Genomic DNA, 57,671 nt, shown 5'->3' with positions numbered 1-57,671 from the left:
ACGGAAGCAGGCAAAAAAGTGAAGATAACCGTCCTGAGAGAAGGGAATGAAAAAACACTAACAGTAAAAATCGGCGAACAACCTTCCGATTTGTTTGCTTCAGCGCCGACCGGGACATTGCAGGAAAAAGAACTTGGTATGACGGTGCAAAATATTACAAGTGAAATTGCAAAAAATCTGGGATTGGAAAATGAAACGGGCGCCATTGTCTCAGCGGTACAGCCTGGAGGCCCTGCCGCAACGGCAGGCATAAGAGAAGGAGACATTATCAGAGAAGTTAACCGTAAAAAAATAACTACTGTGGAAGAATTTAACAGCGCCGTGCAGAAAGGTGACAAGAAAAAGGGCATTTTGTTGCTTGTGAAACGCGGCGAATACGCCCAATATGTTATTGTAAAATCAGATAAAGATTAACAAAACCTCTCTCTGTACAAAAATTTTAAACAAAAATGGCAATCGTTACGATTGCCATTTTTGTTAACACCTTGGTTTTTTCGATCTCGTTTCCAGGCTTCAGCTTGGGAATGAGCGTTTTTACTTCTTCAAAAATCTACTTTGTTACAATATATCGCTATTGCTTTTCCGTTTGATAAATAGTTACCTGCTTTTATTTCTGCAAATGCTTCGTCCTTGCTTCTCCTCAGATATAACCCGCAGAAATGTGTCCCTGAAATTTAGAATCTCTGTTGTATGGTGATATTTCCCTGAGTCTCCTCACAACGGGCGGAAGATGTTCAATCATATATTCTACATCGTCCGTTGTCGTATATCTGCTCAGACTCAACCGGATGGAACCGTGTACTGCGGTAAAAGGAACGCCCATTGCCCTTAATACATGCGAAGGTTCCAGTGAACCAGAGGTGCAGGCGGAACCTGAAGAAGCACAAATTCCCTTCTCATTAAGCAGCAACAAAATAGCTTCGCCTTCAACATATTCAAAACTTATATTTGTCGTATTGGGTAACCTGGGGGATTTATAACCGTTTATTATCGCATCAGGGGCCTTTGCCACAATTTCACTCTCTAGTCTGTCGCGCAATTGTTTTACCCTTGTTTGTTCCTCAGCCATAAATTTTTTTGCCAGTTCACATGCCTTGCCAAGCCCAATAATAGAAGGCACATTCTCCGTGCCTCCTCTGCGATTTTTCTCCTGATGCCCCCCTATAATAAAGGGTGCGATGGATGTGCCTTTCCTTATGTACAAGGCGCCAACCCCTTTTGGCGCATGTAATTTATGCCCTGAAAGAGTTAATAAATCAATTGCACTTTCAGCGAGATTTATCGGTATTTTGCCTACTGCCTGTACCGCATCGGTATGCAAAAAAGTCCCCTTTTGTTTTACAATGCCGGCAATTTCCTCAATAGGGAAAATGACGCCGGTTTCATTGTTTGCATGCATAATAGACACAATTGCCGTATCTTCCCTCACTGATTCTGACAACTCATCCACATTGAGCATCCCATTTCTATCCACCCCCAACTCAGTGACATGATACCCATTTTGAGCGAGATATGTACACAAGTTGTAAACCGCAGGATGCTCGACCCGTGAAGTTACAATATGCCTTTTCCCCGGATTTGCCCGGAGAATGCCCAATATCGCGGTATTATCACTCTCCGTGCCGCAACTGGTAAATAATATCTCTTCAGGCCTGGCGCCAATGATGTCCGCAACCTGCTGTCTGGCCTTGTCTATTTTCTTTGCAACCTGACCGCCAAAAATATGCATGCTTGAAGGATTGCCGTAATACTCAGAAAAGAAAGGCAGCATTTCTTCCAAAACCTCAGGGGCAACCTTTGTAGTCGCATTGTTATCCGCATAAACAACCTTCATGATAATACCTCCTCCACAATGAGCGTATCGGTGACGAATTCTCTTAATTTAGCCTCTACCGTTGATTTTAAGGTTACTCCCGAACTCGGGCATGAGGAACAGCTTCCCCGGAAAGAAACCATTACCCGGTCGCCGTCGATATCAATCAATTCAATATCACCTCCATCCGCCAGCAGGGCAGGGCGAATATCCCTTTCTATAGTCTCCTGCACAAGCTTCATTTTTTGAATATTCGTTAATTTTTTAACGGGTTTCTGTGCTTTTTTAATAATTTCCTTCTCTTTTTCCTTGTGCCAGATTTCATCGATAATTGCCTGGATTTGAGGGTGACACGACTGGCAGCCTCCTCCCGCTTTGCAATAGTTTGTTACCTGTTCAATCGTAGTCAGTTTATGTTCCCTGACTTCATGCGCGATCTTATTGTCGGTTACCCCAAAGCATTTACACACAATGGTCCCTTCATCAACAGCCTTCTCCAGCTTTATCCCACGGTAATTCGCAATAGCGGCTTCCAGCGCCTCACGTCCCATGACAGAACAATGCATTTTTTGTTCAGGCAAACCGTCAAGATACTCTGCAATATCACTATCAGCGACCTTCTCTGCTTCAGCGATTGTTTTCCCTTTTATCATCTCTGTCAGGGCGCTTGCCGAGGCAATGGCGCTCCCACAGCCGAAGGTCTTAAATTTTACATCCGATATAACGTCCCCGGCATCTATTTTCAGCATCAGTTTAAGCGCATCACCGCAGGCTAAACTGCCTACTTCCCCCACAGCATCCGGATTTTCCATATCGCCAACATTTCTCGGATTCAAAAAATGGTCTTTCACCTTTTCAGAATAGTCCCACACCTTTTATTCCTTTCTTTGCAACTGGTAAGAAACAGGAAAAAGCGCACCGATTATTTTCCGTAATAACCAGCCCCCATTCTGCTTCCGCAGTTTTTTAAAAAACTTATCAAAATACGGTGGTATCCTTTAACGCATGGGAAAAACATTTGCCATAAATTATACAGCGGCAGGATTTTTGCGTCTCCACCTTTTTCTCACTGCAAATATTCTCCTTATGGACGTATTTGAATATATTCTTTTCTAATTGTCATGTCAAGCATTGCCTGACCTTATACACCCAAGCTGGCATAGCCAGAACCAAACAAGCATGAAAAAGGAAACCAGATTAAAATCGGTAGCCGGCAATCGCCAGTAGGCAGTCGTACAAGATTGCAGAGATTGAGTATTGAGGACTTCGGATTTCACCATTTGTCTGTATTTAATTATTAATAAAAACACTTGAAATTTGGAAATATTTCTATATAATACACCAAATACATAGACTAAGCAGAATAAATTTGCAATTTCCTTTTGTAAGAAACATTAACATAGGTAAAGGGAATACCCGTTGAAAATAAATAACCATTATGGTGTGTAAATACGATGATTTCAAAAAAGGTTAAATACGCTATTATTGCGCTTGTTAAATTAGCAAGAGAATATAATAAAGGACCTATATTAATAAGGGATATCGCAGAAAGTGAAAAAATTCCTCAAAAGTTTTTAGAGGCGATACTGAATGATCTTAAGCATGCCGGCATTCTGGGCAGCAAAAAGGGGAAAGGCGGTGGATATTATTTGTTAAAAAGTCCTGAAGAAGTAAACCTGGCTACAATTATTCGGTTATTTGATGGAGCAATAGCGCTTTTGCCGTGCGTCACTTATCGATATTATGAACGATGCAAAGAATGTAAAGATGAAGAAACATGCGGTATTCGTGATGTTTTTAGAGAGGTGCGCGACGAAACAGTTGAATTGCTGAAAGCGGCAACTCTGAGCGAGATTATCCGGAGAGAATCAAGCGTAAAGAAAATTAAACGTTAAATTTTTTTGTAATTACAGTCTATATATTCTATAGATTTATCATTTATGTGACAGCAATTTAGTTTTATAGAAAACAAATGTTGTATAAGGAAGGAGTATTGTATGAGTTACGAAGCGTGGATAACCTTAGCGGTAGTTGCAGGCATTTTTGTATGTCTTATCAGGAACCTTGCGCCGCCAGACCTGTTATTCTTAGGAGCTACTACCTGCCTGGCTGCGGTCGGTATTATTACACCGGGAGAGGCCTTTGCAGGGTTTTCAAACTCCGGCATGTTGACCGTGGCCGCTTTATTTGTAGTGGCTGCCGGTCTGCGTGAGACAGGAGTGTTGGACTACATTGGGCATCATGTTCTCGGACGGGCAAAAACAGAAAAAAGCGTTTTAGGGAGATTGGCGGTGGTAGTGATTCCAATGTCGGCTTTTTTGAATAACACCCCCATTGTTGCAATGTTCGTGCCGGTTATATTGGATTGGTGCAGAAAACATCTGGTCTCTCCCTCAAAACTGCTAATCCCGCTCTCTTTTTTAGCAATTCTCGGTGGAACGTGTACGTTGATAGGGACGTCAACCAATCTTGTTGTACAAGGTTTAATGATCAGGAATGGGTTGCCCGGTATGCATCTGTTTGAGATTGGCATGGTAGGACTCCCCTATGCCTTTATCGGCTTTGCATATCTGTTTTTTGCAGGTTCAAAATTGCTTCCCGACCGAAAAGAATTCCTCGAACAGCTTAGTGAGACCCGGAGAGAATATTTAGTGGAAATGATGGTTCAGTCCGGCTGTAAATTGATCGGGAAAACGGCTGAGCAGGCAGGGCTCAGGAGACTGCCCGGTTTGTTCCTTATTGAAATTGACCGCGCCGGCACAATTATTAGCCCTGTGAGTCCAGACGATGTAATAGAGGCAAATGACCACCTGGTTTTCACAGGGGTGGTGAGCAGCATTATTGAGCTGGAAAAGATTCCCGGTATTATACCAGCCGCAGATACCGCCTATGAAGTTTCTCCAAAACTGCAGCGCAAACGGCGTTTGTGCGAAGCTGTGATTTCTGAAAATTCGCCTCTCATCGGGAAATCCATTCGTGACGCTGATTTCCGGGCTTCGTATGGCGCTGCAGTAGTAGCTGTTCATCGTGGCAGTAGGCGTGTTGAAAAAAAGATTGGCGATATACGGCTGCGGCCGGGAGATACCCTTCTTCTGCAAGTGAGGCAGCATTTTTTAAGGGCGCACCGAAACGACCCTTCGTTTTATCTTGTCAGTAATGTTGAGGGATGGCGTCCGCTGCGCAGAGACCGGGCATGGATTTCTGTGTCTTTATTTCTAGTATTGATAGGATTCATGACAACAGGATGGATTCCGATCCATACCGTAGCTATCCTAACCTCTATCTTTATGGTGGGACTCGGATGTATTTCTGCCGGAGATGCACGGCAAAGCATTGAGTGGAAGGTGCTTATCACTATCGCCTCTGCGTTCGGCATTGGTACTGCCCTGCAAAACTCAGGGCTTGCAACAACCATCGCGACCATTCTTGTTGAAGCGACAAAGGCATATGGTCCAATAGCAGCATTGGCTATCTTTTATCTTCTCGGATCACTTATGACAGAACTCATTACAAATAATGCCGCTGCCGTTTTACTTTTCCCATTCTGCCTTGAAACTGCAAGACTCTATGATACAAGCCCCCGTCCCTTTCTTGCCGCTTTAATGTTGTCTGCGTCTGCAAGCTTTATGACGCCTATTGGCTACCAGACGAATATGATGGTCTATGGGCCAGGAGGATATCGGTTTACTGATTTTTTAAGAATTGGTGGGCCGCTGAATCTGCTGCTCTGGATTACGGCAGTCGCATTAATCCAGCTTTTCTGGAAATTCTGAAACATGGAAAATCTTAACAAAATCTTAATGATTTCTTTATATTGCCTTAATATTTGCATTTTATAATCCGTGCGTTTTCATAATAGTCTGTTGCTTATCGTAACAATACAAAAAGACGTAACAGGAGGTGAAACGGACACATATATTATTATTTTAAGAAGTTAGAAGTGTTGCATGCATGATTGTGGTATTGAGAAACCGAAAAGGGTTTGTTTTTTGTAACACTTTAGTCTTTTAAAAGTGGAAATAATAATTTGTAGTGCGACGAGGTTCGTCGCATTGTTCTGAGTAGACCCTATTCCTTATCGCACTGCTTTTTTTTGGTGCGACGAACCTCGTCGCACTACATTGTTGGAGTTTTTCAAAAGACTAAAGTGTTACTGTCTTTTTCATTTTATTTGTGTTGTTTTTTAAAGGAGAAATTTTAAATGACCGGCAGTAAATGGCGTAATTTTGTGCTACCAAAGGTCTTTGTTTTTTGTGTGTTATGCATGGGCGGTGTATCTTCGATAGTATTTGCACAGGGAGAATCCAGTACCGATACCAGAAGTGAAGTTGAAGAATTAAAGCAGCAATTAAAACTGATGGAAGATGCATTCGCACGGCAGCAGGAACAAATGGATGCATTAAAAAATCGTATAGAGGCAATAAGCGTGGAAACCAAGGTTGCCGTTAAGGAAGAGACAAAACAGGCGGTGCAGGAATATTTATCTACCGATGAGGCAACGAAGGTTGTCGTGAAGGAAGAGACAAGGCAGGCAATACAGGAATATTTATCTACGGACGAAGCGACGGGAATCCTGGGGTTCGGTATCCCTGAATTGATTGCGGAATATACGCCGGAACATAAAAAGTCTGCTTTAAGTATCAGAACACGCGACGGCCTATACTCCTTTAACTTTGGCGCAAGATTGCAGATGCGTTATGAATACAAGGACAAGGACGATGATTTCGGAGAGCCGGATACGCAAAATATCGACGTCCGCCGTGCAAGGCTTAATTTTGGCGGTAATATCTACAGCAAAGACCTTCATTATTTTGTTGAAATAGACGGGGACAAATTTGACGTAGGGGTAAGGGATTTTTACGTGTACTGGACGCCCTTTGAAGAATTAAACACCAAAATCGGTTATTTTAAGGTGCCGTTTAACAGGCAGAGGGTGGCGTCTTCCGCAACTCTCTTGTTTCAGGACAGGTCTATTGCCAGTGAGTTCTTTGACCAGGATCGTGATTACGGCGTGGATTTATACGGAAAACCTTTTGAAGGAAAGATGGAATATCACGTGGCAATGTTTCAGGGGGCAGGAGAGGATCAGGCGGACTGGTTTCAGGGCAAGGAAAATTTTGATAATGAGCTTATGTTTGTCCTGAACGCCCGGTACAATCCGTTTGGAAAGTATAACTATTATGATGAAACCGATTTGGCGTATTCTGATACATTAAAAGCAACCATTGGTGCGTCCGTTGCGTTTAATGGAAAACGAAAGGACGTTAAAGAGGAAGATTTTGATAATATTGCGGGTGTAGTTGATTGCGGATTAGCGTATAAAGGGCTTTCGTGGAATAACGAATACTATATTATGACGCGTGATCCGGAATCCGGGGGCAGTTCGAAGGACTCTGATGGTTTTTATACTCAACTGGGTTATTTTGTACTACCAAAGAAACTCGAACTTGCCGGACGTTACTCCATGATAGATCCGGATGATGACATTTCAAATGATATTCAACGGGAGTATACTTTTGGAGTCAATTATTACTTTCGCGGCCATCGCTCAAAGATTCAGGCGGACTTTGGCCATTTTGTCACAGAGGGAGAGGATGAAGATGAAAATGAGAACCAAATCAGGGTGCAATACCAGATTGTGTTCTAAAAAAAGAGAAAAAAGTCGATTTTCAATATAAATTCGAGTAATATATCGCTCATATAATTTAAGGAGGAATGATTATAATGATGAAAAAATTATTGTTATTGTTAACTATTGCAAGTTGGGGAATAATAGGTGCAGCCTATGCCGAAGAATCTTCAACGGCAGAGACCGAAATCAAATCCTATAGCAAAGTAGGCGGCGTTTCGGGAAATCTGAACAGCATAGGTTCTGATACCATGAATAACCTGATGACGTTCTGGGCGGAAGGATTCAACAAATTGTATCCAAATGTAAAGGTTCAAATAGAGGGGAAGGGATCCACGACTGCCCCTCCATCCCTGATAGCAGGTACGGCACAAATCGGGCCGATGAGCAGGGCTATGAAACCAACGGAAATCGATGCATTTGAAAAAAAGTATGGTTACAAACCAACAGAAATAAGAACAGCGCTCGATGCATTGGCTGTATATGTAAACAAGGATAATCCTATAAAAGGACTGAGTCTGCCGCAGATAGACGCGATTTTTTCAAGTACCAGAAGAGGCGGATATAAAGAAGATATTAAGACATGGGGACAACTTGGGCTGACGGCAGATTGGGCGTCAAAGCCAATAAGTCTTTATGGGCGTAATTCTGCTTCCGGCACCTACGGTTATTTCAAGGAACATGCACTTTTTAAAGGAGATTTTAAAAATACGGTAAAAGAACAGCCTGGTTCTGCCTCTGTGGTTCAGGGGGTTACTGAAGACCGTTATAGCATCGGATATAGCGGTATAGGATATCAGACGTCTGGTATCAAAACCGTGCCTGTTGCGTTGAAAGAGGGAAGGCATTTTGTAGAGGCAAAAGAAGAGAACGTGCTGAACGGTTCTTATCCCCTTGCAAGATTTCTCTATATCTATATTAACAAAAAACCGGGGCAGCCTCTTGACCCTCTGATTCACGAATTTGTCAGATTTATCCTGAGCAACGAGGGCCAGCAAATAGTGATAAAAGATGGATATATGCCATTGCCGTCGTCAGTTGTGGAAAAAGAACTGAAAAAAATAGAATAGCATCCATCATTGCGATTCTCAATATCTGCATTCAATCAAATTGTTTTAATAATCACCCCTTTGTATTCCTAAGAAACTGAAAATTAGGGAAGAGGGGTGGTTTTCTTTTAGACCGTACTGTTTGTTCGCATATGAAAAGCCTGAAAAGCAGAAAACTTACCGACAAAACTGCCCGCTGGATGATCACATGCAGCGGTGTGGCTACCATATTTGTAATACTTGCCCTCTTTGTCTTTATCTTCATGGAAGTCCTTCCCCTTTTAAAAGGAGCGAAGGTTGTAAAAGAAAATACATTTGCCATTCGTAAGACGGCGGTTTGTATTGGCGCTGATGAACATCTGGAGATTGCGTATGTCGTGTATAATAATGGCAAAATAGAATTTATCTCGCTGCGGGACGGCAGTATTATCAGGAAACACGATCTTCCCGGGATTGGTAACGCGCATATCACATCGGTTGACAAATATAAAGACCATCATGTTATGGGAACGGATGACGGGAGAATTTTAACAGTTTCCATTGGTTTTACCCAATCGTTTGAAAACGGAAAACGGATAATACTCCCGGCAATTTCATCGCGGGAAGCGATTCATACGAATGAAGAAGGCGATTCTTTGCCTTTTGCTGTGAAACACATTGCTTCGCGGGAGGATGAAGAAACAAGAGTTATTGCAGTACATACTGACGATGACCGGCTGCTGCTGCTTTCTTCAATAACAGAGACCTCTCTTTTTGGGGAAGGGGAAAAGAGGGAGGTGCGCAAAGACATTTCCCCTCTCATTAAAAAACCGTTACGGAGAATCACGCCTTTTCTAAATAATCAGACGGAACATCCACTGCAGGAAGGGACGATTGCCATAACTGCCCTCGCCCTTGACATTTTTATGGATAATCTTTATGTTGGCACAGATTCAGGGGAGGTAATATGTATTGACATAAGGGAGAAAGAGGAACCCGTAGTTTTGGAACGGGTAAAGGTTTCCGGCAGCGCCGTCTCCGCAATGAGGTTTTTGCTGGGCGATATTTCGCTGGTGATTGGCGACGCAGAAGGCAAAGTTTCTTCGTGGATGAAGGTAAGAGATGCATTGTCTCTCTCCGGATGGTCGCTGAAAAAGATACATACGTTTCAATCCCATAACGCCCCGGTAGTGGCTATTGCCAAGTCTGTGAGAGACAAGGGTTTTGTTACTGCCGATTCAAATGGTTTGATACATCTCCGCCACGCCACATCAGAACAAACATTGTTAAATTTGAAGACGTCTTCTCCTGTAACCGCACTTGTCTTCTCTCAAAAGGCAAACGGCGTCCTGGCAGCCGATGCATCAGGCGCATTATATTTGTGGAACATTTCGAACCCGCATCCTGAAACTACATTAAAAACACTGTTTGGCAAGGTATGGTATGAGGGATACGAAAAACCTGAATACATATGGCAATCAACCGGAGGTACGGATGATTTTGAGCCAAAGTTCAGCCTGATTCCGTTAATCTTCGGTACGATCAAAGGCACGGTGTATGCGTTGCTTATTGCTGTGCCAATCGGCATATTCGGGGCGCTCTATACTTCGCAATTCCTCCACCGGTCTCTAAAGGTAATCAAGCCCGTTATTGAATTAATGGCGGCACTTCCCAGTGTGATTCTGGGTTTTCTCGCAGGATTATGGCTTGCTCCGTTAATTGAAAAAATCTTTCCGGCTTTGGTAATTATGCCATTTTTCATTGTACTTTCCATTGCTGCCGCGATGGTTATCTGGAAGGCGACCCCTCTATTCTGCAAAAGTAAATACAAACATGGCGTGGAATTGGTATTTTTGATACCATTTATCGTTAGCGCAATTTTTGGATCTATTTGCCTTTCCGGGGTATTTGAATCGTTTGCTTTTGGAGGAGATTACCGGCAGTGGTTATTGCATGTTTTAGGGCTGCATTATGACCAGAGAAATGCAGTTGTAGTGGGGTTTGCAATGGGATTTGCGGTGATACCACTTGTTTTTACCATATCAGAAGACGCCATGAGCAATGTTCCCGGAAGCCTTATTTCCGCTTCTTTGGCGCTTGGCGCTACGCCGTGGCAAACTGCGATGAAGATTGTGCTCCCAACCGCAAGCCCGGCTATTTTTTCTGCAGTTATGATCGGTTTTGGGAGGGCCGTGGGGGAAACCATGATCGTTCTTATGGCAACAGGCAACACCCCTGTGCTGGACTGGAATCTTTTCAGCGGATTCAGGGCATTGGCTGCAAATATTGCCGTAGAAATACCTGAAGCGCCGTTTGGCGGAACTCTTTACCGGGTGCTTTTTCTTGCATCACTCCTGCTTTTTGTGACAACATTTATCGTTAATACCTTTGCCGAGGTAATTCGACAAAAGATGAAAAAGAAATACAGTAAACTATGAAAAAGTTTTTTAAGTCAGGCGACCCATATGTGTGGTTAACCGCAAGCTCTCTGACCATATGCCTTTTGATGGTTTGCGGGCTGATTACGCTTATTATGATAAAGGGGCTTGGTATATTTTGGCCGCATACCATTGTTCATTTTCATCTCAAAGACGGGACAACGGTTTTAGGGGAGGTGTCAAAAAAAGAGCCTATTCCCTACGAAAAAGATGGTTACCGGACAAAGCTTAAAATAGGCAATCGTGATATTTACGGACTTGATTTCAGATGGATTGATGATGACAAAATAGTTTCACTGGAATATCCCGCCGATGCCGTTGCCATAGAGAGGCGCGAGTGGGGAAATATGTATGGGTTTTTGCAGGGCATTATTGGAAAGAACGGCAGGATTGAAGCAATACAACAGGACGGGGCAAAGGGGTTTATAAACGAAAATAAAAAACTTTTTAAAAAAATAAGGCAGCTTGAAAAAAAGGAAATTGGCGGCATTAACTATCAGATGGAAAAAAAGCGGATTATCGTAAAACAATTACAGTCGCTGCCGCCGTCTGATATAGTTCAAAAAAAAATGAATGGCGTCAAAATGAAAATTGACGCCCTTGAAAAAATGTACCATGAAAAAGAGACCTTGCTTTCAAACCTTTACCAAAAGGCAAGAGAGAAAGAATTCATCATACGCCTTGCCGGTGGAGAAGAAAAAATACTTCCTGTTTTTCAGGTAGTACGTATGTATACACCCAATTCGATGCATGTATTCGCAAAAACAGGTTTTTATCTGACAAAATTTTGGGAGTTTATTGCCGATGAACCACGGGAGGCTAATACGGAGGGGGGGATATTCCCTGCAATATTTGGTACGGTCATGATGGTATTTATCATGAGTATTGCCGTCGTTCCCCTTGGAGTATTGACGGCAGTCTATCTGAAAGAATATGCCGGTGATAATTTTATTTCACGGATAGTACGCATCTCGGTCAACAATCTGGCAGGTGTTCCCTCAATTGTTTTCGGGGTATTCGGGCTTGGCTTTTTTATCTATTTAATAGGGGGTACTATTGACAATGTGTTTTTTAAATCCTCATTGCCGTCCCCTACGTTTGGAACTGGCGGCATTTTGTGGGCATCGCTTACGTTAGCTTTATTAACGGTGCCGGTAGTGGTCGTTTCCACGGAAGAGGGGCTGTCTTCCGTGCCCGGATCGATAAGGGAAGGTTCTTACGCCCTTGGCGCAACAAAATTTGAAACGTTATGGCGTGTTGTGCTTCCCCAGGCCGCACCGGGTATACTTACCGGTACTATTCTGGCAATGGCGAGGGCAGCGGGAGAGGTTGCGCCGCTTATGATTACGGGCGTTGTGAAACTTGCGCCTTCTCTCCCCATAGACCATCATTTTCCTTTTCTTCATTTAGAAAGAAAATTTATGCATCTAGGTTTCCACATTTACGATGTAGGGTTTCAGTCGCCAAATGTCGAGGCTGCAATCCCCATGGTATATACCACAACCCTTGCATTACTATTTAGCGTGCTGGTATTAAATATTACGGCAATAATAGTGCGTAACAAGTTGAGAAAAAAATACAGGATGTCATCTGTATAAGAAATGTATGTTTCTAGAGAAGTAATTTTGAAAACAAGAGAGGTGTACCATTTCACCCGGTAAAATGAAAAAAAAACCTAATCCGGTAGTTAATATTACAGACCTGAAATTGTATTACGGCAACAATTTAGCCCTGAATGGCATAAACCTGGATATTTCAGAAAAAATGATCACAGCGTTTATCGGGCCTTCCGGATGCGGAAAGTCAACGTTAATCCGGTGTTTAAACCGCATGAATGATCTTATAGAAGGGGTGCGGATTGAGGGTTCCATTAAGATTGCCGGAAAAGACATTTACGACCCCTCTGTCAATGTAACCGAACTCAGGAAGCGGGTTGGCATGGTATTCCAGAAACCAAACCCGTTCCCGAAAACAATCTATGAGAATGTGGTATACGGTCCGCGTGTATTGGGGGTAAAGAAAAAAAACGCACTGGACGATATTTGCGAAAAGGCGCTTATAAAGGCGGCGCTATGGAACGAGGTAAAAGACCGCCTCCACTTCAGCGCCCTTGAACTGTCAGGCGGACAGCAACAGAGGGTGTGTATTGCCAGGGCTATCGCCATGGAACCGGAAATTGTACTTCTCGACGAACCTTGTTCCGCGTTAGACCCGATTGCCACGGCAAAGATAGAGGACATGCTTGTCGAACTGAAAAAGGACTATACGGTGGTTATCGTAACCCACAATATGCAGCAGGCGGCAAGGGTTTCTGATTATACCGGGTTCTTTATGATGGGGGAACTTGTAGAATATGATGATACGACTGAATTATTTACGAAACCGAAAAAACAAAGGACAGAAGATTATATAACGGGGAGGTTCGGGTAGAAATGTGGAAACAATTTTCGTTGCAAAAACAGCGGTTATTTCGCAGGGTATCCCGGAACAATTGCGCCATGTTATGGCGCTGAAAAGGGGCGGGTTTTGCCGGTTTTAAAAAGAGGGGAGGCGGGGGCGTTATGGTACGTGAAGCATATCACAAAGCTTTGAAAGCGCTGCAGAACGAAGTGCTTGATATGGGGAAAATGGTTTCGCAGGCGATACAGGATTCCATACATGCATTGCAAACCAGAGATATAGAGGCGTCGAAAGAAATTATAAAAAAAGACCAGGAGATTAACAAAAAACGGTTTGACATTGAGGAGAAATGTATTGTACTCATTGCGACACAACAGCCGCTGGCGGTGGATTTAAGGACGATAACCGCTATTCTGAGCATAATAACCGACCTTGAACGAATGGGTGATCATGCGGAGGGCAATGCCAAGATAAATATTATGATTGGCGATGAACCTTTGATAAAACCATTGGTCGATATTCCCAGAATGGGGGAGATAGGCATTGACATGCTGGAAAAATCTCTCAGGGCCTTTATGGAAAGAGATGTGGAAGCGGCAAGGAGCGTATGTGACGAAGATGACAAAGTGGATGCGCTCCATGACCAGATTTACCACGAACTTTTGCTGCTGATGATGGGCAATCCGAAGATAATCAATCTGGCAACCTACCTTACATGGGTTTCTCACAATCTGGAACGTATTGCGGACAGGGTGACAAATATAGCGGAAAGAACGGTATATATGGTTACGGGTGAAATGGAAGAATTAAATGTGTCGAAATATTAGTGAAAGCTGTTGAAATTGACTTTAAGTTGAAAAGGATTCGTTAAATAAAGTAAATCTATTGGAGGTCTCCGCTTGACTCAGGCGGGTTCAGGTTTGTAACCTGAACCCATGAGTTTATGCGTATAATGGGGCAATGTACTACGGCAAAATTCCAATGCCCAAATCATAAAAACCCTGTTTGGAATCTGGAATTTATTTGTCATTTGTTCTCCCTAATAGAAGGCTGGATTGAAAGTATAAAACGTTTGGTTCAGGTTACAAACCTGAACCCGCAACTGGGTGTATTCCAGATTTTTTGTAACGCATCATTTCAGAGTAGGATGGGTGAAGCATCAGCGCACCCATCAAAATAAATGAAAATGTGATTGATGGGTCTGCTTCGCTTGACCCATCCTACATAAATTGTAACACTTTAGCTTTTTGAAAAAACACCGCTAAAAGCTCCGTTAGCACCTTTTTGAAAATTAATATTCAATATTCAATGTAAAAGAATAGAGGCAAATGAGCAACAAATTGAGAATTGAATATTGAACATTTTTCCCGGTTTGCGGAATTTGGGGTAAGAGCTTTTTGCTTTTTCAAAAGACTAAAGTGTTACAATAATATTCACTACACACAATTTACTATCTCATACTCCATGCTTCCCAAGCCTATTTCCTGGGCGTAAGTCATCTGAACGGTGTAATCTATTTTTGGCCATGATTCCTTAAAAAAGTCCTTGCCGATGTGTTCCTGAATGAGGTCGGTCGTAGCTTTTTCTATGGCAACGGGGTCCCATGAGGCGATGATGCCGATGTCTGCAATATCAGGCTCGAAGGGTTTGTCCATACAATCGCAATGATGGGTAATGTGTGTGAGGAAGTTAAAGAAAACTACTTTCCCTTCTTTTCCCTTTAAAATGGCAAGGCAGTGTTCCGCCACCTTTTTCTGGAGATTTACGGCATTTTCGTCCCATGCGATCTTTACCGCCTGAAACTGGCATACTGCCAGGCATTCTCCGCAGCCGATGCATATATGTGGGTCAATGATTGCATATTCTTCCCCCATTTTAATCGCTCCAACCGGACACCACTTTCCGCATACCCCGCAGGTGGTGCATTTTTTCTTAAGAATCTGCGGTATGACTCCAGAATGTTGCGATAATTTTCCGCCGCGTGAAGAAAGTCCCATCCCGATGTTTTTCAACGTTGCCCCCATGCCGGTTGCAAGGTGCCCTGTTACATGGGAAATTGAGACGATTGCATTGGACGCCCTTGCCACTCCCGCAACGTGGGCATATTTGCAGATTTCCTGGTTGATTTCTATCTGTACGTCATGCTCTCCGAAAAGGCCGTCTCCGATGATGATCGGAGCGCCAACACTTTCATAACTGAAACCATGTTCGTGCGCATGTGCGATATGATCAACGGCATTTGTCCTCCTCCCCAGGTATAAGGTGTTTGTTTCAATTAAAAAAGGTTTCCCGGCATGCTCTTTTACCTTGTTGACAATTGATTTAATAATTGGTGGTTTGAGGTATCCGATATTCCCTTTTTCGCCGAAACTTGTTTTTACCGCCACCATGTCATTTTTCTTAATGGCGTCCTTAAAATTGGCATAATCAAACAATTTTCCCGCTTTTTCAGCGAGGGAAGGGACCTTTTCTCCATTTTCAGTCTTTATAAAATATACTTTAGACTTCATATTTCTATCCTTCTTTGAACAAACCCACCCCTAATCCATCCCAAGAGGGGAATTTGATAATCATCCTCTTGGGAGGGGTGGGTAAAAATGAATGCCGTTAGGTTTTTGTCTTTTAAAAACCCAACCTAATTAAAAGTTTAGGAATTTCAAACACCCCCAATAATCCCCCCGGCGGTATGCAATAAAACAGGATTGATCAGCAATCAGCATCAATTCTTCTGTTTGTAGTCCTAAATTGATACTGTATTTATGTTTTATCGCCTTTCCGATACACTTCTACCCTGTTTCTGCCCTTTGCAGCGGCAGCAGAGAGTGAAAATTCGGCGGCATAGACAAATTCTTCCGGAGACTGCGCCTGAAATTCAACAAGCCCCAGGCTGATGGTGATCTTGCCCATAGGCTGAACCTCTTCATAAAGGAACGGATAATCGTTGATTGTCGAGACAAATCTCTTTGCGAGGTTGGTTGCGGACGATATAATGGTATTTGTCAGCAGCAGGGCAAAAGCGCTGTTTCCGTACCGGATAAAAATATCCGAACCCCTTGTGTTTTTCTTGATAAGCCCGGCGATTTTTTTAATGACGAGATTGCCATAGTACTCTCCCTTCCGGACAACATAATTGTCAAAGTGATCAATATCAAAAAGCATAAGCGCCAGCGGCAGATTATATCGTTCTGCCCGCAATGTTTCCTGCACCAGACGTATCTGAAAATACCGGTGATTGAAAATTCCGGTCAGTTCATCAATAAGTCTCGCCCTTTTCGGGTGCAAGACCTCAATATCCTTCAAATGATTTATAAATGATTTTGAGCTTAACGATTCCCTCCACAAAACCCTTTCAATCTGATCTACCATTTCCAACCTTTCGTTTGGCGAAAGTGTTTCTGCGGCAATGGCAAAAATGGGTATGTCTTTTAAGGCAGGATTTTCCTGAAATTCCCTGATTATTTTAAATCCTCCCTCCTGTATGCCCAAATCAATGATAATAGAATTCGGCTTTGTCGCCAGTGCAAGGCTAAGTCCGCTTTCAACATCAGCGGCAGTCTGCATCAGAAACCCTTCATTTTCAATGGTGCTACGAAGGGTCTCCATGGTGGTTTCATCGCTGGTAATAACAAGAATGTTTACCGGAAAATGGCTTTTCTTTGTGACAAAAGACATCTCCGAAAGTTTCTCGATAAGAGTTGCCTTTTCCACTGGTTTTACCAGGTAGTCTGCTGCCCCCAAGGCAAAAGCCAGTTCTTTATTCTCCACAATAGAATGGATTATTACGGGGATATTTCTGGTTTCCGCGTCTGCCTTAAGCTCCTGAAGCACTGCCAAACCGTCTTTTTTTGGAAGCATAATATCAAGGGTAATCGCAAATGGCTTGAGTTCCTTTGCCTTGCGTAATGCTTCTTCTCCGTCATAGGCATGCGCTGCCCGGTAACCCGCCTGGGTAAGATGGATGTCCAGAATCTCTGCCGTAGGCAAATCGTCTTCCACCACAAGTATCAGTGGCCCTTGTTGTTCTTCTTCTGGCAAAGCCGTCAGGGAAGTCATGGATGCTTTTACAGCACCGTATCCTTCACTGACTATGAAGGGCATGTAGACATTAAAGACCGAACCCTGCCCATAACTGCCTTCAACCGTGATATGTCCCCCGTGTATTTCCACGAGTTTTTTCGTAAGGGAAAGGCCGAGCCCCGTGCCCTCCGTGGATTTTGAGGAATCGATCTGCTCAAATTCCTCAAAGATCCGCTCCCTGTCTTCCGGTTTGATGCCTATTCCCGTATCCCACACGGAGACTTTAAGGAACTCCTGCGATTCTGTTACCCATGGGAAGGTTTTTTTATCGCTGATTATCTTTTCAATGGCAATGCCTACCTTGCCGCTATCCGCCGTAAACTTAATGGCATTGCTTATCAGGTTGTAGAGGATTTGCTTAAACTTTATCTTGTCTGCGGTAAAATGGACGTCATGATGAACTACCGTCTCAGGTACTATCATCTTCCGGTCCGCAAGTGGCCTTATTACCACCAATACTTCATCAATAACGCTTTTCACCGGGAATGACTGATATGAAATTTCCGCCTTGCCGGCCTCAATTTTTGCCAGATCCAGGATATTATTCACCAAATAAAGGAGATGTTTGGCAGAACCAAAGATGGTGTTCAGGTATCTTTGCTGTCTTTCGGTTAAGTCGCCAAAGGTTTTTTGTAGCAGTATTTCTGAGAAACCTATTATGGAATGAAGGGGCGTTCTGAGTTCGTGGCTTGCGTTTGCGATGAAACGTCCTTTCAGTTCGTTTGCCCGGACAAGTTCCCTGTTCATTTTTTCAAGCGCATTTGTTCTCTCAAGCACCTTTTCTTCCAGGTTGTTGGTCAGTTCCTCAAGTTCCCTATTCTTCTTCTTAAGTTCACTTTTCATGCGTTTTTCTTCGGTAATGTCTTTGCTTATCCCTACAGTGCCTATGACGTTACCTGTCTTATCCCGCAACTCCGAAATGGTGAGGCTTATATCAACCGGGGTGTTATCTTTTTTGAGGAGTGTGGTTTCATAATTGGAAAGAGAACTCTTTCCCTTGAGCGCTTCAAGTATATTCGTCCGTTCCCCTTTATTTACATAGAGTTCGGAGCAATTTTTGCCTCTGACCTCATGTTCCTTGTAGCCTAAAATTTTCTCGCCACCTTTTGAAAACTTTACAATACTGCCTTCGCAGTCTGTGGTGATAATCATGTCGCCCGAATCATCCAGCATCCCCTGAAAATACGTTAAGGATGCTTCCAGGTCGTGGAGTAATTTATATTTTTCAATTGTCTGGGCGGCCATTGTAGAAAAGAGTTTTATGAGGTTTTTATGTCTTTCGGTAAATACCCGTGGCTTGAAATCGTCTAAATAGAGTATGCCGACTACACTACCGTTGAGAAGGAGCGGCGCTGCAAGGAGGGATTTTATACCTTCTTTTAAAATCACCGTATCATTAAACATTGGTTCCTTTTCAACATCCTGAAACTCGACCGGCTTAGTTTGTTCCAGTATATATCGGGTAATGCCATCCCCTCTGGGTTTCCATCGCAATGATTTCAGGAAATCGCGGCTTAATCCTTTTTGGGAGGCCATAATCATTTCTTCGCCGTCAATGATTGCAATGCTCCCGGCAGGTGTATCCGTGAGCCTCAAGGCGGAACCAAGCGCCTCGTCAAGGGCGCCGGTTAAGCTTTTAGCCCGTGTAATGAGTAGCCCGCTTTGATACAGCGCCTCCATGTCCTTTCTGGCTTCTTGCTGTTTACTTACTAATTCCCAGAGGAATCTTGCCCCTGTACCCTCTATAACGTCTATAGGATGGGGGGAAGATTTTCTGATATATTCACTTATCTCAGCGTTGCCGGTAACGTTGAGAATAATGTCAGGTTTTTGACAATAGAGTTCATCAATGGTATCTGTACTAAAAATTCCACATTCTTTAGCGAGGTGCAGGGCAGGTGCATTCTTGTCCTTATCGGTTATGCCGACTACCTGTGTCTCACCATTGTTATGAAATATATCAAGAAGGGCTTTGCCGCCCTTTCCTGCACCCACTATGGCAATTTTTATCATACTGCCGGACTCCAATATTATTTAAAAAAACAATCTGTTAACAATCCTCAATCCTCAATCCTCAATCCTCAATCCTCAATCTGCAATTTGCAATTTGCCGATTGCCGATTGTAGACTGTAGACTGTAGACTGTAGACTGTAGACTGTAGACCATGGAACCACAGATTTCCTATTCATCCATCCTTACCTACAAGCTAGCAGGTTAATCTTTATAGATATTATCATGATGATCAAAATCGAAAAGTGTTACAATCTTTTCTTTTTCATTTATCTCATAAACCAAAACGAAAGATCCTCCGACGTGAGCTCTTCGTTTATTTTGCAATGGTTTTTTCAGCGGCTTAAAACGATAAGGATCTACCAATATATCTTGTACTTTCCGATTAATTAACCGCAGCATTTCTTTAATGGCAAGCCTATACACTATTTTAGTCCGTATCTCTCTTTGAAGTCATCAACTATAATGGATCTTTCCAGGTCAATATCTCTTATCCGTAAAATAAAATCTTCACGCAACTCTGGCTCCTCTAAAAGAATCTTCTTAATCTGATCGATATCATGCTGCAGATCAGTAATCTTTTTGCAAATAGTTTCAAGTGTTATATTTTTCACTTCTATAGTCTCCTTTTTATTTAGCCACGAGTTGATGGATAGTAGTACAGATTAAAAACGATAGCTGATAGCCATTAGCCAGATTGCTATGAGCCAATCACAGATTCATTAACGTTAATCTCTTTTCAGTGGCCATTGATTCAGATACTGCTTTTCCATCATTTCTATAAATTTTTCTGTAAGATGAGGATCCCATTGTCCTGACATTTTTTCCTTCTTCATGGTGGCTATGACTTCTTCCCGCGTAAAAACACCATTCCTGTAAGGTCTTATAGACGTCATCGCATCGAATGTGTCAATAATATTTACCATTCTTGCCATAACAGGTATTTCACTACCCGTAAGTCCGTCAGGGTAGCCTTTTCCGTCCCATCTCTCGTGGTGGCTTCTTATAATAGGGAGCACCTGGCGTAAGGAATACAAGGGTTTACAGATTTTTGATCCGATCACAGGGTGGTCTCTCACCAGGGTTGTTTCATCTTCAGAAAGACGGTCGCTTTTGAGAAGTATTGCTTCATTTATTCCTATCTTTCCAATGTCGTGCAATATGCCGCCTTTTCTGATACTAATGATATCTTTATCGGGAAATCCTAGAAAACCGGCAAATTCCGCCGACAAATTGCCAACCCTTTCGGAATGTCCTTTTGTATAGAGATCTTTGGCCTCTATGGTGATTGCGAGGGTAAAGATTATATCTTCCGAGCATTCCAGTTCATCCTGGAGCCGCTCAAGTTTAATGAGTGAACGAATCTTTGTAATAAGTTCGAGTGTGTTGAATGGTTTGCTGAAAAAATCGTCTGCCCCGGCCTCAAGTCCCGCTATTTTGTCTTCTACCTGATTGAGACTTGTCACAAGGATTATCGGGAAGAATTTTCGCCTGGATATGGATTTTAGTCTTTTGCACAATTCGTAGCCATTCATACCAGGCATCATTACATCGAGAATGGCTAATTCCGGAGAATGAGTTTCTGTGAACCGAATGGCTTGTTTTACGTCAGTGGTAGCTTCAACCCTATATCTTTCTGTGGTTAATACCGCTTCTATGAGTTCAAGGTGTGCCTCAACGTCATCTACAACGAGGATTAATGGTGGTTTTTCTTTTTCCGGATACAAAAGTTCCATTGTGTCGGTATATTGGTTAAATGTTATGTTGTTTTTGATGAACGTACTGCGGGTTTACCCATTCTGCAAGCCTCATTGTGGTAGGCTAAAAACGTGACGTTCGGTTATGATATTAGCTTTAATTTATCTTGTCAAGCAAATATAAAGGGAGTATAAACACACAATGTTGACTATGCCGCCAGAAAATGTTTTCATGGAATAGCGCCTTATCAGTAATTTTTTTGCATTTCATGACAAAATATTTAATTGTGAAATCCGAAATCCGCAACGCGAAATCCGAAACAAATTCTAATGACAAAATGATTTGAAATTCTAAACAAATGTATCATTCGTATCTCGCATTTCGTGCTTCATATTGTTGCCTGCCTGTGCGTGATTTACGCAGACAGGGATGTTTTGGATTTGTTTTGAATTTTATGCTTTGTCATTCGGATTTGTTTCGGATTTCGTACTTCGAATTTCGTATTTTTTATTTCTTGTTTAGTTCTGGCTATGCCAGCTTAGGAATTTCAAACTTGTAGAACGAAGATAAGTGAATATGAATATGGTTATAAAAATTTTATATAGGATAATCCTTTTTTGTACACTTACAGTAAATATGTTACCTCACCATGCCCTTGCAAAAGAAGCTGTACAGTTATCTGTCAGTGATATAAGCTTTTCTCCTGAAAATTTCTTTGAACTTCCGGGGACAGGCTTTGATAAGGAAAAGGTACATTTCAATAAAGGATGGATTGGCATCTTTATGGAAAATGAAAAGGACAAGGGCATTTTGGTTGTTGAAACTACAAAAGGTTCTCCGGCAGAAAAGGCAGGCATGAAAACGGGAGATATTATCACAAAGATTAATAATGAACCTCTTGTCGATGATGAAGGGAAGAATTTAATCAGGTTCAAAAATAGTATAGAAACTATGGGTGCCGGAGCCGTTCCGTCACTGACGGTCTTAAGGGATGGCAATGTAATTGAATGCAAGCCGGAGCTTATCGCAAAACTTTTAAAAAATACGAAAGAACCCGTTACACACCCTGTTTTATCCCCGACAACATTTTTAACCCAAGGCGCCAAAAAAGGACAAGGGCAATCGTTTATGGATTTTGCAATGGAAAATATGGCATATAAAAAAATGTTCAGAGATACTATTCAAAGGATAGGGGAGGAAGTTTACGTAAGGGAAGGATATCAGACAAATGAAGCATCAAATCCGTTTCGTTTGTCCATAATAGATTATTCGCTGCAAAATCCAATGCATACCTATGAAACCGGCAAAATTATCCGGGACATTTTTCTTGAAGAAAGCATTGCCGGACAGGTGCGGTCTGCGGCAAAGTTATTAGATGTTGAATTTTCAGAAAGAGAGGAAAGGGAAGAAATAAACCATGACGGGGACTTGCATGCAAGCATACAAAGGCTCATCAATGATATTGTCCCCTGTGTTTCGCTTATTAGGGGAGCGTTTGGCGCTTTAGCAGAGGATGAGTTTGATTTTTTATATCAATCCGCTCAAAAAATATGGGTTCCGGAAGAGACTATTGAGCCATCCGATATGGCAAGGGTGCTTGAGTTGTCTAAAAGGGTGGATCTTTCAGGATTATTTGAAGCCGTAATGCTGATGCTGCACAGGATTGAAGATATAAGAAAATATGACGGCGATCTGACGCAAACGGCTTTACAGCCGTTTACCCTGCCAGCACTCCTCCAGGGTGCAGATAACATTAAAATTCCTTCCGGTAAGAAAGCAGGGGGAGGCGATGGCTATGCCGGCGATGTTTTACTGGCGCAGGATACAAGCATAGGGAAAATCGTCATCGGTGGAACCGGCGCTACCTATTATTATGAAGATGCAGCGGTTATTGTTGACCTTGGCGGAAATGATTATTATTTCAATAATGCAGGAGCATCGGGCAAAGAAATGCCCCTTTCCGTTTGCATTGATTTCTCCGGCAACGACACGTATGATGCCGCAAAACCATTTGCTCAGGGAACCGGCAGATTTGGGATTGGCATCCTTGAGGATGTTAAAGGTGATGACAAGTATGTGGGGATGGATTTTGCGCAGGGAGCAGGTTTATTTGGGATAGGAATATTACTTGATAATGAAGGCGACGATTTTTATAGCGGAAATGCGTTGAATGGCGGGGTTGGGTTTTTTGGATTGGGTCAATTGATAGACGCCAACGGCAACGACTTTTATTTCAGCCGCCAGTTTTCGCAGGGAGTCGGGTTTACAAAAGGAATCGGGATATTGGAAGATGATAAGGGAAACGATTTTTATTTTGCCGGCGGAAAATACCCTGATTTCAGGGATCCGGGAAAATCCTTTCAATCCATGTCGCAGGGGATGGGCATGGGCATCAGGCCTGAAACTACCATAGTGGGGGCTTCCGGCGGCATTGGGATATTAATAGATAAAAAAGGCTCGGACAGGTATTATGGCGACTATTTCTCTCAGGGCAGCGGATATTATTTTTCAATGGGGTTATTGTTTGATTCCGAAGGGAGCGATACCTACTATGCAAGCCGTTACGCCCAGGGCGCCGGCATACATTCCGCAATTGGAATACTGGGGGATAACGGGGGTGATGACAAATACGAGTGTTCTTTTGGCGTTTCGCAGGGGTGTGGGCACGATACCGGCATCGGGTTTCTTGTCGATACTATGGGAAATGATATCTATGCGGGCGAAATCGTATCGCAGGGAGCTGGTATAGAGAAGGGTATCGGAGTGTTGGCGGATTTTCAGGGAAACGACGTATACCGGGCAAAGGACAGCAGCCAGGGGTTTTCTTTTCCGTCAAAAACAGAAGAAATCACCGGCATAGGCATGCTGCTTGACAATCAGGGAGAGAGAGACGTCTTTTCTGACGTCGTACAGGGAGATACACTCTTTTACAGGGCAAATGGCGGCCTTCTCTTAAACAAAAAGTAAGTAGGTTCGAAGCATTTGCTATAAATCGTTATAAAGGCGTTCATACCCAAACTGGCACATGCTTCGCATCTATGGTTTTTTTTCATTGGGATTTTGTATTCTGGGATTTATTTCGTATTTCGTGCTTCGTATTTTATATCTCGTGCTTAATTAATTCTGGCTATGCCAGCTTAGAGGAGAAACAGTGACGGTAGGAATTAAGGTTAAATTCTGGGGCGTAAGGGGGTCTATTCCCATTCCTGGAGTAAAAACTACAAAATACGGCGGAAATACCGCCTGTGTTGAAGTGCGGTTTCCAAACTGTTTGTTTATATTTGACGCAGGAACAGGCATTAAAGAATTGGGAAACCAATTATGTGCGGAAGGAAACAAGGTAAAGGCTCATATCTTTTTAAGCCATTTCCACTGGGACCATATCCAGGGGCTGCCTTTTTTTAAACCGGCCTACCTGAAAGGCAACGAGATAATTATTTATGGAATGGGATTACAAGGCGAGAGGTTAGAGCATATTATATCGAACCAGATGGAGAGCGTTTATTTCCCTGTCAGATTGCAATCGTTACAGGCGAAGATAAAATTTAAAAAACTTTGGGAAGGGAATTATGTTATTGACGGAATAAAGGTTGATACCCTTTACATAAATCACCCGGGGCGTGCAATGGGGTATGTAATAACATATGAAAATAAGAAAATATGCTACTTCACCGACAACGAAATAGTCCCCATTCCTCTGTGGACTGATGAAGCATACAAATATGAGTATAAGCAGGACATAATTGAAAAAATGTTACAATTAATTGAAGGCGCCGACCTTCTTATCCATGACGCCCAGTACACAAACCAGGAATATCAGCATAAAGTGGGGTGGGGGCATTCCTCCATCCCGGAGGTATTAAGCCTGGCGCTGCAGGGAAGGGTGAAGAAGCTGGCGCTTTTCCATCATGATCCGGAAAGTTTTGACGAACATATAGATGCCCATATTAAAAACTGCGTGGAATTATTGGATGATCAATATGATATGGAATGTTTCGCCGCACTGGAGGGCATGGAAATCTGTCTTTAAATATGAATGAATCATTCTTTGATGGAACTTTTTATTACAAAAGGTTTGTGCGGTCGAATTCACAAAAATTGTAACACTTTAGTTTTTTGAAAAAGTAGGGGCGAAGCATATGCCCTATTCAGTACTATTTTTTTGAAGTGGGAATGAATATCGCAAAAATAGGATAAAATTGTCCATTTGACCCAATCTGTGTGCAACGGTTATGCGGCGATCCACCACACAATCACCAATACCTGTTTACTGCTTTGCTATCTATTATTTACAAACCAGACAGAATAATTATCCAGCAACTGATAGTTCTTCGATTTCTCATCTGTTGCTTTCAGCTCCGCTAATGGTAAAGTGAATTTCTTCTTATCTGAGACTCGCTTCAAATTGACTAAAATCCCCACCCAGCCATCTACTTCAGTTGCTAACGAGAGCATATCGTACTTATCAGTATAAGAGGGTTTGGTCTTTTTTAGCCTCTCATATTCCTTCTGGTCTCCTGGACCAATCACATAATACTCTTCCCAATCAAAATCTTCGATGCCGGTTAGCTCACATGGCAATTCGATATGCTCCTTTAAGTAGGTCAGATATGTCTCTAAAGATTCTTCCGTGACATCTGGAATCTCACCACCAAAGATGGCGCTAATTCTTTCGTCTTGCTTATCAATCTCTGTCATTTTTCTCTTCCAATTTTATTAAATCCGTAGAATATTCTAGCTAATTTTTACCACAAGCCTGTTGCAAGCCTCTTTTAGAGATGACCATCCAGTCTTCCCGCTCTTCATCCATGTGCTTCGGCAAAACAAGTTATGATGAGTTTTGTATCTGGTTCAATGTCAAATGGTTCATCTAAAAGTATTTTTTCGCCATCAAAATGAGCTTTTAAATTAATTGTCTTCATAAAAATCCCCTAAATAATTTAGCCGCTTTTACCTTATCTTGCGTTTTACTATTTCTATGGTTTTGAGACATTTTTATTTCTTCTGCCAAATGCTGTGCACATGATAATAAAACCGACCTGGATTGCCACAAATAAAATAAATGCGGTAATCGTTAATTTGCCATATATTCCGCCCATTATAAGCTCCAAATTTGAAGATGCCTGAAAAAAACTTCCCGCCAGAAAACATTGCGTTAAATTAGGTTGGGTTTTTAAAAACGAAAACCCAACGGCATTCATTTTTACCCACCCCCGACCCCTCCCAAGAGGGGAATTTGATAAGTCCCCTCTTGGGAGGGGATTGAGGGGTGGGTTTGTTAGTTACTTAACTGAAAATATTGAAATTCCTAAACCTTAAATTAGACTGCCCTTAGCAACGACTTTATTCTTTTGTTGATGTTAATGTAGAGACGCATTGCATGCGTCTGGAAACTGCTATACGTAAAGAAAGAGACGCATGCAATGCGTCTCTACAAAAAATGTTAAAATTCCTGAGATGGCATAGCCCAGAACCAAACAAGAAATAAAAAAAACGAAATACGAAATACGAAACAAATCCGAATAACAAATCATAAAATTCAAAACAAATCCAATACATCCCTGTTTGCGTGCGGTCACGCATAGGCAGGCAATAATATGAAGCACGAAAGGCGAGATACGAAAGATACTCTCGTTTAAAATTTCAAATCATTTTGTCATTTGAATTTGTTTCGGATTTCGTGTTTAGTATTTCGGATTTTCACAATTGCAGGGACCACAGATTTTGTACGATTAAAATCCACTGATTATCAACCCCATATCTCTATCTGCTTGAAGACTCGTCACGTAGCTACTAAATGATGCCCACGGCGTCTTTGTGCAGCCAGCCCCTTCTTATTTCCTTATCCTCTTTTTTATCAGCATCAGCCTGCAGGGGGTCTCCCTGTTTTATACCTACATGCACATATACCTTATACCATTGCCCTTTTACTTGTTCAATGACACATTCCGCCCCTTCGTGAATTTCATATTTCGTTTCATATTCTTCCCCGGGACCATACCGCACCGGACAATTTTTTGCTATTATCACTCCATGGTCAATGCCCCGTTCCACGTACATTTTTATCCCCAGCGATACAACAGCGATCAGCAACCCAACCGTGAAGCCTATGATAAGGCGTTTCAACCATCTATATTTTAAAATAACCAACGCAATAAGCAACAACATGGTCATTACATAAATTAATACTGAAAAGACCGCGAGTCCATTCTGATTCAAGAGGAAAAACCAGAAAAATATCCGTTGAATGACTGCCGGCGTCTCATGAATAGCCTCTTTGTCTTCGATGGAGTTTTTTGCCAGTCTCAGGTTTACGTCAATCTCTGCGTTTCCCGGCATCAACCTCTGGGCTTTTCGATAGTTTAAAATTGCTTTGCCCACTTCTCCCAAACGATAGTAAGTATTTCCAAGGTTATAGTGAATCTGGCCGTGCCGAAAACCTTTGGAAAGGATTATTTCATACTGTAGCGCGGCTTCTTCAAGTTTTTTGTTTGCTTCCGGAAGTTTTTTTTCCGCTATGAGCTTCACGGCCTGCGAATGGTCTTCGTTTGCAGCGGTAAATATTTTTATCACCTCATCTTTCGAAAGGGCATCTGCAAATGCCACCCCTCCGAAAAGAAACATTATCACAAAAATGAATATGCGGAATTGTGTTCGAATCATAGTTGTTTCTCCAATTTTGTAATGAGCTGCGCAGCAACCTTTAAAGAGTTTTCCCTTTCATTTATCGTGCCGGCGTCGCTGGAAAACCTGCGGTAATCAAAATCAGACAGGCATCGGGCTACTTCGGCAATGACGTCATCCGAAACTCTGTTATTTTGCAGCAATTCCTCCACTTTTCCACCCGACGCGCTTGCGGCGGGAATATTGAATTTATCCGCAAGGTATTCGGTAATTCCCCTGGAAAGGTACGCATAAAACATGGGAGATGAATCCCCAAAAAGCGCAGATTGCGCCAAGGTGAGCCTTTTGTTTGCCACGGAACGCGCCCTTCTGTTTCTCGCATAACCGATATCCGTTTGAAGACGGTCTTTATGCCGTACAACAAAAAAAGTGGTTGCCAGGACAATAGCGGGAAGAAAAAGGCCTCCTACGATGAGGGGGTTTTTATAGAGAGGATTTCCCTGATTCTTCAAAGAAGAAAGACCGGTCATAATGGGGAGGATATCCTGCGTTAGCAACTGTACCTGCCGCCGGGAAGACGGCGATTTTTCCAGAGAGTGTGCCAATTGAATGGGTATTTCCTGTTCCCATGAGTCCACCGTGATAGGAATCGGCTCTTTTGTAATTGTTTTATATTGATTTTCACGAGGATCGAAATAGCTGAATACTATGGCAGGGATGTTTCTTAGCTCTGTATTTTGTGGTTCAATGACCTTGCTGAATACTTTTCTGCCGCGAATAACTTCTTCTCTATTGGTAATTTGTGTAGTTGATTCTGCGGGATAAATCTTAAAGTCTTCGTCATTATTGAATGCCAGCGCAGGTTCATTTATGGTCTGAATATACCCGTCTCCATATACAGAAATAGACAATGTTATCGGGTCTCCTATCCTTACCCGGGATGTTTTAACGGAAGCTTCCATATTAAAATTTCCCACGGCGCCTTTAAATTCCTTTGGTTTTCCGTCTTCAGGCAATGGTTTTATTTTTAAGAGAACAGGGTTTGTTGTCCTTTCTACGGGATATTTCCTTTGTCCACTGCCAAAAAAGTCATCAAAAAATGAATCGTTAAAAAAATCATCAAACGGCGTTCCCCTGCGATTCCTCTGTTCCTGAACAATTAAGTTACACTTTACTTTTGCCGGCGTTATTGCCGATTCTCCCGACACTATTGGAAATATCGCGGTACGGAGTTCCAGCACATTATAGAGTATGCCCTCTCTTACTACTTCATATTGGCGCTGGTCACCCAGTTTTTCTTCCATAAAATTTCTTGTAGCAGGCGCAGTGTAATCAATATCAGCAACCGGCAATCCCTTCTGGAAATAGAGTCTGAAGTAAAGGGTTATCTGTTCATATAAATACGCCGCATCTTTATCCGTATGCAATTCCACAAAAACCAACTTATCAAGATCAACCGTTTTTGTGCCTGTGGAAGGTTTTGATTCTATCACTTCAATATTTATAGGATTTGAGGTATATTGCCTTCCGTTGTGCGTCAGAGTTGATGAACCGATGGTGTATTTGCCCTTTGCAACGGGTTGCAACATATAAGTGTATCCCTTGCTTATCGATACCTCCCCGTTGATTATTCGTGTCTGTGCGGTAATTTGAGGACCATACAACACGCTAAAGCCTTCTATTTCCGGGAATGTTGGCTGGGAAACATCCTGCGCGCCGTAGACGGTCAATGTGAGTTTCAGCTTGTCGTCCAATGTTAATATGTTTTTATCTACCGTGACGGTTAAACCAATTTCCGTGGCATATGCCTTTTCCATGCCTCCGAAAATAATTGCCAACAACATAAAAAGCCAAACAAAGCCTGTAAGTTTCTTCATTTTAAAATATTCCCTATACATGAATAAATTCCTATTTACAGCTCCACTCTGAATCAGGCGCTTAGCGCCTCAAACATCGACAAAATTTTGTCGATATGTCGAAGCGTCTAAATACGAAATTCGAATATCGAAATTCGAAACAATACCGAAACTCAAAATTCAAATGTTCAAAATCAAGGCCATGAGATGTGTCCGTTTGCTGTGACCGTAAAAACCGCCTGTTTCGTATTTCGTGCTTAGTATTTTTTATCTGGCGCTTTTTTTGGTTCCGGCTACACCAGCTTTGGAGTTACCAGTCCTTTTCTACCGACCTGTGTGGCTGGCGTTGTTTTTCTCTGTTTACAGGCCTCGCCTCTTTTTCAGCCTGATTCAATGCATCAAGAATACGCTCCGCTTCTTCTTTCGACATTTGCCGGTCTCCCTCTTCCTGGGTTTGCGCATCCTGCTGCTGTGGAGGAGGTTGATCTTGCTGTTGCTCTTGCTCTTCATTCGCGTGAGAAGGTTGTTCATTCTCCTTGTTTAAATCTTCCTCCTGCTTATCTTCAGATGGCTGGTTACCGCCGTCCGGTTCTTGTTCCTTACCCTCTTGTTCTTTATTTTCATCAGATTGATCATCGCCTTCGTTCTGGTCATTTTGCTGTTCCTGTTCACTTTGTTCCTGTTCCTGCTCCTGCTCCTGTTCCTGTTGATTATCCTGCCCCTGTTGCTGCTGCTGTTCCTCTAATTTCTTTTCGACAAATTCATGATTATACATTGCATCGTTTTTTAATTGTTCAAGTTCACCGTCTTTTTTGGGCGTTATTTCATCAATAATATCAACCGTTTTTTTATACCAGTCTAATGCCTCGCTCATCTTCCCCTGCTTATAGAGTGTGTTTCCTATGTTAAAGCTGGTTTTCGCCTGCATTTCCGGGGTTCCGGTTTTCAGCGCCTTCTCAAATGATTTAAGCGCTTCATCGTATTTGCCCCGCTTGTATTGCGTATCAGCAACATTAAAACTCAATTGCGGAACATCCGGGGAATCTACCTGTACGTTAAGATATTTTTCCAGGGCTTGGTCATAATTCCCTTTTTTATAGAGTTCATTTCCCTGCCGGACCTGATCGGCAAAGGGGTCTATCCAGCCGAGAAACAACCAACCGCTTATAATGAAAGGCAGCACATTCGTCATAGAATCCTTTTTTCTCTCAAGAGTATTTCGTTTCTTTCACAAAACATTCGAGACATATGAAAATAAGGGCAAAGAAAAGGGGGATCTGAAACCGGTTTACGTATTTTTTCACCCTCTGTGTTTTGTAAACAGTCCCTTCTATTTGTGCGAAGCTTTCATTATAAATCTTCGCCAGTCCCCATTTAGTACCATAAGCCGGCGTATAAAGTCCGCCTGTTTCAAGCGCTATTTTATTCAGGGTTATTTCGTCCAGTCTTGATTTTACTACCTGTCCATATGCGTCTTTTAATAAAGTCTCTTTCCCCTGTTCATCAATGATTTTGATGTATGACCCTTCCTTTTTGCCAACGCCGACCGTATAGATGACTATCCCTTTTTCTTTTGCTTTACTTGCCGCTTTTAATGGGTTGGTTTCGTGGTTTTCCCCATCAGTAATTATTATCATTGCTTTATGGTTGTTCTCGTTTTCACCAAAGGCGTCGATGCCCTTATAAATCGCCTCGGCTATTGCCGTCCCGCCTACGGGGATAATGTTTACATTCAAATCATTCAAAAAAAGCCGGAATGCGCTATAATCAGAGGTGAGTGGACAATAGGTAAACGCCCTGCCTGCAAATGCAATCAGGCCGACACGGTCGCCTTCCAGTATTTTCAACAGGTCTTCAATTTCCCGTTTTGCGACTTCCAGGCGGTTTGGCTTTACATCATCTGCCAGCATACTTCTGGAAGTATCTACCGCAATCATAATATCAATGCCCTTTTTTTCCACCTCTTCCCAATGATATCCCCATTTGGGCTCTATGAGTGTGATGATAAGAAAGAGGACGCCAGTAATCATCAGAACAGCCTTAAGCCACTGTTTTTTTCTGCTAAGGGAAAAGCCTGCCATCTTCAATAGATCGAGACTGGCAAACCGGTTTAAATCCCTCATTCTTCTTTGAAAGAAGAACATATACCCTATAGCCAGAACAGGTATGATGAAAAGCAGGTATAAGTAATTAAGATTGCCGTATTGCATATGTGGTAATTTGTATTCCCGATATATATAGTTTTGTTTTCTGTAGTAGGTGTAAAAACAGGCACAGTTATTAAGGAATTTTCCTTAATTTTGTTTTTTTCAGGCACAATTCAATCAATAAACACCCAAATGCGGGAAGCAGAAAATAGTGAAACAATTCCTTGTATTCCTTGTAATGGGTTATTTCCGTTTCTGTTTTTTCGAGCGCATCTATTTGCTGGTAAATTTCTTTAAGCGACTCCGTATCGGTAGCCCGGTAATACCGGCCTCCGGTAATATTTGCTATTTCCGCAAGGCTTTCATCATCAATATCTATCTTTACCTGTCTCATCACCTTGTTTCCAAATAAATCCCTTGCAGGATAAGGGACCAATCCCTTTGACCCAGCCCCGATCGTATAAATTTTAATACTAAATGCCTGTGCAAGCTCTGCAGCGGTAAGAGGGTCAATTTGCCCTGAATTATTTCTTCCGTCCGTTAAAAGCACAATTACCTTGCTTTGTGCTTTTGTATTTCTCAAACGGTCTACAGAGGAAGCAATCGCAGAGCCTATTGCTGTGCCGTCTTCAAGCAGCCCAATTTCTGTTTTTTCCAAAAACTGCAGTAATATCCCATAGTCGAGCGTTAAAGGGCATTGTGTGTAGGCATGAGCCGAAAAAACCACCAGGCCGATAGGGTCGGTTGATCGTTTGTTTATAAAATCCTTTACCACCTGCTTTACCACATACAAACGGTTCTGGCGTTTGCCGTCCATCTCAAAATCTTCCGCCAGCATACTTCCTGAAATGTCCACAGCGAGAACAATGTCTATCCCTTCTGTCTTTACCTTTGTTTGTTCATTGCCTTGCTGCGGACGCGCTAATGCAATAATACATAATGCAATAGCCAGCGAGCGTAAAACAATAATGATGTGGCGATACCTTTGTGCAAGCGAAGGTTTTAATTTTTTTAGATTTCTTATTGAAGAAAAAATCAGCGGATGTGTTCCCTTTTGCCGGAAATAAACATACAACAGAAAGGGAATAATAATCAGTAACAGTAGTAATAAAGGGTCTCGAAGAATCATTTAAAACAACATATCATGGAAAAACGTGTTAATAATACAAATTAAATATACGATAATAGTTTAGTTTTTTGAGAAAGTAAAAATGCTCGTTCCCTGACTGGAGCTTGGAAATGATACAGATAACACCCCCCCAGGCCCCTCTTTTTAGAGGGGAGATAAGAAGTCCACTCTATCAAAAGGGGATTTAGCAGCATGCATGAAGGTTTTTAATATCCCGGCGATAGTTTAATGCTCTCTTGCATTGCAATTGCATCCCATAAGGCATTTTCCTCTATATCATTTGCCGAAAGGGCATCGACAAAAGCCTGGTACACCTCATTCGTTGACTTCAAAAGTTCTTCTGCGCCCTTTTCCGTATAGAAATACCTACTCATAAGCGTTTCCGATTGCTTGTATATCCTGGCGCCGGCAAGATCTCTTTGATCTCCCATATCAACTTCATATTCAGCCAGTACCCCTCTGTTTACATAGTAAAGATTCAGGCAAGCCCTGGCATTTCCCAAATCTAAAAAATGAATCCTCTCTTTTTTTGCCAGGATTTCCTTAATTTCCGGAGTGCCATAAATTCCCCAGATTATTTGCATATTCCTTTTAAGTCTGTTCGTTTTTTCCGGGGAGAATACCGCCGCATGTTCACGGGAAGGTCTCCTTTCCTTTTTACCACTAACCTCTTTTTCATGACTTAAATATGTTTCCATAAATTTTTCCGGCGCTTTTACCATTTTTCATCCTTTTTAAAAAGGTTAACGCGATACAAAACAGTATTAACAACACATCTGCCATTATCATTTCGCATCAACAATCACAGCCTCTTCTTTTTTCTCTTTCCCCTCGCTCTTCGTTTCGTCGATCAACCGCCTTGCAAGATGGTATGTTTCCTGACTTTCCAATAAAGAAGGGCCGTATTTTGCATATTTTACCCGGTCACATTTCTCCAGAAATTCCTGAATATACTTTTTATGTGTGGTATTTAATTTATTTGTATATGCCATTTCAACCAGGAATTCTTCCGTAGTACGTTCGGGGGCGGACAATCCAAACCGGTCTTCTATATAATGCCTCAAAATATTGGTAATGCGGTAATAATATTCTTTTACCAGACCTTTCCCTACAAGGTCTTCTTTTAATAATATCTCCAGCAATTCATAAGCTGTCTCATGTGGCAGCTTCTTTACCTCTTCTCTTGTTTGTACATACTTTCCCCCCTTTCGCTTTTTCAACATCCGGTAGACAAGCATGAATAGTGCAATTGCCGCAACTCCTGCAAAAATCCATTTGAGTAAACGCGCATAGTTTGTGTCTACGCCGAGAGGAGGGGCAATGTCACGAATGTCAGTGGCCTCTTCTCCTTCTTTTATCATGCCTTTGATGTTTATTTCAAGTTCATTTGTAGCAACTTCTCCCTCTCCGTAACCTTCGGCATTGTATTTTATTTTTATTGGCGGGATTATTTGCAGCCCGGTTTTGTAAGAATTCAAAACATAGCGGCGTTCAACAATCCTGTCACCCTCTTTTTCTCCGACGGCTTCCTTCGTCTCTCCCGCATCTTTTACAAAAAATTCCCCTATACGGTCTCCGGGATGGGGTATTGCAACATTTACACCAACAGGACTCTTTGCCTGAATTATTACGTTTATTTTATCGCCAATTGTCACATCGCTTTTCTCAACACTCGCTGCAACCTCAATCGGCACGTTATTAAGGTCGCCCGATTCGCTTGCCTGGCTTGCACTCCCGGAAAGTAAGGTAGATACTGCTGCCATTATTACAATAAATAGTCTATACAGGGGCATAAAGCGCTTTATGTTGGACATATAACTACCACGTGGAAAGATTTTAAATCCTCTTCTCTCTTATTCTGAAAAAACGAATTATGGGTTCTACGTAATTTTTTTGAGTATTAACGACAACTTCATCAATGCCTGTTGAACGAAACAATTGAGACCGTTCTTCTTTTTGCCGTAGGGCCATCATGCTATACTCTTTTCTTGCACTTGAATTCGAGGTATCTGTTATTATTCTCTCGCCTGATTCCGCATCCTTTAATTCGATAAAACCTACATTGGGTAGTTCCTGTTCTCTCGGATCAATAATATTAACCACGATCACATCATGTTTCTTATTTGCGGTTCTTAACGAACGCGCATAATCATTTTCTTCCGCAATGAAATCAGACACGATAAAGGTAATCGTCTTTCGGGAAGCAATCTTGTTTAAGTGGTCCAGCGCCATGGCGATATTCGTGCCCTTTCCCGACGGCTTTGAACACAAAAGTTCCCGAATAACTTTGAAGACGTGTTTTGCCCCTTTTTTCGGAGGTATGAATTTTTCGATTTTATCTGTAAACATAATCACACCCACTTTATCATTGTTTTTAATTGCGGAAAAGGCAAGGAGAGAGCAGATTTCTATTGCAACCTTATTTTTTAAATAATTTACCGAGCCGAAATTTTCTGACGCGCTTACATCCACCAGAAGCATTACGGTTAATTCCCGTTCCTCAACAAAGCGTTTAATAAAGGGGCGTCCCATGCGTGCTGTTACATTCCAGTCAATCATACGTATTTCATCTCCGGGCTGATATTCGCGCACCTCCTCGAATTCAATACCAACTCCTTTGAAAATACTATGGTACTCACCCACTAACGCCTCATTGACAAGGCGGCTTGTGTGAATCTGGATCTGACGAATTTGTTTTAAAACATCTGCCGAAATCATGTCTGTTAATTAAGGAACTTCCACGTTATCAAAAATTTTATTAATAATATCTTCCGGGCGTATTTCTTCTGCCTCTGCTTCATATGTTATGATTATTCTATGCCGGAGGACGTCCATTCCTATAGATTTTACGTCCTGAGGAGTGACAAATCCCCTCCCCTTGAGAAACGCGTGCGCCTTTGCCGCCAACGTCAGATTAATTGTTGCACGCGGAGACGCTCCATATTCAATGAATTGATCCAAATCCAGGTTATACGTCTTCGGTTCTCTGGAGGCAAAGACAATATCTATAATATAATCTTTAATCTTGTCGTCGATATAAATCCCGTCCACCACCGTGCGTAACCGTAGGATATCGTTAGGAGAAATTACCGAATTTACCTTAATATCGCTTTTGGTGGTAGCCATACGCTCTAATATTTCACGTTCCTCTTTTTTATCAGGATACGTAATATTCAATTTCAGCATAAAGCGGTCCAACTGTGCTTCCGGCAGCGGATACGTGCCTTCGTGCTCAATTGGGTTCTGGGTTGCCAATACCAGAAACGGTTCCTCCAGTTTAAAGGTCTCGTCGCCAATGGTAACCTCCCGATCCTGCATGGCCTCTAAAAGTGCGCTTTGCACCTTCGCCGGAGCGCGGTTTATCTCATCTGCCAGCACAATATTCGTAAAAACCGGTCCCTTGCGAACAGTAAATTCACCGCTCTTGGGATTGTAAATAAGCGTGCCAAGCAAATCCGCAGGCAGTAAATCAGGGGTAAATTGTATCCTTTGAAAGGAGGCATGCATTGCTTTCGCGAGGGTCATAATGGACATTGTTTTTGCCAATCCGGGAACACCCTCTAATAAAACATGTCCGTTGGAAAGCATCCCGATTAATAATCTCTCGATCAGGTATTTTTGCCCTACAATTACCTTACCTACTTCGTACAGAAGGGTATTTATTAAATCACTTTCCGCCTTTACCCTTTCTGTAATACTTCTAACACCAGAATCCATTTATTCCTCCATAGCAAATTCATCTTTCGTTTATAAGATATAAAGTAAATTAGCGAGAATTTATTTTGATTATATTTGATTATAAATCAGTGTAACTAAACAAAAATTGCCCCTTGATTTGTTCCTTTGTTATCACTACAGCGACATTTTATTATTAAGTCCTGCACAAAAATCGGCAGGACATTAACCCTGTCAGGGTTGTTTCTTTCATTTTCAACGTTTATAGGCAGGTTCTGAAACATGTATATACCAAGAAATTGCTGCAACATCTGAAATAAAAAATGTCGCTGTAGTGTTGTAAATCAGACATATTTTGCAAACAGAAAAAGGCGATTATATAATAATTGTATTTGCATGTGAACATGTATTTTGCAAATATTCGCTTACGCAGGAAAGTACTTGACACCTTATGAAGTGGATGTTACGATTTTTGCTTGCGACTTCGGCCTGATATAAATCAGTATTTTCACAGAATACATTTTGAATAAATTTTTTATTAAAGTTAAAGATTACCGTGTGTGAGAAGTATATTTTGCACCGAAAAAGGGTCTTTATTCCGGTATTTTATTTGATAATACCGATTAATCATAATTCTTGATTGGGGGTGATGTTTTAAGAAAAAGACCTTTCGCGATAACATCAAAAGCGAAACGTGCCTTGTAAAAAATCTTAATAACAATACGTGAATATTTTATTTATTGGAGGGCTTACCGTTGAAAAAACTTTTTAGTTACTGTGTTATTCCTGCGACAGCTATTTTTAGTCTCTATTTTGTACAACCAAGCTTCACTGCATCTGCAAATGACGTTAAACTAATTTATAAAGATACTTGCGAATTATGCCATGGCCCTGACGGAAAAGGTTCTGAAGCAGGAAAACAATTTGGAGTGCCTGATTTCAGCGACCCTGACTACCAGAGGTCAAGAACCGACGAAGATATGAAAGAATCTATGACAAAGGGAACCAAAAATCCAAACTACGTGCCACTCGGAGACCTTGGGGTCGATCTTTCGCACCTTGACGGACTCATTCAGATTGTACGTGGATTTGGCAAATAGGCCTTTAAACAAAATGTAATAATAAAAATCCAAATGGCAAGGGCAGGGCATTTTCATGTTCTGCCCTTTTTCATTCAACTATGGCCGATGATATTATCAAAATTGATGGTTCTTTTGGGGAAGGCGGGGGGCAAATACTGCGGACTTCGCTTTCTCTGTCAGCCATTACAAAAAAGCCTTTTGAAATACATAGCATCAGAGCCAACAGAAAAACACCCGGGATCAGCCATCAGCATTTACAGGCAGTAAATGCCACCGCCAGGATTTGCAATGCGGAGGTAGACGGGAACACCCTTCGCTCTACAACCCTCAGATTTTATCCGGATAATATCCGGCACGGAACATATTCTTTCAATATCGGGACTGCGGGTTCAATTGCCCTTGTATTACAAACGATATTCTATCCGCTCAGTTTCGCAGATGGTCCCTCCACAATCACCATTACCGGCGGTACGCATGTAAGCCATAGCCCTTGTACTGATTATCTTGAACGGCAATGGTTGTTTTTCCTGAGAAAAATGGGATATGATGCTGAGATGCAAACGATGAGAGCCGGCTTTTATCCACGTGGCGGAGGCGAAGTTGTAATGAAAATAAGTCCGTCGCATACACAACACACCATACGAATAAAGGATAGGGGAAGGTTTCTCCGGATAAAAGGTATCTCTGTGGTAAGCAATCTGGACGCAAACATCGCAAAAAGACAACAAATGGAGGCTCAGAAACAGTTTTCAGTCCAAAACATACCACATGAAATAGCCTTATTTGAAATGCCTGCTATCGGTAAGGGCACTCTGTTGCTTCTTATTGGGGAATTTGAACATAGCCAATGTTGTTATTTTAGCTTGGGTGAAATTGGCAAACGCGCTGAAACGGTAGCAGAAGAGGCGTGTAACAAACTAAACAATTTTTTAAAAACTAAAGGTATGTTCGATGAATACCTGGCCGACCAGCTTATTGTGCCACTTGCCCTGGTAAAGGAGGAAAAGACAACCTTTACCACGCCCATAATTACCCAACATCTGTTAACGAACATTGAAATCACAAAAAAATTTATCCCTATTGATGTTGCGATAACTGGCAGGATAAATGAAGAAGGCACTATAACAATACAACCTTTTTAACATGCATAACAACAGCGCGGATAAATGACAAAAGGGCTATGCTTTTCAATAATCGCATAGCCCTTTTGTCAAAAAAACAGGGTTACCCTTTATTCAGCTACCGTGTACGTTTCGCCTCCTACAGAGCCATCATTTCCGTACACCGTTGGCATGTAAAATGTGTTTTCTGCTGCCTGATCAATCTTTTGATTGCACCTCGCACATCTTCTGTTGTGTGGCCCGCGGCTAATGAATTTTTTACCGCACATTAAACAACTTCTCTCCGCCTTATCAATAAATACGTTTTTTAAAGAAAGGCTTCTTTCGTTATATTTTTTTCTCGACTTTTCTTTTTGCTGAATGTTCATCTACTACTCCCGCCCCTTCAAAATTACAATAAAAAATAAGGTACGATTATAACTTAATCTTAAAACAAGGCAATACAAAATATTGTTCCATTCGGCAAAAAATATTTTACTGTTTTTTTAATACATTGAGGTGTAATTACTTATGCCATGCTACTCTTTTGCAAATTTAATCGAAAACAGAACAAAAGGTTTTTAGAGTTTTTTGCTTTTTGGCAGGCAACAATTAACCATTATTACTTAAAACGCTGGAATGCATGCGCTATCTTCTTGTAAAATAATATCTTAGAAGTATTATACATTTAAATATTTTGTCAAAAAATGCAAAGTAAGTATGATAAGGCGCTAGCGAAGGCATGTAGGCAATGATGGGTACGTTTTTATTCTGTTTTTGCTTGTATTTATACAGATGTAACGTATAATGTGAACTGCAATTCACCTGAAAAGGCGAGTATTTTCAATATAACGGGGCGTAGCGCAGTTTGGCTAGCGCGCCTGCCTTGGGAGCAGGAGGTCGGAGGTTCAAATCCTCTCGCCCCGACCACTTATGTTTCACCTCTTTTTTCATCCCTCTCTTAACACCGCTTTAACGTAATTAATTAAGCCGCCGCGAGAAGATTCTTTTTTGCCGTTCATCAGGTCTTTGTTTTCTTCATCTCTGCCTTAACTTCCTTATTTTCTCCCTCTTCCAGATCAACCTCTGTTTTGTATTTCTTGTAGCCATTCTTTGTCGCTGTAATCTTATACGTATCCGCCTTTAAATTACCAAACTCGAAAAGTCCATTTTCATCAGAAAATGTTTTTCTTTTAATTTTTGTAGTCTTTCCCTTCAGTGCTATCTTAGCAGATTCAACGGGATTTTTATTCTCATCGCTCAAACTTCCCGATATTTTCCCCAATAATGCAGACAGATCACTATCCAGTTGTGAAATAAAGGTGTCTATCTTACCGTTATAATTTGCATAAAGAACCCCACTGGTAACCGGGAAATTTGAAGCATTCGTAAATCCGGCAACATAAATATCCCCTTCCGGCCCTGTTGCCAATGTCTTGCCGCAATCATAGCCATAAGAACCGCCAAGATAGGTGGAATCCAGCAGGCCTTCCAGATCGTTGTCAAAACTGGAAATGAACGCATCTGCACCTCCACCATTAAATGTGGTGTTATAAGACCCTATTGTGGTAGGGAAATCTGAAGAATACGTACTGCCGGTTACGTAAATTTTCCCGTCTGAAGCAATAACGATGGCATTTGCATGCTCATATCCGTAATTATAGTCGTACCCTTCCGAAGGATAGCCCGAACCGCCCAAAAAGGTTGAGGCAATAAGTGTTTCTAAATCATTGCTCAATTTCGATACAAAGGCGTCAGAGCCAAAATTGTATGTCGTATCATATACCTTTGTAGTTGTCGGGAAATTCGAGGAAAGGGTGCCGCCCGTTACATAAATATTGCCTTCAGAATCGCTTGCCATACCGCTTATATAGTCATTAAAATATCCCCCAATGTATGTGGCAGCAAGAAGGCCCGTCAAATCCTTATCAAACTTTGAAACGAAACCATCAACATCATGTTCACCGCCATTAAAAGCGGCATCGTACGCGTCTGAAGAAGCAGGAAAATCTGATGAGCCGGTGGCGCCTGCGATAAAAACGTTTCCCTTGGAATCGATAGCAAGGGCGCTGCTGTAATCACCGGAAGAACCGCCCATGAACGTTGAGGCCAAAAGACCGGTTAGTTCTTTATTCAGTTTTGAAACAAAAACATCTCTGGAACTACCGGACAATGAGGTTTTATAAGCATCCGCCGAAGCAGGAAAATCGGCAGAAGTTGTATCGCCCGTTACATAGACATTTCCTTCCGCATCAATTGCTATATCGCTGCTATAATCGCCAGAAGTCCCGCCTAAATAGGTAGAAGCCAGAAGATTAGTCAAATTGGCGTCAAGCTGGGAAACAAAAACATCTCCATCTGAATCGTTTAACGACCCTGCATAAGCATTTTCGGTTGTTGGGAAATCGGACGAATTCGTTTCTCCCGTCACGTAAACATTCCCTTCCGGGTCTAAAAGCAAAGACCGTACTTTATCCTCCGAAGATCCGCCAAAATAAGTCGAAGCAAGAAGGCTCGTTAACGTTGGATTTATTTTTGAAATGAAAACATTACTTCCTGCGCTGCCGGTATTGTATGAACCACCGGTAGTCGGAAAGTCAGACTGCAATGTATTCCCGGCGATATAAACATACCCATCCCCGTCAATTGCCAAAGAACACACTTCATCGTTATCTGAACCGCCCAGATAGGTAGAAGCAAGAAGGGGGTCGATGACAAGCTCCTTTGTTTTATCATACTCACCCACTTTAAAACCATAAATCATACCGGCATCTTTCAAATGATAGCTTGCTGCCACCAGGATCTTCTTCCCATTTATTTCCTGATATGCTTCCGGCCTGGTGAACGTAACATTTCCTAACGGCGTCTCTGCCTCCAGTTGTCCTGTTTCATTAACACGTAATGAATTCGCCCCGTTTATCTTTATTCTTATTCCTTCCGCGCTGGCATTTGGTTTTACGTGGAAAAGTTTTTCTACATTGTTGCCATACGCCTTTAATACTAAATCTACTCCGCTAAAAACCTCGCCAAAACAGATACACTCGTATGTTGGGATGTTTTTTTGCCACTGCGAAGGGTCTTTATGCCTATAATAGTTAACCTTCGTAACCGAAGTTTTTTCTCCCTTTATATTAACCGTCTTTCCACCGGCCAACTGCTCCGCAAGCACGATATTCTTCATAACCGGATTGCTCTTACTATCTGCCTTTCTCATAGTTGCAACTGTGGAGCCATGGGAACAGGGTTCGGTTTGCGCGGTAATATTTTGCGTTTTCGTTCCTGGCATGTCTGAAATATGCGGCAATGAATAAACTATTTCACCTTCACTTGTCACATAAATTGTCGCGCCAAAGGTGTTGGCATAAAACTTCACCCTTGCATCTACCTGTCCTTTGTTAAGGATAAAGGGTACCGTAATCATTTGCGCTTTTTTAACCATTTCCTGATGTAAGGTTTTTTGTTTATCGTTTTGGTCTGCGAAAGCTGCCGACCCCAGGAACATTATAAACAAAAATATAACGGATATTCTTATGTTCATGTTTACTCTTTTCATATTGATGGCCTCCTTATATGGGATATGCGGTACTGATACCTTTTACATTGCATTTCAAATTACATGGAATTTACAGACATATCAACTGGAAAAACATTGTGCTGTAATGCACATAGAATGTTTCTCAGGGGGGTGGAGTGAAAAAATGATGTATGTCAAGTAAGCAGAATGTTTATTTTTGAAGTAAATTATGCCTTTGGCGAGTTTTCAATGTAGAGTGACGAGGCTTGTCGCTCTACAACGGCAACCTTTAAGAAATCACAATCTGTGAACACGTAAGGTATTAATGTAGAGACGCATTGCATGCGTCTCTGCAAAAATATTGAAATTCCTGTACTATGAACTTATTTATCAATGGGGGATGTACTTTCCAGTATGGCATTTACAAGTCCGGGGATCGTATATTCCTTCGCTTTAATGGCAATATCAATCCCCATTTCTTCCGCTGTCTTTGTAGTAATGGGGCCAATACTCGCAAATTGGATATGTCCTTTTAAAGGAATGATATTTTCTTTTCCTATAAGCTGTACAAAATTCCTTACCGTTGAGGAACTGGTAAAGGTAACAATGTTAATCTCCCCGTTTCTCATTTTCTCTAAAATATTGACGTCTTTTGGCTGCCCCATAAGGGTCTTGTATACAACCAGGTCGTTAACTTCACCGCCTAATTTCTGCAATTCTTCGGGAAGATAACTTCTTGCTATATCTGCCCGGGGAAGCAAAAACCGCTCGCCTTTTATTGCCGTTACCCTCTTCAGTTCTTCCACGACAGATTCTGCCACGAACTTTGGCGGTTCACAATCGACCCTGATATGATACTTTTCTATGCCTCCAGCGGTAGCAGGGCCTATGGCACATATCTTAAGGCCTTTCAAAACCCTTACATCCTTTCCTAATTCAAACAATCGCTGGAAAAAACTATCCACACCATTAATACTTGTAAATACCAGCCAGTCATAAGAATTAATAGTATTTATTGCTTCATCCAGTGGTTGTATTGAATCCGGTTTTGCGATTTCAATCGTGGGAAACTCAATTACATTGGCGCCAAATTCATATAACCTGTCCGCAAATTCACTTGCCTGTTCTCTCGAACGGGTAACTACAATCGTTTTGCCAAACAATGGCCTGTTTTCAAACCAATTAAGCTGGTCACGCAACTTAACAACTTCACCAACGATGGTTATCGCGGGAGGTTTGATATTTTTTGCCTTCGCCACAATCGTATTCAGTGTGCCGACAACGGTTTCCTGCCGGAAAGTGGTACCCCACCGTATTACCGCCACCGGCGTATCGCCGGAACGTCCGTGCTTCATAAGCTGTTCCGTAATATACGGAAGGTTTTTCACCCCCATATAAAATGCCAGTGTGCCAATCCCCGTGCTTATTTTTGACCAGTCAATGGAGCTTTCGTTCTTGGCAGGGTCCTCATGCCCTGTTATCAAACCAAAGGTAGAGGTGAATTCCCTATGCGTTACGGGAATGCCTGCATAGTTGGGAGTCGCTATAGCGGCAGTAATGCCAGGCACTACTTCAAAAGGGATCTTATATTCTCTCAAAACAAGGGCTTCTTCTCCGCCACGTCCAAAAATATAAGGATCTCCCCCTTTCAGCCGTGTGACAATTTTATCTTCCAGTGCTTTTTCTACGAGAAGCTTATTAATATCCTCCTGTTCAAGGGTGTGGGAACCGCCTTGCTTTCCTACATATATCATTTCCACGCCTGGCTTTGCGGCTTTGAGTAATTCAACGTTTACGAGATAATCATAAACAATGACATCTGCTTTTTTAATACACTCACGCCCTTTTACGGTTATAAGCCCCGGATCGCCAGGACCTGCTCCTACTAAGTACACAATACTGCGTCTCATCAATAAAATACCTTTCCTTAATATAGATTTAATTTAGGCGGGGTTTTAAAAGACGAAAACCAAACAGCATTAATTTTTACCCATCCCCACCACCTCCTAAGATATGTGGACTATTACAAAAATTTTAATCTCATCATAATATTGAAATCATATTATTTAGTCAAATTGTTTATTGCACACGTTTGCAAAACAGAAGCCATAGCGCCGCCATACCGCTTTTAGTGCCCTATCAGTAATTTATTGTAACTATTCAGCGTAAACATTACTCTACCCAAGGCGGGTTCAGTTTTGCAACCTGAACCCATGAGTTTATGTGGATAATGGAGCCATGTACTGAAATAAAATTCCAATGCCAAAATCACAAAATCCCTGTTTGGAATCTGGAATTTATTTGTCACTTGTTCTGTCAATAGAAGGTTGGATTGAAAGTATAAAATGTTTGGTTCAGGTTACAAACCTGAACCCGCGAATGGTTTGGAGCATAGGGTTTATTGGTAACACTTTAGTTTTTTGTCATTTGAAATTGTTTCGTATTTCGAATTTGGTTGCGGCCAAAGGCTGCGCCGTGAAATCTGTGGTTTCTCTTTTATAAATTCCCGGCTGCTTCAGTCCCTTCACGGTTAAACACTCTTTGGTTGCGGCTTTGCTGCACTGTGTAATCTGTGGTTCCCCTTTCGTTATGCTACTCAATATCTTTGTATCGCTCCACAATCCTGCCCATCGCCTCAAATGCGCTTTCCACGACGTCTTCATTCCCGCTATTTATGAGCGCCTTCAGGGATAGAAGTGTCTTTGGCGTCCCGATTCTGCCAAGCGTCCAGGCTGCCGAGCTTACAACTAAAGGGGATGTATCTTTTAGCGACCACATAAGCGGGGTTACGGCGCTTGCATTGCCAACCCATCCGAGTATCTGCGCGGCACGGCTTCTTGTATATTCATTAACGTCATTCAGTGCGCCAATTAATAATGGTACCGCAGGAGCGCCTGTTTTTATTAATGCCCAACTGGCTTTACGCCTTGTAGATTCTTCGTTATCCTGGAGGGCCTTTATCAGAAAAGGAACGGCCTTTTCCCCCATAGAAGCCAAAGCCCACGCTGATTTTGTACGGGCAAAGGAGGCCTCACTTTCCGCATCGGTGATAAGAATATCGTACAAGGCCGCAATTGCTTTATCATTACCACTATTGCCTGCCGCTTCAATGCAAGCCTCTTTGACAAGCCAGCTCTTTTCTCTTTTAAGCATCTCCAGTATGGGAAAGACTGAACCTTGATTTCCCAGAGTACCCAATGCCCTTGCAATATCATATCTTACGTTTATCTCAGTTTCTCTTTGAAACCTGTCAGTAAGCGCCTGTAGTGATTGTACTGCGCCAAGCCTTTTTAATGCCAGCACCGCTTCTCTCCTAACGAGGGTATTTTTATCGTTTAAAAGCGGTTCTATCTGTGGTGCGATAGTATTATCACCACAAAAACTCAGCGCCCAAACGGCATTTTGCCTTATCTTTGCACTCTTCTTTTTGAGTAATTTCAGAAGCGGCGGTACCGTGTATTTCTGTGGCAGAACGGCTAATGTTATTGCCGCTGTCCTTGATTCATCCTCTCCTTCGCTCTGCAACGTGTTCAACAGTGTTTTTATTTTTGTGTGAATAAACGGGTCGTTATTGTCTATCGAAAGCGGCCTTTTTTCATATTCTTTCTTTTTTATTTCAGTTGCGGTGTTTAACCGGGTATTTATATCCAAAACATCCATTGCTACATAGGGATAATCCACGAGAAGAACATCTACCCCCCGCTTTATCGCCTTCTGTATTATCCGACGGTCATCACTTTCCAGTAAAGAAGTAAATGCGTATTTCTTTTCTTTGCGGATTTGTTTCAGTTTTTCATCGTTTAGTTCATCGGCGGAAACATACACCAGTCCCTTTCCGAAAGACCTTGCGTTTTTAGGGCTATAATTCCTCATTGTTCCCCATAAATAAACTTGCGAAGACATCTCATAGGTATTAATCAGTTCTGCAACTTGTTCTTCCAGAAAAATCTGTTGTATATTTAAAATCAGTTTAAGTTTGTTAATTTTACAAAACATCAGTACATCTGACAGCAAAGGAACGCGTTCCCCCTCAAACTCCACGCCCCGCCATGATCCAGCATCGTACTGTTGTATTTCCGAATATAATAAATGGTCAACCCTGCCCATACCATCCGTTGTACGGTCAATCGTTTCGTCGTTCATTAATATAAGCCGGCCATCCTTTGTACTGCGAATATCAACCAAAACACCGTCTATGCCCAATTCTGCAATCCTGTGCAAAGCAGCAAATGTATTTTCCGGCGTTTCTTCCAATATACCCCGATGCGCAAAAATTTCCACACGTTGCGTATTTTCTGCGTAAAGCTGTCCTGCAAAGGTTGTTAGAAAAAATACCAAAAAAATTATAATATAACTAATCTTTTTATTTATCCGCATTGCCAGCTTCTTTACTGATAAGTTGCCAGTGAGGTCTGCCTTCCCAGGTTATCCTGCCTTCTGCCATATTGAAGTAAACCTTTTCCGAAAAAGTCCTCGAACCTTCTTTTCTTAATTCCGCCTTCGGGCTGCCAGTCAGCACTCCCATGTTTTTCGGTAAATCCCATGTAAAAAATGTGCCGAACCCCTCGCTCCCGCCTAACTCCTTGCTATAAAAATAAACGTTGCCTGCGGTAATAATTTTTGAAATCTCCCCGTCTGCTCCCATATATGCATCAATTTGGTCTCCACTCAACCTTTGTCCGCTTTGGGAAACCTGAACCTCTTCAAAAAACCCAGCCTTTTTTATTACACTATCATATTCCATTTTTTTAAGCCAGGTAACCTTAATGCCTGTTTTGTCCGTTTCTTCGGTGTGGCTCATTCCCTTTCCGATTTCATATAAACTCCCCTTTCCCTCACACAAGATTTTTTCCTCATTTTCGAAGAAAGTAACCTTGGGGGAAATAATCTGCCTTGTATTTCCTTCCCTGAGAATAGCAAAAGGGGTCCCATATAAAACGGTTACGTTACTTTGTGCATCCCATGCTACCTGATCACCAACAGCCTCGTTCCATAAACCGCCTTTTTTATCAACAATATGAACCTTATCCTTTGCGTCAAATGATTTCAGGTCATAGTTATTGTCGTTAAACGTTACGTACAAATAATCACACCGGAGAAGGGAATCATCTCTCCGTACTTCAATATTTTCTTCGAAGATGGCTTCCCTTGCATCCCCCATGTAATTCATTTTCCCTTCCCACTTCACATTAATCGTTTCATCCTTCGCTTCTGTGTTCGCAGCTTTTCTCTCCGTAATATTTTTCTCATTGGGTTTTACTCTTAAGCTGCCGGCACACGGAACGTCTATTTTGTTTGCGTTTTTATAAAAAATCATTCTTGCGGCGTATAAACTGAGATCGTCTCGTATAAATTCTGCGTTCTTTGCATCCTCAAGGATTGCGCTTTGCGTATTGACGTCCCAGGAAAGTGTGTCTCCTTTGGCAATTTTTGCTCCCTGCGAAGCAAGAACATTTCCGCTTGCAATCGCCTGTTTCGTTTCTTTTGTTTCTGCATCAAGAAAAATAACAAGCTTGTCTGAGAAAACGGTAGCGCTGCCCTTCGCGGCTTCAACATTATCGTTGAATGTCATGATATGGAAATCAGGCTCCCTATCAAACACAAGCGGACCGCTGGAACGAATGATTGTTTTTTCTTCCGTTTTTTCCTCTTCAACCGTTTTCCCCATATCATGTTCTCCCGGTAGATGGCCTTGTCCCGAATCTTCTTCATAAATAAAAAAAAGATCATTTTTCACCCCATCCATTTCCATCTCCGCATCTTTTATAATCCACATCTTCCTGTTTGCAAGGTCTACCTCGCAACCCTTGCCAGTGATTACAAACCCTGTTCCGGTGATGGTGACAAACTCATCCGTACGTACTGACTTGTTCTCTGGGAAATACCGCATATTTTCGGTGTACAAACTGGTTTCCTTATCCAGTTGAACTACAACATTATCGGAAAGATATCCTTCATTCGATATCTTATCCATTTCTCCAATGTCCGAGGTAATTATCACCTTTTGCGATTCGTCCCCCTGATCTTCATCATCCATTACTTCAATTTCCGGTTCAATTATTTTATATCTGTCGTTCTCCAGCAAAAATGTGTTTTTCCCTCTCATTGTGTACGTCTCATTTCCTTCCTTATCGTAGTTGGGGAGAAAAAGCCCGTCAACCGTTTGAGTGATCTTCCCGGATTTTCGTATGTCGTCTATTATTTGCTTATTCTTTAGAGAATCTTCTGATGAAACAACGCTTTCTCCTGGTTTTTCGACAGGATTTTTTGATTTTGGCTTTGAGAGAATAACAGAAATGATTATCGTAATGAAACAAATGATGGGTATGCTTAAAAATATATATCTTCGTTTAGTCATTATTTACTGGAAAACAAATTTTTTCATTTGCGAAATACTCTTTATCCGCAGATTTCGCAGCCATGTATAATTGTATTGGAAAAGACTTCAATTGTTTATGATCAGAGTGGGGGCAGGGGGGGGAATCCGCTTTTCTCTGCGCTCTCCGCGCCCTTTACGGTGAACGATTACATTATTTAACTGCGGGCATCGTAACACAACGGAAATAAGTTGTCAAGTCCGGAGCACTTAATTAAAACCCTTATCGACGGTTTATCTTCACAAACTTGTCCTCGTAAAACGGGGATGAGCCAAGGTCTTAATCAAGCGGCCAGGCGGGCCTTTCACAGAGCACATTCACGGGCAAAATAAGATAATTGCTAATCTTGTGCTTGCATTCCTTTGCCTTATCTGTTAATTTACCGTGCCTAAATTTTCAAAAACGTTATGAACTGCCATCGAACTTGTTGAATGTTGCGCAGGAACAGATTTGGGGAACCACAGATTACAGATTTAAATCGTAAATCGTACCTCCTTGCCTCATCTGTAAAATCTGTGGTTTCAAACTCGTTTATCGGTCTGAGGCTTCGCCTCGTTAGTGAAAAAACGTCTCCAACATCCTGGTTTTTATGCTTCATATATCAGTTGTTATCGTAAACTGGAATACTCAAGACATATTAATAAATTGCCTTGATTCGCTGTATAAAAACACAAACACCCCTTTTGAACTCTTTATCATTGATAACAACTCTGCAACACAACAGGCAAAAAACCAATTCCATCCCCTTTTACAAAGCAAGCATAATTGTGACGCAAAAATACTTACTGAAATGGATACAGAAGATAAAGAATCCCTGAATAGCGGTACCGGAAAAATAGATATTATATTTGGCAACATTGCTACGAAATATGAAAATGTCCATTTTATTAAAAACAAAAAAAACATGGGGTTCGCATATGCAGTAAACCAGGGAATCCTAGAATCCATAGGAGAATATGTTCTCGCCCTTAATCCCGATGTAATGGTAACTGAAGGCTATCTCGACACATTATTTGAAAAAATAAATGCTGATAAAGCAATAGGCGCTATTTCCGGCAAATTGCTGAGTATGGAAAATAAAAATATGCTGGATAGCGCCGGGCAGACCGTGTATAAAAACCGCTTTGCCAGAGATCGTGGCCATCACGAAACTGATATCAATCAATATCAGGAAGGTTGTGTATTTGGAACATGTGCAGCGGCAACTTTGTATCGAAGAGAGATGCTTCTTGACGTCAAACTTAATAATGAATTTTTCGATAACGACTTTTTCGCATACCTCGAAGATGTCGACCTTGCATGGAGGGCGCAAACCAGGGGTTGGAAATTCTATTTTGTACCTAATGCCATCGCCTATCATCAAAGGGCGGTTTCAAGCAGGGCTTTACTAAAAAAAATAAAAAGGAAATTCTGGGGATGGCGGAATCGATACTTAATGATTATAAAAAATGATTCCTTGTTGAGCATAGTAGTAAATATCCCCTTTCTGATACTATGCCCTATAAAATCTATAAAAATGTTAAGAAAAAGACGCTTTATTCAAAAAAGAAGATTGGTGAAGCATTGTGAGGTCGTAAAGTGGTTTGTACCGTATCTGTTACATGCGAAACAAAAATGCGCACATCGGGGATAGAGATATCTTTTATCATTGTTGACTACAATGCCTTCCTGTCTTTGCAAAGGTTAATGGAAACTATCCGGAAAAAAACAAAGGATATCAGTTATGAAATCATTGTTGTAGACAATAGCAAAGATACCAAAGAATCTTTTTTCCAAAAAAACCATCCTGACATCAAATATATATTTAATAGCAAGAACCTTGGATTCAGTAAGGCTGCAAATATTGGTATCAACAATAGTGCAGGGCAATATGTGTTGCTCTTAAACCCCGATACCCGGTTAAAGAATAATGTCGCCATGCTACTTGCGGGGTTTTTAGATAAGCATCCGGATGTAGGTGTTGCAGGGGCTAAAATATTGAACGATGACGAGTCCATTCAATTTTCGTGTCGTAGTTTCCCATCTTACAAGACAGCTTTTTTTAATAGGTATTCATTATTGACCCGAATGTTTCCAAAAAACAGATATTCAACAGCATACATAAATCCAATTAATTCTCACAACGAGACCGCCGGGGTTGATTGGTTATCCGGTTCGTGTATGATGCTCAGGAAACAGGCGTTGGAGTCCACAGGCCTTTTTGATGAAAATTTTTTTATGTACTGCGAAGACGTGGATATATGCCACAGAATGAAACTCCTGGGATGGAAAGTGGTCTATTATCCAGAAGCGGTAATATATCATAGCATTGGGAAGAGTTCATCGCAGAATAAAATTAAGGCTGTAGTAGAAAGACACAAAAGTATGTGGACATATTACAAAAAATACCTCCATCGACGCAAAGCGACAGATATCATTATCCGGTTTGGTATAGTAAGCAGATGTATTTTCCATTTGATTATTGCATTGTTTCAGTGTCCTTTTGTAGAATGATTCCGAGTTACCTTTGGCGACTTTCCCGATATAGAGCGACGAGCCTCGTCGCTCTACAACCACAGCATTGAAATTCCTTAGCATTAAAGTATGGGTATACAGTTTTATTTATTTACTGCTTATATATTTCTTTTGACCTTTGCCATATCATTTTTCATGATACCGCTCTTAATACGATTGGCAAAGAGATTCGATATTATTGATTACCCCAACCATCGGAAGATTCATACCACTCCGACTCCACTATTAGGAGGAGTAGCCATTGCGGGCGCCTTTACAATCGCTCTTGCCACACACGTATCCCTGGTTGTATTTCTTAAGAATTTCATAACCAGCAACACCCTATTCTCATCACGGCTTCAATTCTATGCAAATAACACAACATGTATAACAAATCAGGTATTTGCCGTACTGATAGGTGGTTTAATCATTGCGATTGTAGGAATAATAGATGACATAAGGGGGTTATCCATATGGATACGGTTACTCACAGAAGCAGCAGTTGCTTTTGTAATGGCCTGGATGGGATTTAAATTAGAGATATTTTTACCGGAAATTACTACCTGGATAATTACGATATTGTGGGTAATAGGCATTACTAATGCATTTAATCTGCTTGATGGCGCTGATGGGCTTGCCAGTGGCGTAGGTATCATATCGGCGCTCATACTTGCGGGTATTATGTTCTTTGGAAATCAGCCACTGGTGGGATGTTACTCTTGACCCTCGTTGCGGCAATAGGTGGTTTTTTAAGGTACAACTTACCTCCTGCGAAAGTATTTATGGGAAGCGCCGGAAGCATGTTTATAGGATATATATTGTCTGTTACAACGATATTGGCGACCTTCACTATCAATAATGCCTGTACAAATTATGTAATTGCATTACCTATCGTTATCTTGAGCATACCCCTTTACGATACCCTTTCTGTCATATTTTTGAGGAGTATAAAAAAAGTATCTGTAACCAAAGGAGATTTGAATCACCTTGTTCACAGACTGATGCGTGCAGGATTTTCACAGAAAAAGGCGGTATTCCTAATTTATTTGATGTCGTTTGCTATAGGAATATTAGGTATTCTTTTAATATGGACAACAGTAGTGCAGAGTATCATTGTGTTAAGTTTTATCGGAGTACTTTTTGTAGGTATATTCTTATTTGAATATTTTCTTGTAAAACAGAATCACAAGACGGTCAAACTAAAAAACCTTGATAACTATGCAAAACAGACGCTATGATCGTGGTAAAAGCCTCACGCTGAGAGCCGATAATATAATAATAGGGCTGATATTATTTCTCCTGTGCGCACTACCACTTGCTATCGACCTTCACCTGGCAAAACCTTTTAGTTTATGCAAACTCGTCTTATTTTACGGAACGGCGCTTTTTGTTATCACCGTTTGGTTAACTAAACTTGTCCCTGTACGTTTTAAACAGGGATCGGTATCAATTTCTGCCAAAAATTCTACATCATCCGGCAATATCCACAGACAAGGTACATCTCACTCCCCCTTAATAAATAGAGAACAACCCCCTGAATCCCCCTTTATTAAGGGGGACTTAGGGGGTTGTTCTTTTTTCCACCATACACCCTTAACATATCCGGTGCTTGCCTATATAACAGCCGTCATTTTCAGTACCATATTTTCCCTCAATAAAACTATAAGTGTATTCGGTTACTACGTGCATTACGAGGGATTGCTCACGTCAATCGGATATGTCATCCTCTTTTATGCTATCGTTACTTCTTTTAAAAAGCGGCATGTTTTTTATATGACAATTGCACTATCCATTGCATGTTTTTTATCTTCCATTTACGGAGTTATCCAATTCCTTGATTATGATCCTATCTCATGGGCAAATGTAGGCGAAAGACTCAAAATTACATCTACATTTGGTAACCCCATTTTCTTCTCCGGATATCTCGTCTCCGTATTCCCACTAATACTCGCAGGATTTTTATTACAATTGAAAAACCTATCAGTCAAAAATACGTTCAGGGGAAAGTGTTTTCTTGCATTCATGGCAGTAGTCCTGATACTCATGCTGTTTAATCTATACACCACAAAAACGCGCGGTGCATGGCTGGGATTTGTTTTTAGCATTTTATGCGTAACGGTATTAATATACATAGAATTTATTGTCAAACACAGAATCAAATTCATTATTTTAGCGAGCTGTTTTTTCGTAATTTTTGGTGTATTTGTAGGTTGTAAGTATAAACACCCTATAAATCAATTGCTGTATCTCTTAAAACAAAAAGGGGACGTTTCTGTAGCCTTGACCGATGCAAACAAAGGCGACCCAATTGGCCGCTCCTACTTTACAAATACCCGCGGGGGGCAATCGGTATTTTATCGCGTCATTCAATATAAATCTGCCTTAGATATGATTCGTGACCATCCCTTTACAGGCATTGGGCCTGATTTAGTTGGTTCGGTGCTGCCTCGGTATGCCTTTCATCATTACAAGCAATCACCAGCCACCCCTGAATTTGAAAATGTAATGGGCATTCACAATGACGTCCTCGATAAGGCAGCTACGTGTGGCATTATTGGATTAGGAACGTATTTATGGATTTTTGGCGCATTTATATTATTCGTAAAAAGGCGTTTTAATCGTATTGAAAAGCATGACAGATTAATCCTTTCCGGTTTATTGGCAGGTCTTGTGGGATATCTTATTCAGCAACAATTTAACGTTATTGAATATACCCTTACCTTGCACTTTTGGATATTCATGGCGGCAAGTATGGTATTATTGAATCATATTGAAGAAAAAGATTCATCTGAGAGGATAGCAACAAAAAAACATCTGTCTCAAAGAAAACCACCTGTTAAGGCGCCCGGGCGGGTTTTCCCAACAGCACTCTTCTGCTTATGCTATCTGCCAATTATGGGAATACTGGTATATGGTCTTTATTATTTAACTAACATTTACAAGGCAGACGTACTGCACAAAAAAGGATCGGATTATTTGACTTATGCAACAACGCATCAGGAATCAGGAGGCGATCTCAATAAAAATCCATATTGGGAAAAGGGTTTAGCATATTATAAGGCTAGTATTTTATACAATCCCGGACAGACCATTTACCGTTATCAACTATGTGAAGCCTACCTTTTTATGTTGAGAAAGGACTTAAACAATATTGACCTTCTAGAAATGACCATAAAAGAAGCGGAAGAGATTATCAGGATTGACCCCAATGAGGATTTTGCATTTAATTATTTAGTCAATGCCTATGATCTGCTGGAATACAATACCAAAAGAGATTATAGCAATAAAATCATTCCTTACTGTGAAATGTCCATTTCGATTAATCCATACAAAGCATCATATTATGATTGTCTCGGCACGTATTATATAAAAAGAGGCCTTTATGATAAGGCAATCCTGTCGTTTAAACAAATATTACACATGAAACCCGATTATCCCGGGATAGCCGGAAAACTCGAGAACGCATATAAGCCATTAATTAAAAAGTTAATTACACAAAATCAATTAAATGAGGCCGAGGCGTTGCTGGGCGAAATACTTCCTCTCTCTAACAATATTTATTTTAATAAACTCAAAATCCTTATTTATGGCAAAATGGGACAATGGGAGGACGTAATAAAGGAATCAGAACAAATTTTATTGGCAAAAGCCGACGATATTGACGCCTATCAGAACATCGCAACGGCCTATTATGTAATGAAGAAATACGATGACGCCAAAAAAACACTTGAAAAAATTTTACAACTATCATTCAATGACAAGCCTGCAAATGATTTATTACAAAAAATAAATAATAGTGAACATAAAGATGCCGCTCATCAATAAAAATATCTCTGTAATTATGCCTGCCCATAACGAAGGTAATATAATCTACGAAAATTTAATAAAAACACACAAAGTGCTCAAAAGGACGTTCATTTCTCATGAAATAATTCTGGTAAGCGATGGAAGCAAAGATAAAACCGTATCGGAAGCCAGGCGAGCTAGCATTGATATAGGTTCAATAAAGGTTGTGGAATATAGCAATAATGCGGGGAAAGGCCATGCCTTGAAGAGTGGTTTTGCTCAGGTAGAGGGTGAGTTGGTTGCTTTCTTTCTTAGATGCTGACCTTGATATCCATCCAAGACAAATACAGACCTTGTGCCACACCATGGATAAGACACATGCCGATGTTGTTATAGGCTCAAAATATCACCCCGCATCTAAATTAAACACCCCGAAGAGACGCAAACTGATTAGCTTTATTTATAAGATTATGTTATTTTTACTCTTCAAACTACCCTTATGTGACACACAAGCGGGACTAAAGCTTTTTAAAACCGAAGTGCTTAAAAGGGTATTTCCAAAGGTTGTGTGTAAACGGTTTGCCTTTGATGTTGAGCTGTTGGCAAACGCACATCGCATAGGTTACAAGATTTTGGAATGCCCAATCGTATTGAAGTTCCGCAGGGAAATGCGCTGGGGAAACATTAAGTTTAAGACACTCTATTCTACGGGGATTGACACCCTGGCAATATTTTATCGCATGTATATATTACGCTATTATGATAAACAATAAACTCATCAAAAGTGGTTTCTATCTGTTCGTCGCTTCCCTGGTGGGAAACGTCTCTGCTTACTTCTTTCAATTTTACATGAGCAGAAAATTGAGCGTGGAAGACTTTGGCATGTTCAATTCCTTGCTGTCACTTTCTGCCATTATATCCGTTCCTGCGGGTACAGTATTGGTGGTAATGGCCAGGTATGTCTCAAAATTCAATGCAACCTGCGCTGTCGGGAAGATAAAATATCTGCTTTACAATGCCTATATCAAATTGCTATTGGCAGGTATTCTGGGCGTCGGTATTTTTGTTTCATTAAGCGGGTATATTTCTGATTATCTGAACATAGGCACACGGTTTCCCCTTATCCTCATAGGTGTTTCTTTACTCATTTCGTTACTGTTGCCTATAAACATGGGCATTTTGCAAGGATTGCAAAAATTTGGCTACATGGGATTAAGTGGTATCCTTTCCGGTGTGCTGCGATTAGCATGCGGGGTATTATTAATATCTCTCGGTCTCGGTGTGAATGGCGCAATAGTTGCCGGTATAATACCCTCATTGGTGATGCTTTTTATAACGTTTTATCCAATCAGATTTTTGTTCAATAAAGCTGTACATAATGATAATGAGCGATACACAAAGGAAATCCTGCTCTACAGTTTACCGGTAACATTGTCGACCCTTTGTTTTACAGGACTCATTAATATCGATCTTGTGCTTGTAAAACATTTTTTCAGCCCGGAAGAAGCGGGAAACTATGCGGCAGCAGCTATATTGGGCAGGTCTATATTTTATCTGCCAGGCGCTATAATACTGGCTATGTTTCCCATGGTCTCCGAGTCACATACCCTAAATAAAGACACCTATGGCCTGCTCAGCAAGGCGCTCATCTTTACCCTTTTATTGTCAGGCGTGGGGCTTGTACTTTTTTCTATCTTCCCGTCCCAATTAATGGGTTTATTAATGGGCAAAAAATTTATACCAATAGCGCCATTATTACGGATATTTGGCTTTGCAATGCTACCATTTGCCCTCCTCAATATAGTAATAAACTTTAATCTGGCCAGGCATAGTACAAAATTTGTATATACGTTGGTGCCGGGTTGTCTGTTGGAGGTATTTTTGTTATATATATTCCATAATTCACTTACGCATGTGATATATATTATGGGAGGAAGTGGCGCCCTTTTGTTCTTTGTTAATTTCTTTTTGATACTCAGAGAAAAGATTGGTTATGTATATCGGTATCCACAGATTGCGCAGATTCACGCAGATTAAAAAGAATAGAAAAGAATAGAAAAAATTGTTTAAAATCAATCAGTCCACTAAAGCATTATGATGGCTGTGGGAAAAAACAGAGTAAGTTATTAAAACCGGTTTTTAATGCATGTTTGCGGGCAAGTCTAGTTGTAACATATTTATTTGAAAGCTGATATGACAGCCGCAGCATGTAGTAGTGGCAAGGCGTGCCTTGCCAGTTTTAAAATGAATGAATCCTGCCTCGGGCTTTACCGAATGGGTGATAGCGAATCCACCATTCCATTATCATTGATGGATTCAGCCTCGTACTGGCAAGGGGGTGCATTCCCGATTTTTTGTAAAAAAGCTTATTATTTACGCAGGATGGGTCACTCGTCAGAAGTCAGAAGTCCGCGAAAAACTCCGATCTCTGACTTCTGACTTCGATATTCTCTTTTCATCCTACTAAAATGATGGGTTACAAAAAATCGGGAATGCTCCCCTGGCAAGGCACGCCTTGCCGCTACAGGTAAATACAATCACATTACGAAAAATTATAACTGGATGCATAAATGTACAATTCCGGCATGAAACCTCACAAATCCATCCGGTTAAAGGGATACGATTATTCACGGGCGGGAGCGTATTTTGTAACGATCTGTACACATGACAAGGAATGTATATTTGGTGCTGTAACGGATGGGAATTTGGCGCTGCATGAATTTGGCCGGATGGTTAATGCAGAATGGCTAAAGACGGCAAAAATACGTAAGAACGTCATATTGGATGTCTATAT

Annotated in this window: 41 protein-coding genes, 1 tRNA gene and 2 pseudogenes (1 of these 44 running past the window's edge); 22 read left to right on the top strand and 22 right to left on the bottom strand. The window is 41.4% G+C overall.

Features of this window, described 5'->3' with window-relative positions; translation table 11 throughout:
• Positions 1–414, top strand: the final stretch of a protein-coding gene (locus ABJL82_RS09220) for a DegQ family serine endoprotease (protein ID WP_347274439.1). The gene continues 1,122 nt to the left of window position 1, outside the view; only the last 414 of its 1,536 coding nucleotides appear in the window; the start codon falls outside the window, past its left edge; the stop codon is at positions 412–414.
• A 226-nt stretch (positions 415–640) separates the two neighbouring features.
• On the opposite strand, the gene nifS is transcribed toward ABJL82_RS09220, so the two are convergent.
• Positions 641–1,834, bottom strand: a complete 1,194-nt coding sequence (gene nifS, locus ABJL82_RS09215; RefSeq protein WP_347274438.1) for a cysteine desulfurase NifS — start codon at positions 1,832–1,834, stop codon at positions 641–643.
• Complete coding sequence (gene nifU, locus ABJL82_RS09210) at positions 1,831–2,685, bottom strand: Fe-S cluster assembly protein NifU (protein ID WP_347274437.1); 855 nt, start codon at positions 2,683–2,685, stop codon at positions 1,831–1,833. The genes nifS and nifU overlap by 4 nt, the downstream gene beginning before the upstream one ends.
• Before the next feature lie 582 nt (positions 2,686–3,267).
• Here nifU and ABJL82_RS09205 point away from each other — a divergent pair.
• The 8 genes from ABJL82_RS09205 (at position 3,268) to phoU (ending at position 14,135) form a co-directional block, all read left to right on the top strand.
• On the top strand, positions 3,268–3,708 hold the full coding sequence (locus tag ABJL82_RS09205) for an Rrf2 family transcriptional regulator (RefSeq protein ID WP_347274436.1): 441 nt from the start codon (positions 3,268–3,270) through the stop codon (positions 3,706–3,708).
• Between the two features lie 102 nt (positions 3,709–3,810).
• Positions 3,811–5,586: an SLC13 family permease gene (locus ABJL82_RS09200; RefSeq protein ID WP_347274435.1), complete on the top strand. Its 1,776-nt coding sequence runs from the start codon at positions 3,811–3,813 to the stop codon at positions 5,584–5,586.
• 428 nt (positions 5,587–6,014) lie between these two features.
• Positions 6,015–7,460, top strand: coding sequence for a porin (locus tag ABJL82_RS09195; protein WP_347274434.1), 1,446 nt, complete (start codon positions 6,015–6,017; stop codon positions 7,458–7,460).
• A 77-nt stretch (positions 7,461–7,537) separates the two neighbouring features.
• Positions 7,538–8,512 (top strand): PstS family phosphate ABC transporter substrate-binding protein, encoded by a 975-nt coding sequence (locus ABJL82_RS09190; RefSeq protein ID WP_347274433.1) that lies wholly within the window; start codon positions 7,538–7,540, stop codon positions 8,510–8,512.
• A gap of 131 nt (positions 8,513–8,643) precedes the next feature.
• Entirely contained in the window at positions 8,644–10,908 is a 2,265-nt protein-coding gene (locus tag ABJL82_RS09185; protein ID WP_347274432.1) for an ABC transporter permease subunit, read from the top strand.
• Positions 10,905–12,506 (top strand): phosphate ABC transporter permease PstA, encoded by a 1,602-nt coding sequence (gene pstA, locus ABJL82_RS09180; RefSeq protein WP_347274431.1) that lies wholly within the window; start codon positions 10,905–10,907, stop codon positions 12,504–12,506. Before ABJL82_RS09185 ends, pstA begins: the two co-directional genes overlap by 4 nt.
• Positions 12,507–12,570: 64 nt before the next feature.
• Positions 12,571–13,338: a phosphate ABC transporter ATP-binding protein PstB gene (gene pstB / locus ABJL82_RS09175; RefSeq protein WP_347274430.1), complete on the top strand. Its 768-nt coding sequence runs from the start codon at positions 12,571–12,573 to the stop codon at positions 13,336–13,338.
• Positions 13,339–13,469: 131 nt separating this feature from the next.
• Positions 13,470–14,135 (top strand): phosphate signaling complex protein PhoU, encoded by a 666-nt coding sequence (gene phoU, locus ABJL82_RS09170; protein ID WP_347274429.1) that lies wholly within the window; start codon positions 13,470–13,472, stop codon positions 14,133–14,135.
• Between the two features lie 609 nt (positions 14,136–14,744).
• Here phoU and ABJL82_RS09165 read toward each other — a convergent pair.
• The 5 genes from ABJL82_RS09165 to ABJL82_RS09145 form a co-directional block, all read right to left on the bottom strand.
• Positions 14,745–15,818: a DUF362 domain-containing protein gene (locus tag ABJL82_RS09165; RefSeq protein WP_347274428.1), complete on the bottom strand. Its 1,074-nt coding sequence runs from the start codon at positions 15,816–15,818 to the stop codon at positions 14,745–14,747.
• Between the two features lie 247 nt (positions 15,819–16,065).
• The gene (locus ABJL82_RS09160; RefSeq protein ID WP_347274427.1) at positions 16,066–19,398 is read right to left on the bottom strand and encodes a diguanylate cyclase; all 3,333 of its coding nucleotides are present in this window, start codon (positions 19,396–19,398) and stop codon (positions 16,066–16,068) included.
• Positions 19,399–19,600: 202 nt separating this feature from the next.
• A complete protein-coding gene (locus tag ABJL82_RS09155; protein ID WP_347274426.1) occupies positions 19,601–19,822 on the bottom strand; it encodes a type II toxin-antitoxin system RelE/ParE family toxin in 222 nt (73 codons plus the stop codon).
• Entirely contained in the window at positions 19,822–20,010 is a 189-nt protein-coding gene (locus ABJL82_RS09150) for a hypothetical protein (RefSeq protein WP_347274425.1), read from the bottom strand. The genes ABJL82_RS09155 and ABJL82_RS09150 overlap by 1 nt, the downstream gene beginning before the upstream one ends.
• A 114-nt stretch (positions 20,011–20,124) precedes the next feature.
• Positions 20,125–21,132, bottom strand: a complete 1,008-nt coding sequence (locus ABJL82_RS09145; protein ID WP_347274424.1) for an HD domain-containing phosphohydrolase — start codon at positions 21,130–21,132, stop codon at positions 20,125–20,127.
• 598 nt (positions 21,133–21,730) lie between these two features.
• On the opposite strand from ABJL82_RS09145, the gene ABJL82_RS09140 reads away from it, so the two are divergent.
• Both ABJL82_RS09140 and ABJL82_RS09135 read left to right on the top strand, forming a co-directional pair.
• Positions 21,731–24,061, top strand: a complete 2,331-nt coding sequence (locus tag ABJL82_RS09140; protein ID WP_347274423.1) for a PDZ domain-containing protein — start codon at positions 21,731–21,733, stop codon at positions 24,059–24,061.
• Positions 24,062–24,245: 184 nt separating this feature from the next.
• A complete protein-coding gene (locus ABJL82_RS09135; protein ID WP_347274422.1) occupies positions 24,246–25,124 on the top strand; it encodes an MBL fold metallo-hydrolase in 879 nt (292 codons plus the stop codon).
• Positions 25,125–25,372: 248 nt separating this feature from the next.
• Here ABJL82_RS09135 and ABJL82_RS09130 read toward each other — a convergent pair whose 3' ends face one another.
• From ABJL82_RS09130 to ABJL82_RS09085, 10 genes are all read right to left on the bottom strand, one after another.
• Complete coding sequence (locus tag ABJL82_RS09130; RefSeq protein WP_347274421.1) at positions 25,373–25,792, bottom strand: hypothetical protein; 420 nt, start codon at positions 25,790–25,792, stop codon at positions 25,373–25,375.
• 1,095 nt (positions 25,793–26,887) lie between these two features.
• The gene (locus tag ABJL82_RS09125; RefSeq protein WP_347274420.1) at positions 26,888–27,757 is read right to left on the bottom strand and encodes a tetratricopeptide repeat protein; all 870 of its coding nucleotides are present in this window, start codon (positions 27,755–27,757) and stop codon (positions 26,888–26,890) included.
• Positions 27,754–29,595, bottom strand: coding sequence for a BatD family protein (locus tag ABJL82_RS09120; protein ID WP_347274419.1), 1,842 nt, complete (start codon positions 29,593–29,595; stop codon positions 27,754–27,756). The genes ABJL82_RS09125 and ABJL82_RS09120 overlap by 4 nt, the downstream gene beginning before the upstream one ends.
• A gap of 289 nt (positions 29,596–29,884) precedes the next feature.
• Complete coding sequence (locus ABJL82_RS09115; protein WP_347274418.1) at positions 29,885–30,766, bottom strand: tetratricopeptide repeat protein; 882 nt, start codon at positions 30,764–30,766, stop codon at positions 29,885–29,887.
• A 16-nt stretch (positions 30,767–30,782) separates the two neighbouring features.
• On the bottom strand, positions 30,783–31,784 hold the full coding sequence (locus ABJL82_RS09110; RefSeq protein ID WP_347274417.1) for a VWA domain-containing protein: 1,002 nt from the start codon (positions 31,782–31,784) through the stop codon (positions 30,783–30,785).
• A gap of 70 nt (positions 31,785–31,854) precedes the next feature.
• A complete protein-coding gene (locus ABJL82_RS09105) occupies positions 31,855–32,850 on the bottom strand; it encodes a VWA domain-containing protein (protein ID WP_347274416.1) in 996 nt (331 codons plus the stop codon).
• Between the two features lie 206 nt (positions 32,851–33,056).
• A complete protein-coding gene (locus ABJL82_RS09100) occupies positions 33,057–33,572 on the bottom strand; it encodes a hypothetical protein (protein WP_347274415.1) in 516 nt (171 codons plus the stop codon).
• 63 nt (positions 33,573–33,635) lie between these two features.
• On the bottom strand, positions 33,636–34,664 hold the full coding sequence (locus ABJL82_RS09095; protein ID WP_347274414.1) for a hypothetical protein: 1,029 nt from the start codon (positions 34,662–34,664) through the stop codon (positions 33,636–33,638).
• A gap of 22 nt (positions 34,665–34,686) precedes the next feature.
• Complete coding sequence (locus ABJL82_RS09090; RefSeq protein ID WP_347274413.1) at positions 34,687–35,568, bottom strand: DUF58 domain-containing protein; 882 nt, start codon at positions 35,566–35,568, stop codon at positions 34,687–34,689.
• 9 nt (positions 35,569–35,577) lie between these two features.
• The gene (locus ABJL82_RS09085) at positions 35,578–36,567 is read right to left on the bottom strand and encodes a MoxR family ATPase (RefSeq protein ID WP_347274412.1); all 990 of its coding nucleotides are present in this window, start codon (positions 36,565–36,567) and stop codon (positions 35,578–35,580) included.
• A gap of 713 nt (positions 36,568–37,280) precedes the next feature.
• Here ABJL82_RS09085 and ABJL82_RS09080 point away from each other — a divergent pair.
• The gene (locus ABJL82_RS09080; protein WP_347274411.1) at positions 37,281–37,625 is read left to right on the top strand and encodes a hypothetical protein; all 345 of its coding nucleotides are present in this window, start codon (positions 37,281–37,283) and stop codon (positions 37,623–37,625) included.
• Between the two features lie 80 nt (positions 37,626–37,705).
• Positions 37,706–38,749, top strand: coding sequence for an RNA 3'-terminal phosphate cyclase (rtcA, locus tag ABJL82_RS09075; RefSeq protein ID WP_347274410.1), 1,044 nt, complete (start codon positions 37,706–37,708; stop codon positions 38,747–38,749).
• 89 nt (positions 38,750–38,838) lie between these two features.
• Here rtcA and ABJL82_RS09070 read toward each other — a convergent pair whose 3' ends face one another.
• Positions 38,839–39,096 carry a hypothetical protein gene (locus tag ABJL82_RS09070; RefSeq protein WP_099324079.1) on the bottom strand — a complete coding sequence of 86 codons (258 nt, stop codon included), beginning with the start codon at positions 39,094–39,096 and terminating at the stop codon, positions 38,839–38,841.
• A 463-nt stretch (positions 39,097–39,559) separates the two neighbouring features.
• Here ABJL82_RS09070 and ABJL82_RS09065 point away from each other — a divergent pair.
• Positions 39,560–39,637: transfer RNA gene (locus tag ABJL82_RS09065), tRNA-Pro, on the top strand.
• Positions 39,638–39,728: 91 nt separating this feature from the next.
• Here the strand turns inward: ABJL82_RS09065 and ABJL82_RS09060 are convergent.
• The 4 genes from ABJL82_RS09060 to lptC form a co-directional block, all read right to left on the bottom strand.
• Positions 39,729–42,260 carry an SBBP repeat-containing protein gene (locus tag ABJL82_RS09060; RefSeq protein ID WP_347274409.1) on the bottom strand — a complete coding sequence of 844 codons (2,532 nt, stop codon included), beginning with the start codon at positions 42,258–42,260 and terminating at the stop codon, positions 39,729–39,731.
• A gap of 344 nt (positions 42,261–42,604) precedes the next feature.
• Positions 42,605–44,131, bottom strand: a complete 1,527-nt coding sequence (gene cobA, locus ABJL82_RS09055) for a uroporphyrinogen-III C-methyltransferase (protein WP_347274408.1) — start codon at positions 44,129–44,131, stop codon at positions 42,605–42,607.
• 682 nt (positions 44,132–44,813) lie between these two features.
• Positions 44,814–46,502, bottom strand: a complete 1,689-nt coding sequence (locus ABJL82_RS09050) for a HEAT repeat domain-containing protein (protein WP_347274407.1) — start codon at positions 46,500–46,502, stop codon at positions 44,814–44,816.
• 82 nt (positions 46,503–46,584) lie between these two features.
• A complete protein-coding gene (gene lptC, locus ABJL82_RS09045; protein WP_347274406.1) occupies positions 46,585–48,579 on the bottom strand; it encodes an LPS export ABC transporter periplasmic protein LptC in 1,995 nt (664 codons plus the stop codon).
• A 608-nt stretch (positions 48,580–49,187) separates the two neighbouring features.
• Between lptC and ABJL82_RS09040 the strand changes: the two genes are divergently transcribed.
• The 8 genes and pseudogenes from ABJL82_RS09040 to ABJL82_RS09005 form a co-directional block, all read left to right on the top strand.
• A complete protein-coding gene (locus ABJL82_RS09040) occupies positions 49,188–50,231 on the top strand; it encodes a glycosyltransferase family 2 protein (protein ID WP_347274405.1) in 1,044 nt (347 codons plus the stop codon).
• Positions 50,213–51,091: a glycosyltransferase family 2 protein gene (locus ABJL82_RS09035; protein ID WP_347274404.1), complete on the top strand. Its 879-nt coding sequence runs from the start codon at positions 50,213–50,215 to the stop codon at positions 51,089–51,091. Before ABJL82_RS09040 ends, ABJL82_RS09035 begins: the two co-directional genes overlap by 19 nt.
• A 90-nt stretch (positions 51,092–51,181) precedes the next feature.
• Positions 51,182–52,329: pseudogene (locus ABJL82_RS09030) on the top strand (MraY family glycosyltransferase).
• Positions 52,310–54,916 carry an O-antigen ligase family protein gene (locus ABJL82_RS09025; RefSeq protein ID WP_347274403.1) on the top strand — a complete coding sequence of 869 codons (2,607 nt, stop codon included), beginning with the start codon at positions 52,310–52,312 and terminating at the stop codon, positions 54,914–54,916. Before ABJL82_RS09030 ends, ABJL82_RS09025 begins: the two are co-directional and overlap by 20 nt.
• The gene (locus ABJL82_RS09020; protein WP_347274402.1) at positions 54,900–55,199 is read left to right on the top strand and encodes a glycosyltransferase; all 300 of its coding nucleotides are present in this window, start codon (positions 54,900–54,902) and stop codon (positions 55,197–55,199) included. Before ABJL82_RS09025 ends, ABJL82_RS09020 begins: the two co-directional genes overlap by 17 nt.
• Entirely contained in the window at positions 55,177–55,650 is a 474-nt protein-coding gene (locus ABJL82_RS09015) for a glycosyltransferase (protein ID WP_347274401.1), read from the top strand. The genes ABJL82_RS09020 and ABJL82_RS09015 overlap by 23 nt, the downstream gene beginning before the upstream one ends.
• Positions 55,637–56,914, top strand: coding sequence for an oligosaccharide flippase family protein (locus tag ABJL82_RS09010; RefSeq protein ID WP_347274400.1), 1,278 nt, complete (start codon positions 55,637–55,639; stop codon positions 56,912–56,914). The genes ABJL82_RS09015 and ABJL82_RS09010 overlap by 14 nt, the downstream gene beginning before the upstream one ends.
• Positions 56,915–57,447: 533 nt before the next feature.
• A pseudogene (locus ABJL82_RS09005) lies at positions 57,448–57,671 on the top strand (transposase); the annotation flags it as partial.

This window comes from Candidatus Kuenenia sp. (assembly GCF_039794105.1).
Classification (GTDB): Bacteria; Planctomycetota; Brocadiia; order Brocadiales; family Brocadiaceae; genus Kuenenia.
The sequence above is the reverse complement of the archived record's forward strand: the minus strand, read 5'-3'. Positions and strand labels throughout refer to the sequence as shown.

What these genes read in the sequence shown, in the direction of transcription:
- ABJL82_RS09095 (WP_347274414.1), bottom strand. Translation starts at nt 34,664, where the DNA reads ATGTCCAACATAAAGCGCTTTATGCCCCTGTATAGACTATTTATTGTA.
- ABJL82_RS09070 (WP_099324079.1), bottom strand. Translation starts at nt 39,096, where the DNA reads ATGAACATTCAGCAAAAAGAAAAGTCGAGAAAAAAATATAACGAAAGA.
- nifS (WP_347274438.1), bottom strand. Translation starts at nt 1,834, where the DNA reads ATGAAGGTTGTTTATGCGGATAACAATGCGACTACAAAGGTTGCCCCT.
- ABJL82_RS09100 (WP_347274415.1), bottom strand. Translation starts at nt 33,572, where the DNA reads ATGGTAAAAGCGCCGGAAAAATTTATGGAAACATATTTAAGTCATGAA.
- ABJL82_RS09010 (WP_347274400.1), top strand. Translation starts at nt 55,637, where the DNA reads ATGATAAACAATAAACTCATCAAAAGTGGTTTCTATCTGTTCGTCGCT.
- ABJL82_RS09040 (WP_347274405.1), top strand. Translation starts at nt 49,188, where the DNA reads ATGCTTCATATATCAGTTGTTATCGTAAACTGGAATACTCAAGACATA.
- phoU (WP_347274429.1), top strand. Translation starts at nt 13,470, where the DNA reads ATGGTACGTGAAGCATATCACAAAGCTTTGAAAGCGCTGCAGAACGAA.
- ABJL82_RS09020 (WP_347274402.1), top strand. Translation starts at nt 54,900, where the DNA reads ATGCCGCTCATCAATAAAAATATCTCTGTAATTATGCCTGCCCATAAC.
- pstB (WP_347274430.1), top strand. Translation starts at nt 12,571, where the DNA reads ATGAAAAAAAAACCTAATCCGGTAGTTAATATTACAGACCTGAAATTG.
- ABJL82_RS09145 (WP_347274424.1), bottom strand. Translation starts at nt 21,132, where the DNA reads ATGGAACTTTTGTATCCGGAAAAAGAAAAACCACCATTAATCCTCGTT.
- ABJL82_RS09090 (WP_347274413.1), bottom strand. Translation starts at nt 35,568, where the DNA reads ATGATTTCGGCAGATGTTTTAAAACAAATTCGTCAGATCCAGATTCAC.
- ABJL82_RS09105 (WP_347274416.1), bottom strand. Translation starts at nt 32,850, where the DNA reads ATGATTCTTCGAGACCCTTTATTACTACTGTTACTGATTATTATTCCC.
- ABJL82_RS09115 (WP_347274418.1), bottom strand. Translation starts at nt 30,766, where the DNA reads ATGACGAATGTGCTGCCTTTCATTATAAGCGGTTGGTTGTTTCTCGGC.
- ABJL82_RS09125 (WP_347274420.1), bottom strand. Translation starts at nt 27,757, where the DNA reads ATGATTCGAACACAATTCCGCATATTCATTTTTGTGATAATGTTTCTT.
- ABJL82_RS09190 (WP_347274433.1), top strand. Translation starts at nt 7,538, where the DNA reads ATGATGAAAAAATTATTGTTATTGTTAACTATTGCAAGTTGGGGAATA.
- ABJL82_RS09025 (WP_347274403.1), top strand. Translation starts at nt 52,310, where the DNA reads ATGCAAAACAGACGCTATGATCGTGGTAAAAGCCTCACGCTGAGAGCC.
- ABJL82_RS09140 (WP_347274423.1), top strand. Translation starts at nt 21,731, where the DNA reads ATGTTACCTCACCATGCCCTTGCAAAAGAAGCTGTACAGTTATCTGTC.
- lptC (WP_347274406.1), bottom strand. Translation starts at nt 48,579, where the DNA reads ATGACTAAACGAAGATATATATTTTTAAGCATACCCATCATTTGTTTC.
- ABJL82_RS09085 (WP_347274412.1), bottom strand. Translation starts at nt 36,567, where the DNA reads ATGGATTCTGGTGTTAGAAGTATTACAGAAAGGGTAAAGGCGGAAAGT.
- ABJL82_RS09195 (WP_347274434.1), top strand. Translation starts at nt 6,015, where the DNA reads ATGACCGGCAGTAAATGGCGTAATTTTGTGCTACCAAAGGTCTTTGTT.
- cobA (WP_347274408.1), bottom strand. Translation starts at nt 44,131, where the DNA reads ATGAGACGCAGTATTGTGTACTTAGTAGGAGCAGGTCCTGGCGATCCG.
- ABJL82_RS09120 (WP_347274419.1), bottom strand. Translation starts at nt 29,595, where the DNA reads ATGAAGAAACTTACAGGCTTTGTTTGGCTTTTTATGTTGTTGGCAATT.
- ABJL82_RS09060 (WP_347274409.1), bottom strand. Translation starts at nt 42,260, where the DNA reads ATGAAAAGAGTAAACATGAACATAAGAATATCCGTTATATTTTTGTTT.
- pstA (WP_347274431.1), top strand. Translation starts at nt 10,905, where the DNA reads ATGAAAAAGTTTTTTAAGTCAGGCGACCCATATGTGTGGTTAACCGCA.
- ABJL82_RS09035 (WP_347274404.1), top strand. Translation starts at nt 50,213, where the DNA reads ATGCGCACATCGGGGATAGAGATATCTTTTATCATTGTTGACTACAAT.
- ABJL82_RS09160 (WP_347274427.1), bottom strand. Translation starts at nt 19,398, where the DNA reads ATGATAAAAATTGCCATAGTGGGTGCAGGAAAGGGCGGCAAAGCCCTT.
- ABJL82_RS09130 (WP_347274421.1), bottom strand. Translation starts at nt 25,792, where the DNA reads ATGACAGAGATTGATAAGCAAGACGAAAGAATTAGCGCCATCTTTGGT.
- ABJL82_RS09110 (WP_347274417.1), bottom strand. Translation starts at nt 31,784, where the DNA reads ATGCAATACGGCAATCTTAATTACTTATACCTGCTTTTCATCATACCT.
- ABJL82_RS09185 (WP_347274432.1), top strand. Translation starts at nt 8,644, where the DNA reads ATGAAAAGCCTGAAAAGCAGAAAACTTACCGACAAAACTGCCCGCTGG.
- ABJL82_RS09165 (WP_347274428.1), bottom strand. Translation starts at nt 15,818, where the DNA reads ATGAAGTCTAAAGTATATTTTATAAAGACTGAAAATGGAGAAAAGGTC.
- ABJL82_RS09200 (WP_347274435.1), top strand. Translation starts at nt 3,811, where the DNA reads ATGAGTTACGAAGCGTGGATAACCTTAGCGGTAGTTGCAGGCATTTTT.
- ABJL82_RS09205 (WP_347274436.1), top strand. Translation starts at nt 3,268, where the DNA reads ATGATTTCAAAAAAGGTTAAATACGCTATTATTGCGCTTGTTAAATTA.
- rtcA (WP_347274410.1), top strand. Translation starts at nt 37,706, where the DNA reads ATGGCCGATGATATTATCAAAATTGATGGTTCTTTTGGGGAAGGCGGG.